Source organism: Deltaproteobacteria bacterium RIFCSPHIGHO2_02_FULL_44_16, from assembly GCA_001798185.1.
Lineage (GTDB): Bacteria > UBA10199 > UBA10199 > 2-02-FULL-44-16 > 2-02-FULL-44-16 > 2-02-FULL-44-16.
Map to the genome: position 1 here is coordinate 1 of MGRM01000003.1, position 57,257 is coordinate 57,257.

The 57,257-nt window shown below is 44.0% G+C and carries 49 protein-coding genes, 2 tRNA genes and 1 pseudogene; 26 read left to right on the forward strand and 26 right to left on the reverse strand.

What is annotated here, in order from left to right; translation table 11 throughout:
- Positions 1-907 (reverse strand): annotated as a pseudogene (locus A3C46_01460) (hypothetical protein).
- 2 nt (positions 908-909) lie between these two features.
- Complete coding sequence (locus A3C46_01465) at positions 910-1,158, reverse strand: hypothetical protein (protein ID OGQ23590.1); 249 nt, start codon at positions 1,156-1,158, stop codon at positions 910-912.
- 27 nt (positions 1,159-1,185) lie between these two features.
- Between A3C46_01465 and A3C46_01470 the strand changes: the two genes are divergently transcribed.
- Positions 1,186-1,623, forward strand: a complete 438-nt coding sequence (locus tag A3C46_01470) for a hypothetical protein (GenBank protein ID OGQ23591.1) — start codon at positions 1,186-1,188, stop codon at positions 1,621-1,623.
- Here A3C46_01470 and A3C46_01475 read toward each other — a convergent pair.
- The 6 genes from A3C46_01475 to A3C46_01500 form a co-directional block, all read right to left on the reverse strand.
- Positions 1,620-2,435 (reverse strand): hypothetical protein, encoded by an 816-nt coding sequence (locus A3C46_01475; GenBank protein ID OGQ23592.1) that lies wholly within the window; start codon positions 2,433-2,435, stop codon positions 1,620-1,622. The genes A3C46_01470 and A3C46_01475 overlap by 4 nt on opposite strands.
- Positions 2,392-3,138, reverse strand: a complete 747-nt coding sequence (locus tag A3C46_01480; protein ID OGQ23593.1) for a DNA repair protein RecO — start codon at positions 3,136-3,138, stop codon at positions 2,392-2,394. Before A3C46_01480 ends, A3C46_01475 begins: the two co-directional genes overlap by 44 nt.
- Positions 3,139-3,319: 181 nt before the next feature.
- Positions 3,320-4,246, reverse strand: coding sequence for a sugar kinase (locus tag A3C46_01485; GenBank protein ID OGQ23594.1), 927 nt, complete (start codon positions 4,244-4,246; stop codon positions 3,320-3,322).
- A gap of 89 nt (positions 4,247-4,335) precedes the next feature.
- Positions 4,336-5,199 (reverse strand): methylthioadenosine phosphorylase, encoded by an 864-nt coding sequence (locus A3C46_01490; protein OGQ23595.1) that lies wholly within the window; start codon positions 5,197-5,199, stop codon positions 4,336-4,338.
- Between the two features lie 160 nt (positions 5,200-5,359).
- Positions 5,360-6,391 (reverse strand): 23S rRNA (adenine(2503)-C(2))-methyltransferase, encoded by a 1,032-nt coding sequence (locus tag A3C46_01495; protein OGQ23596.1) that lies wholly within the window; start codon positions 6,389-6,391, stop codon positions 5,360-5,362.
- A 283-nt stretch (positions 6,392-6,674) separates the two neighbouring features.
- Entirely contained in the window at positions 6,675-7,685 is a 1,011-nt protein-coding gene (locus tag A3C46_01500; protein OGQ23597.1) for a hypothetical protein, read from the reverse strand.
- 318 nt (positions 7,686-8,003) lie between these two features.
- Between A3C46_01500 and A3C46_01505 the strand changes: the two genes are divergently transcribed.
- Both A3C46_01505 and A3C46_01510 read left to right on the forward strand, forming a co-directional pair.
- Positions 8,004-8,921 (forward strand): quinolinate synthase, encoded by a 918-nt coding sequence (locus A3C46_01505; GenBank protein OGQ23636.1) that lies wholly within the window; start codon positions 8,004-8,006, stop codon positions 8,919-8,921.
- A gap of 186 nt (positions 8,922-9,107) precedes the next feature.
- Entirely contained in the window at positions 9,108-10,085 is a 978-nt protein-coding gene (locus A3C46_01510; GenBank protein OGQ23598.1) for a tRNA dihydrouridine(20/20a) synthase DusA, read from the forward strand.
- Here A3C46_01510 and A3C46_01515 read toward each other — a convergent pair.
- Positions 10,026-11,399, reverse strand: a complete 1,374-nt coding sequence (locus tag A3C46_01515; protein OGQ23599.1) for a hypothetical protein — start codon at positions 11,397-11,399, stop codon at positions 10,026-10,028. The genes A3C46_01510 and A3C46_01515 overlap by 60 nt on opposite strands.
- A 327-nt stretch (positions 11,400-11,726) precedes the next feature.
- Here A3C46_01515 and A3C46_01520 point away from each other — a divergent pair, with 327 nt between their 5' ends.
- Positions 11,727-12,353 (forward strand): hypothetical protein, encoded by a 627-nt coding sequence (locus A3C46_01520; protein OGQ23600.1) that lies wholly within the window; start codon positions 11,727-11,729, stop codon positions 12,351-12,353.
- 65 nt (positions 12,354-12,418) lie between these two features.
- Positions 12,419-15,733 carry a hypothetical protein gene (locus A3C46_01525; GenBank protein OGQ23601.1) on the forward strand — a complete coding sequence of 1,105 codons (3,315 nt, stop codon included), beginning with the start codon at positions 12,419-12,421 and terminating at the stop codon, positions 15,731-15,733.
- Positions 15,734-16,009: 276 nt separating this feature from the next.
- On the opposite strand, the gene A3C46_01530 is transcribed toward A3C46_01525, so the two are convergent.
- A complete protein-coding gene (locus A3C46_01530; GenBank protein OGQ23602.1) occupies positions 16,010-18,586 on the reverse strand; it encodes an ATP-dependent chaperone ClpB in 2,577 nt (858 codons plus the stop codon).
- A gap of 376 nt (positions 18,587-18,962) precedes the next feature.
- Between A3C46_01530 and A3C46_01535 the strand changes: the two genes are divergently transcribed.
- The 3 genes from A3C46_01535 (at position 18,963) to A3C46_01545 (ending at position 23,102) form a co-directional block, all read left to right on the forward strand.
- Positions 18,963-19,502 carry a hypothetical protein gene (locus tag A3C46_01535; protein ID OGQ23603.1) on the forward strand — a complete coding sequence of 180 codons (540 nt, stop codon included), beginning with the start codon at positions 18,963-18,965 and terminating at the stop codon, positions 19,500-19,502.
- Positions 19,503-19,617: 115 nt separating this feature from the next.
- A complete protein-coding gene (locus A3C46_01540; protein OGQ23604.1) occupies positions 19,618-21,609 on the forward strand; it encodes a hypothetical protein in 1,992 nt (663 codons plus the stop codon).
- A gap of 17 nt (positions 21,610-21,626) precedes the next feature.
- Positions 21,627-23,102: a hypothetical protein gene (locus A3C46_01545; GenBank protein ID OGQ23605.1), complete on the forward strand. Its 1,476-nt coding sequence runs from the start codon at positions 21,627-21,629 to the stop codon at positions 23,100-23,102.
- A gap of 308 nt (positions 23,103-23,410) precedes the next feature.
- Here A3C46_01545 and A3C46_01550 read toward each other — a convergent pair whose 3' ends face one another.
- The 4 genes from A3C46_01550 to A3C46_01565 all read right to left on the reverse strand — a co-directional run bounded on the left by A3C46_01550 (position 23,411) and on the right by A3C46_01565 (position 29,637).
- Positions 23,411-26,626 (reverse strand): carbamoyl phosphate synthase large subunit, encoded by a 3,216-nt coding sequence (locus tag A3C46_01550; protein OGQ23606.1) that lies wholly within the window; start codon positions 26,624-26,626, stop codon positions 23,411-23,413.
- A gap of 167 nt (positions 26,627-26,793) precedes the next feature.
- On the reverse strand, positions 26,794-27,876 hold the full coding sequence (locus A3C46_01555) for a carbamoyl phosphate synthase small subunit (GenBank protein OGQ23607.1): 1,083 nt from the start codon (positions 27,874-27,876) through the stop codon (positions 26,794-26,796).
- 24 nt (positions 27,877-27,900) lie between these two features.
- Complete coding sequence (locus A3C46_01560) at positions 27,901-29,379, reverse strand: hypothetical protein (protein OGQ23608.1); 1,479 nt, start codon at positions 29,377-29,379, stop codon at positions 27,901-27,903.
- 9 nt (positions 29,380-29,388) lie between these two features.
- Positions 29,389-29,637 (reverse strand): hypothetical protein, encoded by a 249-nt coding sequence (locus tag A3C46_01565; protein ID OGQ23637.1) that lies wholly within the window; start codon positions 29,635-29,637, stop codon positions 29,389-29,391.
- A 248-nt stretch (positions 29,638-29,885) separates the two neighbouring features.
- Between A3C46_01565 and A3C46_01570 the strand changes: the two genes are divergently transcribed.
- The 6 genes from A3C46_01570 (at position 29,886) to A3C46_01595 (ending at position 33,893) form a co-directional block, all read left to right on the forward strand.
- Positions 29,886-30,641, forward strand: coding sequence for a hypothetical protein (locus A3C46_01570; GenBank protein ID OGQ23609.1), 756 nt, complete (start codon positions 29,886-29,888; stop codon positions 30,639-30,641).
- Between the two features lie 18 nt (positions 30,642-30,659).
- Positions 30,660-31,409: a hypothetical protein gene (locus A3C46_01575; GenBank protein ID OGQ23610.1), complete on the forward strand. Its 750-nt coding sequence runs from the start codon at positions 30,660-30,662 to the stop codon at positions 31,407-31,409.
- 89 nt (positions 31,410-31,498) lie between these two features.
- Positions 31,499-32,020: a protease gene (locus A3C46_01580; protein OGQ23611.1), complete on the forward strand. Its 522-nt coding sequence runs from the start codon at positions 31,499-31,501 to the stop codon at positions 32,018-32,020.
- The gene (locus A3C46_01585) at positions 32,017-33,042 is read left to right on the forward strand and encodes a threonine aldolase (GenBank protein ID OGQ23612.1); all 1,026 of its coding nucleotides are present in this window, start codon (positions 32,017-32,019) and stop codon (positions 33,040-33,042) included. The genes A3C46_01580 and A3C46_01585 overlap by 4 nt, the downstream gene beginning before the upstream one ends.
- Positions 33,043-33,468: a hypothetical protein gene (locus A3C46_01590; GenBank protein ID OGQ23613.1), complete on the forward strand. Its 426-nt coding sequence runs from the start codon at positions 33,043-33,045 to the stop codon at positions 33,466-33,468.
- Between the two features lie 137 nt (positions 33,469-33,605).
- On the forward strand, positions 33,606-33,893 hold the full coding sequence (locus A3C46_01595) for a hypothetical protein (protein ID OGQ23614.1): 288 nt from the start codon (positions 33,606-33,608) through the stop codon (positions 33,891-33,893).
- A 48-nt stretch (positions 33,894-33,941) separates the two neighbouring features.
- On the opposite strand, the gene A3C46_01600 is transcribed toward A3C46_01595, so the two are convergent.
- The 6 genes from A3C46_01600 to A3C46_01625 form a co-directional block, all read right to left on the reverse strand.
- The gene (locus tag A3C46_01600) at positions 33,942-34,508 is read right to left on the reverse strand and encodes an elongation factor P (GenBank protein ID OGQ23615.1); all 567 of its coding nucleotides are present in this window, start codon (positions 34,506-34,508) and stop codon (positions 33,942-33,944) included.
- A gap of 144 nt (positions 34,509-34,652) precedes the next feature.
- A complete protein-coding gene (locus A3C46_01605) occupies positions 34,653-37,226 on the reverse strand; it encodes an alanine--tRNA ligase (GenBank protein OGQ23616.1) in 2,574 nt (857 codons plus the stop codon).
- Between the two features lie 146 nt (positions 37,227-37,372).
- The gene (locus A3C46_01610) at positions 37,373-38,440 is read right to left on the reverse strand and encodes a recombinase RecA (protein OGQ23617.1); all 1,068 of its coding nucleotides are present in this window, start codon (positions 38,438-38,440) and stop codon (positions 37,373-37,375) included.
- Positions 38,437-39,039, reverse strand: a complete 603-nt coding sequence (locus A3C46_01615; GenBank protein ID OGQ23618.1) for a 2'-5' RNA ligase — start codon at positions 39,037-39,039, stop codon at positions 38,437-38,439. The genes A3C46_01610 and A3C46_01615 overlap by 4 nt, the downstream gene beginning before the upstream one ends.
- Entirely contained in the window at positions 39,036-40,259 is a 1,224-nt protein-coding gene (locus A3C46_01620) for a hypothetical protein (GenBank protein OGQ23638.1), read from the reverse strand. The genes A3C46_01615 and A3C46_01620 overlap by 4 nt, the downstream gene beginning before the upstream one ends.
- Positions 40,260-40,442: 183 nt before the next feature.
- A complete protein-coding gene (locus tag A3C46_01625; protein ID OGQ23619.1) occupies positions 40,443-40,907 on the reverse strand; it encodes a hypothetical protein in 465 nt (154 codons plus the stop codon).
- A 150-nt stretch (positions 40,908-41,057) separates the two neighbouring features.
- On the opposite strand from A3C46_01625, the gene A3C46_01630 reads away from it, so the two are divergent.
- On the forward strand, positions 41,058-41,477 hold the full coding sequence (locus A3C46_01630) for a hypothetical protein (GenBank protein ID OGQ23620.1): 420 nt from the start codon (positions 41,058-41,060) through the stop codon (positions 41,475-41,477).
- Complete coding sequence (locus A3C46_01635) at positions 41,477-42,823, forward strand: DNA repair protein RadA (GenBank protein ID OGQ23621.1); 1,347 nt, start codon at positions 41,477-41,479, stop codon at positions 42,821-42,823. The genes A3C46_01630 and A3C46_01635 overlap by 1 nt, the downstream gene beginning before the upstream one ends.
- Before the next feature lie 2 nt (positions 42,824-42,825).
- Here A3C46_01635 and A3C46_01640 read toward each other — a convergent pair whose 3' ends face one another.
- Together A3C46_01640 and A3C46_01645 are read right to left on the reverse strand one after the other, a co-directional pair.
- On the reverse strand, positions 42,826-43,089 hold the full coding sequence (locus A3C46_01640) for a hypothetical protein (GenBank protein ID OGQ23622.1): 264 nt from the start codon (positions 43,087-43,089) through the stop codon (positions 42,826-42,828).
- 247 nt (positions 43,090-43,336) lie between these two features.
- Positions 43,337-43,597, reverse strand: coding sequence for a hypothetical protein (locus tag A3C46_01645; protein ID OGQ23623.1), 261 nt, complete (start codon positions 43,595-43,597; stop codon positions 43,337-43,339).
- A gap of 238 nt (positions 43,598-43,835) precedes the next feature.
- Here A3C46_01645 and A3C46_01650 point away from each other — a divergent pair, with 238 nt between their 5' ends.
- The 6 genes from A3C46_01650 to A3C46_01675 all read left to right on the forward strand — a co-directional run bounded on the left by A3C46_01650 (position 43,836) and on the right by A3C46_01675 (position 48,947).
- Positions 43,836-45,344: a 2-methylcitrate dehydratase gene (locus A3C46_01650; protein ID OGQ23624.1), complete on the forward strand. Its 1,509-nt coding sequence runs from the start codon at positions 43,836-43,838 to the stop codon at positions 45,342-45,344.
- Between the two features lie 152 nt (positions 45,345-45,496).
- Positions 45,497-45,880: a hypothetical protein gene (locus A3C46_01655; GenBank protein ID OGQ23625.1), complete on the forward strand. Its 384-nt coding sequence runs from the start codon at positions 45,497-45,499 to the stop codon at positions 45,878-45,880.
- Positions 45,881-45,939: 59 nt separating this feature from the next.
- The gene (locus A3C46_01660) at positions 45,940-46,152 is read left to right on the forward strand and encodes a 50S ribosomal protein L31 (protein ID OGQ23626.1); all 213 of its coding nucleotides are present in this window, start codon (positions 45,940-45,942) and stop codon (positions 46,150-46,152) included.
- Between the two features lie 42 nt (positions 46,153-46,194).
- Complete coding sequence (locus A3C46_01665) at positions 46,195-47,271, forward strand: peptide chain release factor 1 (protein OGQ23627.1); 1,077 nt, start codon at positions 46,195-46,197, stop codon at positions 47,269-47,271.
- Positions 47,268-48,143 (forward strand): protein-(glutamine-N5) methyltransferase, release factor-specific, encoded by an 876-nt coding sequence (locus A3C46_01670; GenBank protein OGQ23628.1) that lies wholly within the window; start codon positions 47,268-47,270, stop codon positions 48,141-48,143. Before A3C46_01665 ends, A3C46_01670 begins: the two co-directional genes overlap by 4 nt.
- Positions 48,144-48,191: 48 nt before the next feature.
- Positions 48,192-48,947 (forward strand): hypothetical protein, encoded by a 756-nt coding sequence (locus A3C46_01675; GenBank protein OGQ23629.1) that lies wholly within the window; start codon positions 48,192-48,194, stop codon positions 48,945-48,947.
- 125 nt (positions 48,948-49,072) lie between these two features.
- On the opposite strand, the gene A3C46_01680 is transcribed toward A3C46_01675, so the two are convergent.
- Positions 49,073-50,245: a hypothetical protein gene (locus tag A3C46_01680; protein OGQ23630.1), complete on the reverse strand. Its 1,173-nt coding sequence runs from the start codon at positions 50,243-50,245 to the stop codon at positions 49,073-49,075.
- A 349-nt stretch (positions 50,246-50,594) separates the two neighbouring features.
- On the opposite strand from A3C46_01680, the gene A3C46_01685 reads away from it, so the two are divergent.
- Positions 50,595-51,575: a glutamate formimidoyltransferase gene (locus A3C46_01685; protein OGQ23631.1), complete on the forward strand. Its 981-nt coding sequence runs from the start codon at positions 50,595-50,597 to the stop codon at positions 51,573-51,575.
- A gap of 40 nt (positions 51,576-51,615) precedes the next feature.
- On the opposite strand, the gene A3C46_01690 is transcribed toward A3C46_01685, so the two are convergent.
- Positions 51,616-52,983: a hypothetical protein gene (locus tag A3C46_01690; GenBank protein ID OGQ23632.1), complete on the reverse strand. Its 1,368-nt coding sequence runs from the start codon at positions 52,981-52,983 to the stop codon at positions 51,616-51,618.
- Positions 52,984-53,161: 178 nt separating this feature from the next.
- Here A3C46_01690 and A3C46_01695 point away from each other — a divergent pair, with 178 nt between their 5' ends.
- From A3C46_01695 to A3C46_01705, 3 genes are all read left to right on the forward strand, one after another.
- Positions 53,162-54,034 carry a hypothetical protein gene (locus A3C46_01695; protein OGQ23633.1) on the forward strand — a complete coding sequence of 291 codons (873 nt, stop codon included), beginning with the start codon at positions 53,162-53,164 and terminating at the stop codon, positions 54,032-54,034.
- Between the two features lie 41 nt (positions 54,035-54,075).
- Positions 54,076-55,218 carry a hypothetical protein gene (locus A3C46_01700; protein ID OGQ23634.1) on the forward strand — a complete coding sequence of 381 codons (1,143 nt, stop codon included), beginning with the start codon at positions 54,076-54,078 and terminating at the stop codon, positions 55,216-55,218.
- 106 nt (positions 55,219-55,324) lie between these two features.
- Positions 55,325-56,476, forward strand: coding sequence for a hypothetical protein (locus A3C46_01705; protein ID OGQ23635.1), 1,152 nt, complete (start codon positions 55,325-55,327; stop codon positions 56,474-56,476).
- Positions 56,477-56,528: 52 nt separating this feature from the next.
- On the opposite strand, the gene A3C46_01710 is transcribed toward A3C46_01705, so the two are convergent.
- Positions 56,529-56,605: transfer RNA gene (locus A3C46_01710), tRNA-Ala, on the reverse strand.
- Between the two features lie 182 nt (positions 56,606-56,787).
- Positions 56,788-56,863: transfer RNA gene (locus A3C46_01715), tRNA-Ala, on the reverse strand.
- Between the last annotated feature and the right edge of the window lie 394 nt (positions 56,864-57,257).

Below are 57,257 nucleotides of genomic sequence, written 5' to 3' on the forward strand. Positions count from 1 at the left end.
CAAGATAATCAATGCCACTCAAGGAAGTTTTTAGAGGTGCCCCCAATATACTTCCCACTAACCAAATTTTTCGATAAGCAACTTTATCGCTAAAAAAAATATCCAGATTAAAACCGGCTTTCTTGGAAATTTCTCGAAAAATTGTCAATTGCCCTTCATGGAGGCGAACAGGAGAAGAATATATATTTTGAACAAACGGTGGAATAAATGTTGCGATCAAGCGACTTGTAGAATATTCAAAAATCTCCTCATCATCAGTAGCACCTTCCGTCAATCGATCAATACCAACTGCAAGTAAGGATGCAATAAATTCCCATGCCATTTCAATAATAATATCAGCGGACGCATTGATTGCTAGCTCGATATCCTCAGAACCAATAAATGGAGGAGGATTCCCAAAGTACGGAAGAAATGAACGAACAAATCCGATGACTCCAGATGCAATCATGGCCGTATGAGGATTGATTTTTACATGTCCGTCCAAACTATATCCGATAGATTCAATGACACTTCTTCTGAGCGCTGCAGAACTTATTGGTCCAAAATGTATTGTGGGATCTGGAATCAACCCACAACCAACTATAGTCCCGGCTGCAGCTGCAAGAAAAAGACGTGACGGAATTGAAGCGCCTTGAGAAACATAGGGTTTGTCTGGCACTTCCCATAATTTAAATACATCTACTCCAATGCCAACGATACCGGCTGATCCATTGATTGTTCCAAGAGCATTGGCCACTTGAGGAAGGTCCAGTTTCTCAAATCCAATTTTCAACCCTTCAATAATTGTATAAGCAGCGCTTGCTGCAGGGATATTCCAATAGGAACTTGTCTCATGGTACTGCGGAACAAGATCAAAAGCCGCACGGCCTGCATTCCGAATTGATTGTAATGGGTCGTTAATCGCCATATTTATCCTCTAAATTTATTTTCGGCCTTTTTTGAAAAAAGTTGCTGAAGAATTTGCATGAAGAACTTGCGTCCTGGAAACGTCATCTTGTAATTTAGCATATCATTCCTGCAAAAGCAGGAATTCAGTTCTTTCAATACTGGATTCCCGCCTTCGCGGGAATAACCTCTTTTATGTCGACCTTGAAAAACGACACTTTTCGGTAACAGTACAAAGCGCTTGAGTTTCTCAATCGCTTCCTTTAGCTTCACACAAGTTGCGCCAAGAAAGATAATTCTGTGAAGAAAAAATCCACAAGCAAGAGTTCCAACGAAGAACAACGCTACACCAACATTATTCTCGAGCAGATGCGAGATCAGATTCAGATAGTTGCTGAAGGGCAGATTTCTCTGCGTGATGAACTCATGCATAAAATCGATACCAATTATCGCGAACTAAAAGCTGACAATGCCATAATACAGAAGGCGATTAAAGCTGTTCATGATGAATTAAAAAGCGACATTGGTGACATGCGATCTGACCTGAATGAAGTCAAAGAAGATGTAAAAATACTCAAGGAAGATGTGACAGTACTTAAGAGCGATGTTAAAGTCCTCAAAGAAGATATGAATACCGTCAAAACTGATATGAAAAATCTCTCAACAAAAATGGATCCCATTGTTGTGAAAATTGAAGAACATGATCAGGACATTGCGTTTCTCAAGTCTGCTTCTTAAAGATAAACCGTAAACGTCCAACTCATGCGAAGGACACCATCTTCGAGAAATTTCTCTGGAGGCATCGAAAAAGGGGAAGAAGCGCGAATGGTGCGCAGCGCTTCTTGATCATACGCAGGCATTCCCGAAGAGCGAAGCACAAAAAGTTCAGCCAACTCCCCTTTCTGGTCAACACTCACTCCCAGCACCACTTCCACCGAACCACGTGCAACTTGATTATTTAAAAAATCCTGACGAAGCGCTGGTTCAGGATTCCAAGTGGTTTTAAAAACACGTTTCAGTCGCACGAAATAATCGACGTCAGGATAACGAAGGACATTCAGATAGGTTTTTGCCCCAACGCGAAAATCCGGATAAAATTCCGCCTGCGGGGCTGACGCCCTTTCGTTTCGAGCAAACAATTTTGGGTTTACCTGAAAGAGCTGCGGTTTTTCATTCTTGGGCTGCGCCCTTTCATTTTTTTGTGAGGTCTCATCTCTCTCTTCCCCAGAATCAGTTTCTTTCTTTTGTCCTGTCGAAACTTGTTCCTGTTCAACTGAAGAATCGTACTGTCCAAGAAGCTGCGCATTTTCTGGACGACTTTCAATATCAGGTGGAGAAATATCAGCCAGACGATAGAGTTCTCCATCTTCTTTTAAGGGTAAGAGTTCCACCACTTTTTCTTCTGGAGCTGAATGCGTGTACATGAGAAAAGGTAAAAGGAGAAAAACGAAGAGATGAAAAAGAAGAGAGCCGAGAATATAAGGAACAATTCTCTCCTTTTTTTCTTCATCTCGATGAAACAGTTCTTTCAGAAGACTCAAGAAATGCATATGTTTTTAACCGTTTCCCCAAAAGATGCTCAACATAGCGCGTAAAGTAAAGGTGCACTTCTTTCGCTCCTTTGGTCACTTCACCGCTCCCTTTCACAAGTTCTCGCAGCACCTGTTGACCCTCCGCAGATAACGGAATTTTCTCTTGCGACATTGAAGAGCAGGGCAAACAGAGAAGTCCTGCTGTCTCGGTGGTAAAATGCCAGGTCAGTTCATGATCAAGAGAACGATGACACGTAAAACAACGATCGATCATCGGACTATAACCAGAAAGCGAAAGCCATTGATAGAGAAAGAGCAGCGAACGATCCTCGGTCGGTTCAGAAGCAATAAGCGATTCAATAAATTCTTGGAGGACGTCAAATTTTTGCGCTTCTGGTTGATGCTCTTGCAAAAACGCGAGAGATAATTCAAGCGCTTCGGAAAGAGCACAAATGCGGGGAAGCGATTTCGTAATGCTAAGCGTTGAAATGAGAATATCTGCTGATTCAAGATTTACCAGTGAAGCATTCGGCCGCTTGCGATAATGGAGATTCAATACAGAGCCAGGTTCAAGCGCAGCTCCAAAGCGAAGGAGCGATCGTTTGGACGATCGTGCAATCCCAGAAAGACGACCCGCATCGCGCGAAAAAAAAGTCACGATCTGATCCGCTTCACCATACGGAATGCGCCTGAGGATAATCGCCTGATCGGTTTGGAACATGGAGATACTATACTTATAGTACGAACTCATTTCAAAACATTTTAATTGTAACGGGTCCTGCCGCCTGCGGTGCTCCGGCCCTCCGCTAAAGACGGAGACCTCCCGGAACACGCTCCGGCGTCACCCGCATAATCATCAGTTTTGAAAATGAGTTCTACAAAAAGAGACAAAAATATCTCTTTTATTCAAAAATCGCAGTATCAGGGAAATCAGAGAGGGATTTGAAATCGCGATAGCGACGCTCAATATCCATCGCCGTCAACGTACGCATACGATCGAGACTGAAATCTTCCACTTGAAATGAAGCCATCACACTGCCGCAAATAGCAGCCCGACGAAGATGAGCTTCATCCAAAGCACTCTGCGACTTAGCAAGATATCCGATAAATCCACCTGCGAAACTATCTCCCGCTCCCGTCGGATCAACAATGTGCGCAAGAGGCATTCCAGGAGCAGAAAAGACAAAATCTTGTCCAAAGAGAAGCGCCCCGTGTTCGCCACGCTTTACCACAATCACTTTCGGTCCCCACCCCATCATCTGCGAAGCGGCTTTGGTGACATTTTTCTCGCCCGTTAACATTTTGGCTTCATTATCATTCACAAAAAGAATGTCGACCCGCTCAATCACTTTTTGAAGTTGATCGCGTGTACTGGTAATCCAAAAATTCATCGTGTCCATAGCGACGAGTTTTGGCGCCTTCACTTGTTCGAGAACACTCAATTGAAGTTCAGGATGGATATTGGCCAAAAAGACAAACGGAATGCTTCGATGTTGTTCAGTCAGTTGAGGACGAAAATATTCAAAGACACCAAGTCGTGTCTCAAGCGTTTCTGCATGATTGATGTCGTTTAAGTAATGACCGGTCCAATGGAAGGTCTTCCCTTCTGGAATCATTTGAAGACCAGAAATATCGATCCCTCGTTTTTGGAAAAAAGAGATATGACGTTCATCAAAATCGCCACCTACTACAGCAACGAGCGAAACCGGTGAAAAGAAGCTGGCCGAAGTAGAAAAGTGTGAAGCCGCTCCACCGAGCACGCGATCGCGTTTTCCAGATGGGGTTTCGAGATCATCATAAGCAACTGAACCGACAACAAGTATCGACATATATATTTCCTTTCTCTATAGTCATCCCCGTGAAAACGGGGATCTCAAGTGAACACATGAGATTCCCGCCTCCGCGGGAATGACATCTATTAACGGAGATACTTCCCAACAATCGGCGCCAAATCTTTTTTCGCTTTTGCTGGAATCACTTTCGGATCCGTCATGATGGCGTTCTTTAACGCAGACCGACAGGTGCATCCCTCACCTTCATCAAGTATTTTCAAGACATCCGCAATTGTTTTTTGTGCCTTTGAAACATTTTCTTGTAAACGTTTCACCACCATCTCAACGCTGACATCGCCATCTTCCACATGCCAACAATCATAATCCGTAGAGAGTGCAATCGTTGCGTAACAAATTTCCGCCTCACGAGCAAGCTTGGCTTCCTGATAATTCGTCATCCCAATGACACTCACTCCCCACGACCGATAAATATGCGACTCAGCGCGCGAAGAAAACATCGGGCCTTCAATACAGACATATGCCCCTCCATCATGCACGGCTGCGCCGATTCTTTTTCCCGATATGACGAGCCTCTGTTGAAGACGTTTACACACAGGATCAGCAAAGCTGACATGCGCTGCAATACCATCTTCGAAAAAAGTTTGATGACGCATTTTAGTTCGGTCGACAAACTGATCGACCATCACGAGATGCCCCGGATGAATCTCTTCTTTCATACTCCCCACAGCTGAAGCGGAAAGAATCTGCTGAACGCCAAGCACTTTGAGCGCAAAAATATTCGCACGATAATTAATCTGATGAGGGGGAATGCGATGACCGCGACCATGTCGCGGCAAAAATGCAACAGCACGACCATTCAACGTTCCAAGCATGATCGCATCAGACGGTTTTCCAAAAGGAGTTATCACTTCTCGCTCTTCGGTAATTTCAACTCCGTTCATCTGATACAGCCCACTGCCGCCGATGATACCGACTGGTGCTTTGTTCATGTTGCCTCCACTATGACCAAACTGATTCACATTTTCTCTCGGGGTACAGACGCTGCGGTTATGCTCCTCGCGTCTTCTGTTTCCATCGGCGCGATTTTTTAGATCGCATCGACGCGCCTCAGTCAAAGGCCCCCTCCGAGAAAATCTTCACCAGTTTGGTCTATCGTCTCAACTTTGCTGTGGCGAGCTGCCCACATGCTGCCAAAATGTCGCGACCGCCGCTGATGCGCACAGGAGCGGTAATGCCATGTTCTCGCAAATAATCGCTCCACCACTGATATGTTTCCATCGATGGCCGCTTATAATCACAACCCTCAAAAGGATTCATCGGAATCAGATTTACTTTGGCGAGAATTCCATCGAGCAATTTCACTAACCGCTCTGCATCTTCACGCTGATCATTCACTCCTGCAATGAGCACATACTCAAATGTAATCCGATGACGCGACGTTTCAGCATATTCGCGGCAAAATTGCATGATGTCCTCGATCGGATATTTTTTATTTATCGGCATGAGCTTATCGCGCAACTCATTTGTCGTTGCCGAAAGCGAAATCGCAATTTTCACATCATGACGTTTACAAAATTCTCTCAGTTGAGGAAGGAGTGCAGAGGTAGAAAGTGTAATTTTTGTTTTGCTGATCTTAAAACCCTGTGGATGAGTCATAAAATCGACTACATCCGCGACGACTTTCCAATTGGCAAGTGGCTCCCCCATCCCCATAAAGACAATATTGGTTACCGGCGCTGACGCCTTTTTCATCACCAAACGAAGTTGGCTTGTGATTTCACCGAGCGTTAAATTTCGAATGAGTCCCATCTTTCCAGTGCGACAAAAATCGCAGGCCATCCCGCAACCGACTTGGGATGAAAGACATGCGGTTAACGAGCCACGCACTTCAGAAGGGATCAGCACGCATTCAATCTTGGCGCCATCTTTCAACTCGCAGAGAAATTTTTGGGTTCCGTCACTGGCGGTTTGAACATCGACACATGTCAGCGCATCGAGGGTGAATCGTTCTTCTAAACGAAGACGGGTCTCTTTGGAGAGATTGCTCATATCATCAAAAGAATCGACGCGACGCTGATAGATCCATAAAAGGAGCTGAGAAGCTGTATACGGAGGAAGGTCCATTTGAACCACAAGCTCCGAAAGCTGCGGGATGGAGAGATCGGTGAGAAATGATTTCATAAAAGTGAGTTTCAACTATCTAATGAATTGATCCATGTCAAGTATTTGAATTTTAAGTTATTTTAAGCGTCAACATAAAAAATAATCTGTAATCTTAGGCCTTGTTTGCAAAGAGTGTCATCGCGAGCCCAAAGGGCGTGGCGATCTGACCGAAGGTCATCCTGAGGCAAAGACGAAGGATCTCCCGGAGATCCCTCGCTTCCGCTCGGGACGACACTTTGTGTCGGATTGCTTCGTCGCCCCCAAGATTCGTGGGGGCTTCTCGCAATGACATACAGGGGCTTTACAAACAGGTCTTAGGTCTCACGAGAAGAATCTGCGCAGCAGTGAACGCCGTCACCTGAAAGGAATCGATACAAGCTGGAGCCAATAAAGAATATCCAGCATCGAGCGTGAGGGTCTCCTCATTATTTTCGAGAAGCACTTGTCCCTGCAGAGCAACAACAGCGACACATGTTTTCTCTGTGCTCACCTCAAAGGACATCCCCTCTTGTGGAAGCCAGAGTGATTCAATTGAAAACGGATCTGCATCGAGAAGCATTTCGAAATAAGGCTGAGGTGGAAAATGAGCCTGTCGACGAAGACGAGAAACGAAATCTTTCCCGTAAGATTCATTCCAGTTCGTTTCCTCGAGCGCACGTTCAAGATGAAGCTCTCGTTTTGGCTCTCGATTCCAATCAAAATAACGAAACGTCGTTGCAGAACTTTGTTGAATTTCAGCAAGCAGAATTCCTCCCCCGATTGCATGGGGCGTATGCGGTTTTATACGATACGTTTCTCCAGGATGAACTTCGACAAAATGAACGGCTTGCCCCCCTTTCCCATTTTTTAATGCGGCGGCAACTTCTTGACGACTGAGCCCTTCCTTGAAGCCGAGATAAATACCGGCTCCAGGCTTCGCGTCCATAATATACCAAGCTTCCTCTTTTCCCCGTTCGCCCGGACGAGCGGTGATGTCAGAAGGATGAACTTGAAAGGAGAGAGGATGATTCGGAGCAGCATTTAAAAATTTTACGAGAAGAGGAAATTTCCCTTTCGTCGCGGCAGCAAGTTTTTTTCCTAAAATTTTTTCGGGAAATTCGGCAATAAGCTTTGAAAGCAAAACTTTTTGATCATTCCACATCATAAAACTCGGAAGGCTTGGATGCGTTGAAATCTCCCATGATTCCCCAATCTTTTGTCGGGGAATTTTCTTTAAATGAGAGATTTCCTCACCCCCCCAAGGCGTACGATCAGGCGAAGTAAAATTTTGAGACTCCAGTCGAAAAAAACGATGTGGAAAAACCGAAGACATAATCTTTTAAATAATCCTCGAAATTGTTCATCTCTATACTACAACTACTTTACTCGAAAGAATATTGCCATCACTCTTCAACAAAAAAAATTTTGAAACATCCCCCCCCCCTCCGACGAAAACGGAATTGAAAATCGGTGTTTCCCCTCTATTGCGCTCAGGTTTCCCCTTTTGAATCTAAGCCTTGGGTTTCATACAAGGGCCAGAACCTCCTATAGCCCACTTGATTTCTCAAGAAAAAATGATCTAAAGGCCTTAAGCATTATGAAAAGAGCATCAGCCGATCATCAGAAGGAACCTCTCCTCTCGACTGAAAAAATTCGAGCAGAAATTTTGCGACTTAAAAGGGACCGAAATGCTCTCTTTCTCGCCCACTATTACCAAGACTCGGAGATCCAGGATTTGGCTGATATTTTGGGAGATAGTCTTGCTCTGGCGCAGGCTGCGCAGAAAACTGATGCTGAAGTGATTCTTTTTTGCGGTGTTCATTTTATGGCAGAAACCGCAAAAATTTTGAATCCCGAAAAAATTGTCATTCTTCCTGATCTCAATGCAGGATGTTCACTTGCGGCCTCTTGCCCTGCTCCACTTCTGAAACAATGGAGAGAAGAGCATCCTGATTATAAAGTGATCTCCTATATTAATTGTTCCGCTGAAGTGAAGGCTCTCTCTGATGTGATCTGCACTTCAAGTAACGCGAAGAGAATTGTTGAATCATTTGGAAAGGAGCGCAAGCTCCTTTTTGCTCCAGATAAAAATTTAGGTGCTTGGTTGATAGATCAACTCGATCATCCGATGGAACTCTGGCCAGGGGCATGTCATGTCCATGAAGCGTTTCATGCAGAAAAAATTCTGGAAACAAAACTCACACATCCTGATGCTCTTTTTATCTGTCATCCCGAATGTGAGGCGCCTGTTCGTTTTCACGCCGATTTTATTGGTTCGACCAGTGCGCTTTTACGGTTTGTGATTGAATCCCCCAAAGAAAAATTTATCGTCGGAACAGAAGCTGGAATTATTCATCAGATGCAAAAGAGAGCCCCAGGAAAACAATTTATTCCTGCTCCTTTCACGTCTGATCGAAGCTGCAACTGCAATGAATGTCCGTATATGCGACTCAACACCCTTGAAAAAACTTATACAGCTCTTCGTGATCTTCAACCACGCATCGAAATGGATCCGGTACTTTTAGAAAAAGCACGCATTCCATTAGAAAGGATGTTGAGATTAAGTTAGAGCTTTCTCAAAATAAATATGTTGAAAAAGTCTCTCGGAGGCGACCTCTCACTACGTCAAAAATACTCACACGCCGGATTTTTGCCTGCGCTTCAGCCTGCTGTGCATTGAGGCTTCGTTTCCAGCGTCTGAAGACGCCGCTCGAGGCTCACCTCCTGCGGCCTTTTTCAACGTGCAAATAATTTTATGAAAAAATCTCATCTTATCAGCATCGCCCCGATGATGGACTGGACCGATCGGCATTATCGCTACTTCATGCGACAGATCACGAAGCGCACATTGCTCTATACGCCGATGATCACCACGCAGGCGATTCTTCATGGCGATCGCAAAAGACTGCTCGATTATTCTCCGATCGAACATCCGCTCGCACTGCAACTGGGCGGCGACAATCCTCGCGATCTTGCGGCATCTGCTCGCATTGCAGAAGAATGGGGATATGACGAAGTGAATTTAAATGTCGGATGTCCGAGTGATCGTGTGCAGGAGGGAAATTTTGGTGCGTGCCTTATGGCGAAACCAGAGCATGTGGTTGAATGTATCGGGGCGATGAAAGCAGCGGTGCAGATTCCGGTAACGATCAAACATCGCATCGGCATTGATGACATGGATAGCTACGAACACATGGCTCAATTTGTACGTATTGTTTCAGAAGCAAACTGTGACGTATTTATCATTCATGCTCGCAAAGCCTGGCTTCAGGGGCTAAGTCCCAAAGAAAATAGAACCGTTCCTCCTCTTCGTTACGATGAAATTTATCAAGTCAAAAAAGAGTTTCCTCATTTGAGCGTTGTCCTCAACGGAGGGGTTCGATCACTCGAAGAGATGCAAAAACATCTTCGAAGTGTAGATGGAGTGATGATCGGTCGAGCTGCGTATGAGGATCCCTATCTTTTCGCAGATGTCGACGAGCGTTTTTTTGGCGAAAAAAAGAAATGCCCCTCTCGAAAAGAGATCCTCCAGAGAATGCTTCCTTATATTGAAGAGAATGTGACGCAACATGGGCTTAGCATGAAGACTATGACACGGCACATGCTGGGCCTCTTTCACGGAGTACCTGGAGCGAGGACGTATCGACGCCTTTTATCAGATGGAACTCCTTCGCTAGACCAACTCAAATTCCTTCAACTTGCTGTAGAGCGTGGTACGCCCCACATCGAGTAATCGAGCTGCTTTGGATTTATCGCCACCAGTCGTTGTCAGCACATGTTCAATGTAAAGCCGTTCAGCTCTGAATGTATAGTCTTTCAATGTTGTCATGGTCTGGTCCATGGTTGGCAACTTCGCCTGAGCGCGATGATCATACTGTTCACCCACTCCATTAAATGCCCAGACCGGAAGATGTTCGAATTCTACTGTTTCGGTCGGCGTGAGAATAATGAGACTCTGCACCACATTTTCGAGCTCACGCACATTCCCTGGCCAACGATATTCAAGCAAACGATCGAGCGCTTTGGGAGCAATATATTTTAATTTCCCTTTTGCATGTTTTTTCAAAAAATGTTCCACAAGCAGAGGAATATCTTCTTTGCGATCACGAAGAGGGGGAATGATAAATTGAATCACCCGAAGGCGATGATAGAGATCCATACGAAATTCCCCTCGTGCCACTTTTTCTTCAAGACTATCATTGGTGGCAGAGATGACCCGGAAATTCACTTTAATCGTCGCGTCTCCTCCGAGACGAGCAAATTCTCTTTCTTGAAGCACACGAAGAAGTTTTGCTTGAAGATCAAGTTTTAAGGATCCAATTTCGTCGAGAAAAATATCTCCTCCGTCGGCAAGTTCAAAACGTCCGATGCGGCGCGAAAGCGCACCCGTATAGGATCCTCTTTCGGCCCCAAAAAGTTCTGCTTCAATGAGATTGTCGGGAATAGCAGCGCAATTCACCGCAATAAAAGGACGTCGAAGATCCTTTTCATTTCGATGAATAATACGAGCGACCAATTCTTTTCCGGTCCCTGACTCTCCGGTAATTAAAACATTCGCTTGGTGACCGCAGAGTTGTTCTGCTTGATGAAGCATCTGACGAAAGGGTTTATGCCTTGTTACAAGCGTTGAAGAAAGATTTTTTGGGTTTTGCGATTCAATAAGAGCTTCATAACGCTCTTGAGTTTTGTAGTTTTTCTTTACGACTTCTAAAACTGCTTGAAGTTTTTTCAAATCAAAAGGTTTGCTTAAAAAGTCGAGTGCCCCTTCTCGAATAGCATCAACGACAATATTCAAATCCCGTTCCCCGGAAAGCATAATGACATTCACTTCAGGATGCAGAGATTTAATTTTTTTCAAGATATCGATTCCATTTTCTCTCCCCAAACTGACATCAAGAAGAATGAAATCGAGATTTTCTGTTCCCAGAATTTTTAAAGCATCGGCAAGTGTATTGGCTGTAAAAATTTCAAAAAGATGACCAGCCTGAGAACGAATGGAAAGTAAAACATTGGAATCATCATCAACACACAAAAGTCGTTGCATCATTTTTCCTCCTCTTTAACTCTATGGATAAAGCAAAGATCATACCAAGGTTGAGATTCTAAAAGTTTGTTGTTTTTTGCAGGATTAGAGATGAAGAGCAAATGCTTTTCGGAATATAGAACACTTTTTGTTCTTTTTTCAGGAAAAGTGTCTTAATTTCAGTACACATAAAAGATCATTAAATTCAGTATTTTGCTCTGAAGAAGAAATGTAAAAAATGAAGTTTTTCAAATATGAGTATTTTATCAGGGTTTGGCATTGCTCTCTGAATGATCTTTCGCTACTAAACTTTATTACGTCTTCCACATAAGCGTCCGAGTGGAGACATGGATGGGAGCCATGCCGACACATCGCAGCAAAAAGGTGTCCCCAAAAAAGCCCTCTACGGCTTCCATAAAATCATCTCACGAAAGTGTTCCCTCTTTTCTCATTTCAACTCAAAGTAATACCGCTGCTATTGTCACCACAGAACAAGGCTTTGTTTTTTCCTATTGGGATATCGACCATACCACCCTTCAAAAAGCGATTGAACAACTCGGACCATCATCCAAACTTCTTCTCCGTTTTTACGATATCTCACAAACGACTGATCTTACAAAAGCTCCTAAATGGGATCTTGAAATTTATGATCGAAATGGAAATTGGTATTTGAAACTGGACAATCTCAATCAGCGTCTCTGCTTTGATGTTGGCATTAAAAATCGAGACGACCAATTTCGTTCCCTCATCCGCTCAAATGTCATGTCACTGAAAAAAAACCATTTAATGTCAGATCCAAAATTTACCCAAAGCACTGACCCGACGTTTGCCAGAGAAATTTCTCCGAAACGCCTTTTTGGTCCTTATTTCTATGAACTTTTTGAACAGGGACGCCTTCATGAAATCGTAAATTCGAGTTTAGAAGCTATTTTTCATGATATGAAATCGATTCTAAAACAGGCGGGCCTTGCGTTTTAGTCTATCCCCTTGTTTTCAAAAAATAATTTGTCACATCACTCTAAATCCAGTAAAATACAAAAACTATGGGGCAGCTTCATTCTTTTCCTTCCATGCCAGGCGCTGGCACTCTTGTTGGAGGAAAATATCTTTTACTTCAGAAACTTTCCGAAGGTGGGAGTGGCGTTGTCTGGAATGCAAAAGATCCTGACGGAAAACTGGTTGCTCTCAAATTTCTGAAATGGTCGCCACTGAAATCAAAACAAGATACCGCAAACCATTTCAAACGTGAATTCGGTATTTTGAAAAGTCTTTCGCACCCACATATTGGTAATATTTATGACTTCGGAATAGATAATGACTCAGCACTTTATTTTTTCACCACAGAACTTTTTACCAATGGAGATTTGAGAAAATTAAAAGATGCTCCTATCGCGAGCATTGAGCGTGCTCTTCTTCAAACTCTGCGTGCACTTGAATATCTTCGTAATCAAGGTCTTCTCCATCTCGATCTGAAGCCACAAAATATTTTGGTAAGAAAACTTGGGAAAAATCCCGATGTTGCTCTTATCGACTTTGGTCTTGCCACGTTTCGTCCTTCTGATCGTCCCGGAGGGACCCCCAATTACATGCCACCGGAAGTCATTGTGAGACGACTTCCCGACGTCTCCCCACAAAAGTTTTGGCCTGCACCCGATCATCGAAGCGATCTTTATTCTCTCGGAATCACCTTTTATTATCTTCTGACAGGGGTTCTCCCTTTTCAGCAAAAAACAGAGATCGGAGCGATTGATTCCAAAGCGACGATGCGAGCACATTTTAACGTGACTCCTCCTCCCCCTTCTCAAATTCGTCCCGAAATTCCAGCGTATCTTGATCGCATTATTTTGAAACTGATGGCGCATCATCCGGATGATCGATATCCAACCGCCTCCGTTGCCGCACAAGCAATTCAATTTCGAAGTCCCCGCCGTCATTCACCTGAAACACGCGAAACACTTCTTGCGTATCTCCCTAAAGAAGGAAAGTTGATCGGAAGACACGCTGAGCAAACACTTGCAGACAATCTTCTCTCCTCAGTTGCTGAAGGGAAACCGCATGCTCCTCCTCTCCTCATTATTCTCGGAAAACATGGGACGGGGAAAAGTCGTTTTCTCTCTTCACTCAAACCCCATGCCCAACAACTGGAGATGGAAGTAACACTGCTCAATGCTGCGGATGAACATCACGTGTCCCACATTGATCACCTTCTCGAATCGACAGAAAAAACATGCACTCACACGCTTCTCTTGGATCACCTTGAAGCGCTTTTTACATCTGAAACTGCGACGAATCCTTTGCGAGAAGGGCTTCATCATTTGATCCGCCATCTTCAGCTGCAACAACGCATTGCGGATAAAGAAGGAAAACGTTATTTTTTAGCATTAACGCTCAACCCAGAAATAATTTCGTGGGATGAGATACGCCGAACATTTGAACTCCATGAATCTCAATATACACTGTTAGACTTGAAAAATTTCACTCATGAAGAAATGACTGAATACCTCAAAACACTGCTAGGAGAAATTCCTGATCCCCGCATCATTGAATCTCTTCGAGATGTTACTGAAGGGAATCCTCTATTTGTCACTGAACATCTTGAGCAAATGATTTCCCAAGGGAAACTCTTTACCCTTGCCGGACGACCCGATGCTGAAACGCTCAACATGCTTGATCTCAACTTCAAACATGCGGGACCTTCACCGTCGCTCAAAGAATCTCTTTTACAAAAAATCCGGGAACTTCCTGAAGAAGCACAGAAGATTGCAGAACTGCTTGCGTGTTTTCATCGCCCCGCAGCACTTGACGAACTGGAAGCTTGCGCGCCTTTCATGAATGCAGGACGTCTCTTTTTAAAACTTGTTGAAAAAGGATTTGTAACACGAAATCGCGAGGCAAAATATTTTTTTTCCAATAGCATGACTGGACGCATTCTTGAAGATGCTCTCCCACGTCCTCAAAAAGCCGAATTGCATGACGTTATTGCTTCCTTTCTCAAAAAACAAAAAGCATCTTCCCATGAATTGGATATTCATTTAGCTCACGCTTCACGGTGGGAAGAACGTCTCAACGCGCTCCACCGTCTCGTGGATCGGGCGCTCGAACACAACGATTCCTTCATGGCAATTGAACATCTGCAAACCATTCTACGCGAACTTCCTCAACCAGCATGGAAAGCTGAAGCGCGAACGCTTATTCTTTTAGGGCAAACGTATCTCCGCTCAAATCAGCGACAAAAAGCATTGGAAACATTTCAACGTCTTCATGAAATCAAAGCTCCACCACCATTGAAACAAGAATTCCGCATTCGTTCCTACGAACACATCGGTCTTCTCTATTTGAATGCGCTTGATCTTTCAAAAGCACAAAAAATGTTTGAAGAGGCTTTAGAACTTCTGGAAAACGACGAAAAACATTTGATCTGGAAAGTGCGCCTTCAAAATTGTCTTGCCGCTGTAAGTCTTCGAAAAGGAAACGCAACCGAAGCAAAAGAAAGATATGAACAAACACTTCACTTTGCGGATCGTGAATTCACAAAACGAGAACGTGGAGCCATTCACAATAGTGAACTGGGGCAAGCCCTGCTCGCCTCTGGAAATGCAAAAGAGGCCATTCCTCTTCTGAAGAAAGAACTTGAGAATGCACAATCGGTTCATCATGTGGAACGAATGGCAAACCGTCATTATTTGCTGGGAGCCGCGTATCGAGATCGTTCCGTAAAGAAAATAAAAAAAGCGACTGACCATTATTTTAAAGGATTAGAGCTCGCAAAATCTCATCATCTTCTCGATCTGCAAGTACGTATTCACAATGAACTTGGAAATGTTTCCGCTGAACGAACAGATTATACAAATGCGGGAGTGCATTACCGTACAGCTCTCCAACTGGCACAACAAATCGAAAGTGAAACGGTCAGTGTTGAACTTATGGTCAATTTGGGATTTACGCTCAGCCATTTGGGACAAGTTGCTGAGGCGGTTGAATATTTAGAAGCAGCACTCGATTTTGCTCATGGACCGAAAGGAGCTGCTTCTGGTTTCATCCGACAAAAGCGGATTGAAATATTGATTACGCTTGGTGATTCTCTTTATCGTTTAGCAGAGTTTGAACGAGCTGAAAATTATCTTCAACAAGCTCTCTCTCTTCTTCCAGAAAAAGAGATCGATATTGGATTACAGTACAGTTTGTACGGAACGCTTTCTGAAGTCTATCTTGCTCAAGCGAAACGACATGAGGCTCATGAACTTCTTCCTTCTCTTCGCAGTCTTGTCAAAAAACTTCCTCAAGCTCGCGATCATTACCGCTATTTGGCGAAACAACTTCTCCCTTTAGAAGAACCATCAGATCAAAGTCTTGCCTAGTAGAGTCTCAAACTTAAATAGACCTCTTGCGTAACCCTGGGTGACACTCGTTGTCATTGCGAGCCCGAAGGGCGTGGCAATCTCCTCTGTTTACTCGGGAGATCGCCACGCTTCGCTCGCGATGACATCCAAGTGTATCTCTTTGAAAACAAAAACTTTATAGGCTGGATTCTATTGAGGTTATGCAAGAAGTCTAATGAGCATGCTCATTGCGTTCATGGTGAGCCTGTCGAACCATGAACAGTTCATCCTTCGACAAGCTCAGGATGAGCATCACTAAAAAATCAATTCATCTCCACGAGCATCGATCTTGACCGTCATTCCCTCTTTTATTTTCCCTTCGAGGATTTTATTCGAAAGTGGATCTTGTACATATTTCTGCAATGCCCGCTTCAAGGGTCGCGCACCATACACCGGATCCCAACCGTGCTTCGCAAGAAGGGCTGTCGCCCTTTCTGTGAGGTGAAGTGAAATTTTTCTTTCTGCGAGCAAAGTTTCAAGTCGTTGTAGTTGAATCTCGACAATATGCATGAGATGTTTTTCGTCCAGTGAATGAAAAACAATCACATCGTCGATACGATTCAAAAACTCAGGTCGAAAATGTTGCTTCAGTTCTGCTAACTCTCTCTCACGAACCTCTTCTTCGTTTTCACTCTTTGACGTCATATGTCGACTTCCAACATTTGAAGTCAGGATCAAAATCGTATTCGTGAAGTTCACAGTTCTCCCTTGTCCATCCGTAAGTCTTCCATCATCGAGAACTTGAAGCAGAATATTAAAAACATCGGGATGCGCTTTTTCAATTTCATCGATAAGAATAACCGCATACGGACGACGACGGATGGCTTCGGTGAGATATCCCCCCTCTTCATAACCGACATATCCCGGCGGAGCACCGATAAGACGCGCAACCGAGTGCTTCTCCATAAACTCACTCATATCGAGTCGCACCATGGCGTGCTCATCATCAAACAAAAATTCCGCCACGGCTTTCGCCGTTTCCGTTTTTCCAACGCCTGTAGGACCAAGAAAAATGAATGAACCAATGGGCCTATTCGAATCTTGCAGCCCTGCACGTGATCTACGTACCGCATTTGCGACTTTGGCGAGTGCCTCCTCTTGTCCCACGACTCGTGCACGAAGCCTCTCTTCCATATGTAAAAGCTTCTGCATCTCTCCTTCGAGCATGCGGGAAATCGGAATTCCGGTCCATTTCGCCACGATCGCAGCAATGTCATCAGCGGTGACATCTTCCGTGAGCATCTTTTTATCTTTTTGAAAAATTTCCAATTTTTTCTGAAGTGATTCAAACTTCTTTTGAAGTTCAAGAATAATTCCATATTTGAGTTCAGCAGCGGTCTGAAGATCTCCCTCTCGCTCAGCTCGTTCTTGATCGAGTTTTGCTTTCTCAATTTCTTCTTTGACTTTACGAATCGAAGTAATGATCTCTTTCTCTTGTTTCCAGTGGGCTTTTAACCCCTTCGATTTTTCTTTTATGTCAGCTATTTCTCGCTCCAATTTTTGAAGTCGTTCTTTACTGGCAGCATCATTTTCTTTTGCAAGAGCAGTTCGTTCGATTTCACGCTGCATAATCGCACGTTCGATTTCATCGATTTCAACCGGCATCGACTCAATTTCAATGCGAAGCTTCGAAGCTGCTTCATCGATCAGATCAATGGCTTTATCAGGAAGAAAACGATCGGCAATATATCGGTGAGAAAGTGTCGCCGCGGCGATAATCGCTGCATCTTGAATTCGAACACCGTGATGAACTTCATATTTTTCCTTCAAACCTCGCAAAATAGAAATAGTGTCTTCAACCGAAGGCTCACCGACATAGACTTGCTGGAAACGCCGCTCGAGCGCTGCATCTTTTTCGATATGCTTTCGATATTCGTTGAGCGTTGTCGCGCCCACACAACGCAGTTCTCCTCGTGCAAGAGCAGGTTTCAGCATATTCGACGCATCAATCGCTCCTTCGGCTCCTCCAGCCCCCACGAGTGTATGCAACTCATCGATGAAAAGAATAACTTGTCCTTCTGAAGCCGTGACTTCCTTCAGCACCGCTTTGAGTCGATCCTCAAACTCTCCGCGATATTTAGCTCCTGCAACAAGTGACGCAAGATCAAGGGTGATTAATTGTTTCTCTTTCAGCGTTTCAGGGATGTCCCCCTTGACAATGCGCTGAGCAAGTCCTTCGACAATAGCGGTCTTTCCAACGCCCGGCTCACCGATCAAAACTGGATTATTTTTTGTTCGCCGAGAGAGGACATGAATCACACGACGAATTTCATCGTCGCGGCCGATAACCGGATCGAGCTTTCCTTTGCGAGCAAGTTCGGTCAGATCACGTCCATATTTTTTGAGGGCCTGATATTTTGCTTCAGGATCTTGATCCATCACTCGATGTGGACCTCGAACTTCTGCGAGAACTTTCAGAATAGTTGTAGGAGTAGCTCCATATCTCTGAAGGAGCGCAGCTGCTTTGCATTCTTTGATCGCTACTATTCCCAAAAGGAGATGTTCGGTAGAAACAAATTCATCTTTCAGTTTTTCCGCTTCTTGAAAGGCTTGTTCAAAAACTTGATTCAACGAACGTGATAAAGAGACTTGTCCTGTGGTGGCTCCTGTCACCTGAGGAAGATTTTGGAGGACATCTGACAATTCCTCTTCAAGACGAGCCATGTTGATCCCAATTTTTTTCAATATTGCAGGAACAAGTCCCTCTTCCTGCTGAAGAAGGGAGAGAAAAAGGTGTTCGGGAGTTAACTCCTGTTGATTTTGTTTTCCCGCAATTTCCTGAGCTTTTTGAAAAGCTTCCTGGGCCTTGAGTGTCAATCGGTCAAATCGCATGCTTTCTCCTTGAGTTGCCCTTTATATGTGGTAGAGACGCTGAAAGATCAAGAAGGCACAAAATGGCTCATCCGTCAGCGTGTGAAAGCTTAGGTCGATAAGACGAAGTTGAGGGAATAATTTTTGATGAAAAACGATTTTTTTAAAAAAAAATGAAGAAATTATTTCTTTCTAAACCATTTGAAAACTAAAGGAAATCTAACAAACTTCTCTGAAGGACTTAAATTAAAGCAACAATTCCTATTTTCAATCGATAATACGTATTGAACGGGGGAAAGTTTTTGTTTTCAAAGAGATACACTTTGATGTCATCGCGAGCGAAGCGTGGCGATCTCCCGAGTAAACAGAGGAGATTGCCACGCCCTTCGGGCTCGCAATGACAACGAGTGTCACCCAGGGTTACGCAGGAGGTCTAATGGCTAATCAAAATAATGGAGCAATTTCACCCGCCAAATGTGTCCAACAACGAGGAACACCTTATCCCAACCTTGCCGGTGAAAATATAGAAGACGAAAAGATAAAAATGACTCAAGCTATTTACGAAACTGCAAAAGTTGTCAGGGATTGTTATTTGGACTCAGCAGATCAGGATCAAGCCTTCGCTAATTATGGAGAGAAAGCCATTCGTCATTTTCAAAACACTAAACTATGGGCCCAACTAACAGCCGCTGAACAATTTTCAATTATTGATGAGATAGACTCTCGATTTGATGCAACGGATATTAACTGTCCTCCACAAGATACAATGTGTAATGTTAGTGTCGCCATACGAGATGGACTTGCTGATGCCGCGTTTCTAGTTGGAACCGCTGTCGTACTAATAGTAGCAGTTCTTGCAATTCATGATGATGTTTTTTCACTTACAATGGCTTTCAATAAAAACGCAATTGATCCCGAAACACCGAGGCTCGATTGAAATTTTTGTCTTTGGATAGATTAAGAATACGTAGCAATTTAAGCATTTTAATCTCCCTTTACACCTTTTTTCGCACTTGATAGCAATCTCTCCTATTCACAACCAAGGAGAGAACATGAAAAAAATTTATCTTTTAATTACTCTTTTTCTTGTCGGATATGTTCAACATTCTTTCGCGGCAATAACATCAACATTCAATCAAGTAAGTCGCACTGACTTCAATCGCATTTCAGCGGAGCTTTCGCTTCCACTTTTTTGGAGTGAGGATCGCGATCACAACAATGCCATCTCTCCTGATGAAGTTGCTGTTCTTTGGGGAATCACCTCAACAACGCAAAATATGTGGATTGTAGGGACAAACAAATTCTCACCCGAGTTCCTCAATGCCTATCAGCGAATTGTCGATGTGCATCAACATGGACATGCATTTACGGCTCTTCCACGAAAAGAGGTCAAACGTCGAAATACAGTCTTAAAAGAGCTAGCGCAAAGCAGACCGACACTTGTAGCAACGAATTTGACGAATACGACATCGGAAGATCAAGCCATCGTAAAACACATTCTCGAAGCAGCCAAAACCATCGAAAAACTTTATGCCATGCAACAAGGTGTGGATGGACTCGCACATCAAATTCCGGAAGATGATACGATGAGCCATACGCTCTTTTATCGAAATCAAACTCCGTGGTGTGTAGCATCGCAAACAGAATCTGATAAAAACTGTAATGCTCTTCCCACAAAACCCAAAAAGATTTCTGGGCTCTATCCAAAAGAGATTCAAAAGAAAAAAACATTCTGTGAAACACTCGAGAAAAATCCTGACAACGCTAAACTTCTACATCAATTCGCTGTCGTCAAGAATGGTGGAGGTTCTCTCACCTCTATCCCCTATCATCAAGCCTATGCTCGTGAAATGCAGGACGTAAGTATATCTCTGCAAAAGGCAGCTCAGGCCATTACCAGTAAAACAGAGCAACCGTTCAAGCATTATCTTCTCGCAGCTTCCCAAGCGTTTCTTGACGATAGCTGGGAGCAAGCAGACGAAGCGTGGGCAAAAATGAATGCTGAAAATTCGAAGTGGTATCTCCGCATTGCTCCCGATGAGGTCTACTTTGAGCCGTGCAGTCGTAAAGCCGGATTTCATGTCAGTTTTGCGCGCATCAACCAAGCATCGCTGCAGTGGCAACGGAAACTCGATCCTCTGAAACAAGAGATGGAACAGGAATTCGCAGAACGTGCCGGCGAGCCTTACACAGTACGAAAGGTCTCTTTTCATCTTCCTGACTTCATTGATATCGTTGTGAATGCCGGAGATGCCAGAAGCCCTCAAGGAGCAACAGTTGGCCAGAGTCTGCCCAACTGGGGTCCTGTCGCAAATGAAGGGCGAGGACGTACTGTTGTCATGTCCAATCTTTACACTGATGCGGACAGCATAAAAAGTAAACGCGATCGGGCAGAATCGCTTTTCTGCGCAGCATCTATGGAAAGTTTTCGTGATGATGAAACGTTATCGCTCATGAAAACAATTCTGCATGAAGCTTCTCACAATCTTGGTCCTTCCCATGAATATCGCGCGTATGGAAAAACAGACGACGAAGCCTTTGGAGGACCACTTGCGAGCATGCTTGAAGAACTGAAAGCCGAAACGGGTGGACTCTATTTCGTCGATTGGCTCCGAAAGAGAAATATCATCTCGGAAAAAGAGGCACATCAATCCTATAATGATAGTGTCCAATGGATGTTTAGACAGCTTTCGCGCGAAATGTATACCTCGAGCGGAAAACCGCGTCCTTATACGCAGCTCGCCGCAATCCAATTTGGACATTTGCTTAAAAACAACGCTCTCACCTGGAACTCTGAAACGCTGGCAGCAAACGGGAAAGATAAAGGCTGTCTTGAATTACATCTGGACCAATTCCCAGAGGCTGTTCATACGCTCATGGAAACGGTTGCGGGAATCAAAGGTCGTGGAGATAAAGATGGCGCCAAAGCTTTGCAAACAGCATTTGTCGACAACCAAGGTTCGACCAAAAAGATTTATGCTGTCATCAAGGAACGAAATCAGCGAACACCGAAAACAAGCTTTGTGTATGCGGTGAAGTATTAGGGAAATATTTTATCATAATGATTACCTCTTTTTTTAAAACAGGACGAAATGATTCTTGCCCTTGCGGCAGTGGAAAAAAATTCAAGAAGTGTTGCCTCTCAAAACAGGAAAACATTTATCGACAGGCACTTCCGCCACTCCGAAAGCTTTCAAAGAATCTCGATATTCCACTTCTCAAACGTGGTCAGCATCTCTATGGTCCAGATTTTCTTCAAAGCGCATGGCTTGATTTTTGGATGGAGGATGATCCCCCTGAGTTTGATTTTTCAGAAATTGCCCAGTGGTTTATGCCTTGGGTCTTTTATCACTGGATTCCTTCACCTGAAACTCTTGAAGAAGTCGGTCCTTCTCAAGAGCTGAACGGGCCGATTGCCGCTGATTATTTGGAAAAAGAAGGAAAGCGTCTTGATGCAGCCTCCCGCGAATTGATCATCACAACGCTTGCGCAGCCTTTTAGCCTTTGGGAGGTTCAGCGAGTTGAACCTGGGGTCGGAGTGGAAGTAAAAGATTTGCTCCTTCCCGACCGTACATTTTTTGTGCGCGAAGTTCGCGGGTCCGAAGGTCAATGTCGTTGGAACACCATGTTTGCAAAAGTAGTGACCTATCAGGATGAATCGATCTTTGAAGGATCACTGATTCCCGTTTTTCCGCCTATAGAGACTGAGAAGATCGTGAAACTCATGAAAAGGATTCTCAAAGAAATCACAGGAAAAAAGTCACAATGGAATACAGAAGATCTTTGTGACGCGTCGTGGATCATGATGCGAGCATATCTCGTGTATGCAGAAGAGAAATGGAATACTTTTGAAATGCCAAAAATGCGAAACACAGACGGAGAAGATTTTGTTCTCTGCAAACTTTTTTATCGATTTGATCCCCGCCAGAAAGAAAAGCTTCAAACAGCAATTTTAAATCTTCAGGGAATTTTTGATCCTGAGGACGAGGTTGACGAGGAAGGAAAGGAATGTATCACTTTTACCTGGATTCGGAAGGGTAACAAGGTCCACAAACATTGGGAAAATACAATTCTTGGAACAGTATCGCTTTATCTCAAGACCTTGCTGCTTGAAACAAACTCTCGTGAACGAGTAAAGCGACTACGAATGCTTCTTGAAAAAGAGTGCGGCGAATTGATTGAGTTTCAATATGATTCTTATCTTGAAGCAGACTCAGAGGTTATGAAAGCAAAGTTGCAAAGGATGTCGCTCACATCAGAAAATTCAAAAATACAAGGCGGCAACGATATCCCTCCAAAAATCAAACAACAGATCATTCGTAAGCATCTCGAAAAACACTATGAACAGTGGCCTGATACACCTTTGCCTGCGCTTCAGGGAAAAACACCGCGGGAGGCTGTGAACAGTCGATCAGGGAAAAAAGAAGTCGAATCGATTGTCAAGATGATGGAAAACAGAAGCGGAGATGAAGAGAATGACTTGTTTTATGATTTTAACAAGCTCAGAAGAACACTCGGTTTGCAAGAGGTTGAGTAAAGTTTGAAACGAAAATAAAAACCCCACCGATCACGCTCATCTTGCCGAAGCTTTTGCGTAGGCTGATTACGAGTGAGAAGTGGGGCACTGCGCTCTTCGCTACGCCATAGTCCAGCAGAGCAGGACGAAGGCGAGCAGGCTGATCGATCTGGACTCCCTTCAGAAATAAAATTGTCATTGCGAGGAACGCCGTGACGAAGCAATCTCCCGAGCATCATGAAGAAAATGTATGTCGTTGAAGCATCTTACGTGATCACTGGAGATTCTTCGCTTCGCTCAGAATGACAAACATTCAAACATACAGACCTCTACTGATATTCCTGCCACGATTTGATGGTGAGATCAGAAAGTTCTTTGCGGGAGATGGCCTCGACAAAGCGCTTGGCGAGCTGAAGATTGGTAATAAGAGGAATACCGAAATCTGCAGCAGCGCGACGGACGTGATAGCCATTGGAAAGTTCTTCACGGTGAAAACTTTTGGGAATATTGACGACAAGATCGACTTTTCCCTGCGCAACCACATCGATCGCCTGAGGTTGTTTTTTTTCAGATGGCCAATAAACTGCTTCCACCGTGAGTCCATGCTCCCGATAAAATGCCGCTGTTCCCGATGTCGCAAAGAGGTGAATCCCTCGCTCTTGTAACTCCTTCACCGCAGGTATGAAATCTGTTTTCTGCTCAAGAGAACCGGTTGAAAGTAAAATTCCTTTGATCGGAAGTCGATACCCCACCGAGAGAAGTGATTTCAGAAACGCTTCTTCAAAATCATCTCCGAGACACCCGACTTCTCCGGTTGATGCCATCTCGACTGAGAGTATCGGATCAGCGCCAGAGAGACGCGTAAAGGAAAAGTGTGGCGCTTTCACACCAACATATTCCAGATTAAACGGCTTGAGACGAAATGAAGGGAGTGGCTTCTCCATCATAATATGAACTGCAAGATCGATGAGATTGGTACCACAGACTTTGGAGACAAACGGAAAACTTCTCGAAGCGCGAAGATTACATTCGATCACACTCACTTCATTTTCTTTTGCAAGAAACTGAATATTAAAGGGACCATTGATCTCTAATGCTTCCGCGATGCGAGAGGCAATGCTTTTAATTTTTCGAGCCGTTTCGAGATACATGCGCTGTGGCGGAACCACCATGGTCGCATCGCCAGAGTGAACACCAGCATTTTCCACATGCTCAGAGATCACATACGCAATGAGTTTTCCTTTTGCTGCCACCGCATCGATTTCAAGTTCTTTCGCTCCAAGGATAAATTGACTGACCACCACCGGATGTTCGGGTGAAACATCAGCTGCTTTTTCGAGAAACGTCACAAGCTCTGTATCGCTTGTGGCCACAGCCATCGCAGCACCCGAAAGAACATACGAAGGACGAACTAAAATCGGATATCCTAATTCCTGTGCAAACTTCTTGGCTCCTTCAAGAGAAGTGACTTCGTTCCAAGCAGGTTGGACAATATCAAGTTCATCCAACAGCGCGGAAAATTTGTGTCGATTTTCAGCGCGATCAATCGAAGCTGCGCTTGTTCCAAGAATATTCACTCCCGCTTTCGACAATTTAAGGGCAAGATTATTCGCCACCTGTCCTCCGGTGGCAACAATAATACCCAAAGGCTTTTCCCGTTCATAAAGATCGAGAACAGTTTCAAACGTGAGTTCATCAAAATAGAGGCGATCGCAAACATCGTAATCAGTAGAAACTGTTTCAGGATTACAGTTCACCATGATCGTTTCAAATCCGAGCTTACGAAGTGACTGCACCGCATTGACACTGCACCAATCAAATTCAACAGAACTTCCGATACGGTAGGCGCCAGAGCCGAGCACCATCACACTTTGACGGGATGGAAAAGAAACATCATCTTCGACACCATTATAGGTCGTATAGAGATAATTGGTTTTTGCAGGATATTCTGCGGCAAGAGTATCGATCTGCTTTACCGACGAATGAATTTTTTCTTTTTGACGAAAGAGACGAATGTCTCCTTCTGATTGCTTTGTTATGCGTGCAATCTGTCGATCTGAAAATCCGTATTGCTTTGCCTCGCGTAATAATTCCTTTGTCATTCCCGCGAAGGCGGGAATCTCATGAGATCCCTGCTTTCGCAGGGATGACAATCTTTTTTCAATTACAGCAATATTCGCAAGTTTACTTAAAAACCAAGGATCGATATGAGAGAGTTCATACAAGCGATCAATGCTCATCCCTTCTTGAAGCCCCTGATAGAGCGCAAAAATTCGTTCATCTGTCGGTGTTTTGATGCTCTCCGTAAGCGAGGCTGAACTGTTCTTAAATCCGACAAGACCATCCACTCCAATTTCACACATTCGAAGTCCCTTCTGAAGAGCTTCTTCGAATTTGCGGCCGATCGCCATCACTTCGCCGACCGATTTCATTCCAGAACCAATTTGCTTTGAAACAAAACGAAATTTTTTCAAATCCCATCGTGGAATTTTGACCACGACATAATCCAGCGCAGGTTCAAAACATGCCGTCGTCGTTCCGGTTACAGAATTTTTCACTTCAAGAAGTGATTTTCCAAGCGCGAGCTTCGCTGCCACAAAAGCGAGCGGATACCCTGTTGCCTTTGAAGCAAGTGCTGAACTGCGTGAGAGCCGTGCATTGACTTCAATCACGCGATAACGGTCTGATTTTGGATCAAGAGCATATTGAATATTACATTCGCCCACAATTCCCAAATGACGAACTGTCTTGATCGCCACTTCGCGAAGGTGATGATATTCACGATTGGTTAATGTCTGCGACGGCGCAACGACAATGCTTTCACCGGTATGAATTCCCAGCGGATCAAAGTTTTCCATATTGCACACCGCAATACAGTTATCAAAACGATCACGCACAATTTCGTACTCAACTTCTTTCCAACCCTGCAAATATTCTTCGATGAGAACTTGATCGGCATGCACAAGTCCTGCTGTCACTCGATCGCGCAACTCTTTTTCATCTGCACAGCGACCAGATCCAAGCCCGCCAAGTGCATACGCAATGCGGACCATAATCGGATACCCAATTTCATCAGCAGCATGAAGCGCTTCTTTCAAATTTCCGACAGCTTGACTCCGCGGAACCGCAACATCAATTTGCGCTAAACGCTTCACAAAACGCTCTCGATCTTCAGTATCTTCAATGGTTGCAACAGGAGTTCCTAAAACCTCAACATGAAAGGTATCGAGAACGCCAGACTGTTTTAATTTCACGCCGCAATTGAGAGCTGTCTGCCCACCAAAGGAGAGAAGAATTCCATCAGGACGTTCTTTCTTGATCACTTCCGTCACAAAATGCGGAGTCACGGGAAGAAAATAAACTTTATCCGCAAATCCTTCAGAGGTCTGAATTGTCGCAATGTTGGGATTCACGAGAACGGTTGCAATGCCTTCTTCTTTAAGCGCTTTGATCGCCTGACTTCCCGAATAATCGAACTCCCCTGCCTCACCGATTTTCAGAGCACCTGAACCCAGAACTAAAATCTTTTGATATTTTTTATTCATCGCATTTTCTCATCCAAAACTATTTCACATTTTCTCTCGGGGTACAGACGCTGCGGTTATGCTCCTCGCGTCTTCTGTTTCCTTCGGCGCGATCTTTTACATCGCATCGACGCGCCTCAGTCAAATGCCCCCTGCGAGAAAATCTTCAATAGTTTTGGATCAATACTTCATCTCAACATCGTCACAAATTCATCAAATAAAAATCCAGTGTCGACAGGGCCGGGCATGGCTTCAGGATGAAACTGAACGCTGATAAAGGGTTTTGTTTTGTGTCGAAGACCTTCATTGGTCCCATCATTTGCATTTTCAAACCAAGATTCCCAATCAGATGGAAGCGTCGTTGTATCGACCGCATATCCATGATTCTGCGAGGTAATATAACATCGTTGTGTGCCGACCATACGACAGGGTTGATTTTGTGAACGATGTCCGAACTTCATTTTGTACGTCGAAGCTCCAGCGGCACGCGCTAAAATTTGATTTCCGAGACAAATGCCAAAGATCGGCATCTCTTCTTGGAGAACCTTTTGAGCACTTAAAATAGTTTCGTGAAGCAGTGCAGGATCTCCGGGTCCGTTGGAATAGAGAACACCTTTCACATCGAGTTGCATGACATCAAAGTTCCACGGAACCGTGATGACCGTTAATCCACGTGCCAAAAGACTTTTCAGAATCGTATTTTTAGAACCACAGTCAACCAGAGCGACTCGCTTTGGTCCACCTTCGTAGGTCACTGGTTCTTTGATACTCACGTCAGCAACAAAATTAATATTATCGTTCTGTAGGGGCGTGTAGTACACGCTCGCATCAAATATGATCCGCCCACGCAGACTCCCCTTCGTCCGTAACTTTTTTGTGAGCATGCGTGTATCAATACCGGAAATGGCCGGAACTTTTTGTTCTGTAAGCCAATCAGAAAGATTCGAAACAGCTTCCCAATGGTGATGAAATTCTGAATATTCAGAAACAATGAGCCCTGAAATGTGAGCACGGTCGGATTCGAAATTACTTTTGAGAATGTCCGTCAGAGATGCGGGAACTCCATAATTCCCAATGAGAGGATACGTCAGCGTAAGAATCTGACCTTTATACGAGGGATCGGTAAAAGATTCGGGATACCCCACCATGCCAGTATTGAAAACAACTTCCCCTTCAACATCGACAAGGGCGCCAAAAGAAACGCCGGAAAAAACGCTTCCATCCTCAAGTACGAGCGAGATGGATTGACGTTGTTCCGGCGTTTTCTTCACTCTTCTCCTAGAGCTTTGTGGCTCCTATTTCTTCGAAAGACGAAATGCAATATAAATACTTTGCCGATCGCGCTTTAAGAAGAGTCTTACAAGATTTCCTTCTTTGAGTTCTTTCAACGCCTTTTGGTACGTATCGAGATTCACAATTTTGGCATCATTCATTTCGAGAAGAAGATCTCCCACACGAATACCATGACTCTCCGCAACAGAGCCAGGTTCGACCGCTTGAATCACCACACCCTGAAAGTTCGGAGGAAGTCCAAGTTCTTGCGCATCACTGGGGGAAAGAGATCGAACAACCACACCTAAAAGATCAGCCTTGCCATGAGGAGCTGCTCCTGTTTGGGAAAGATCGGGTTCACGTTTGCCTACGGTGAGCGAAAATTTCTTGAGCGTTCCATTTCGAAGCGCTTCGACTTCAACTGCTTTCCCCGGATCTGTACTCCCTGCAGCCAGAATTAAATCATATTGTTCTTCAATTTTTTGGCCATCAAATTTCAGCACCACATCTCCTCGCTGAATACCAGCTTTTGCTGCAGGGGAACCGTCAAACACTTCGGCAATAAGAGCGCCTTCAGCTCTTTCCATCCCAAAAGATTTTGCGAGATCCTCAGTCACTTCTTGTACCGCAACTCCCAACCACCCTTTACTGACTTCACCTTTGTTGACGAGTTGCTCTGAAAGTTTTTTTGCAATATTTGCGGAAATGGCAAAACCCAAGCCCTGACCAGCAGCATTAATAAGGGTGTTCACTCCAATGACCTCACCTTTCATATTGAAAAGCGGTCCACCGCTATTTCCAGGATTAATGGCAGCATCTGTTTGAATAAATTTTGCGAATGGCCCTCCACGAATCACGCGACCTGTGGCACTCACCACACCGACCGTTACGGTCTGTTCATAACCAAATGGATTTCCCACCGCCATGACCCAATCGCCAGGTCGAACCGCATCTGAATTCCCAAGAGCAACAACAGGCAAATCAGCTTTAGCTGTAATTTTGATCACCGCAATATCACTCTGTTCATCAGCTCCCAATACTTTCGCCGGGAATGAACGGCCGTCAGAAAGTTTCACATCGATTTCATCTGCTCCTGAAACCACATGGCTATTGGTCAAAATGGTCCCATCTTTATGAATGATAAAACCGGAACCCAAACTATCGCGTTGTTGTTCTTGAGGCATCCCCTCAAAAAATCGTTCAAAAAAATCTTCAAATGGCTCTTGCGGTTGCCCAAACGGAGCAAATCGCCGCTGTTGCCGACCCCGAATCACCTGTTTTGTCGCAATATTCACGACTGCGGGTTTCACTTTTTCCGCCAAATCGGCAAAAGAAGCTGGCTGCGCTTCAAGCCATGCAGCAGGCTGAATTTGCGCCGGTGGAACGACATTCCCTTGAGCTTTTTCAGGCCCCGAAAAAGAAATCATAAAAAGAATCGTGGTAACTGCCGTGAGACTCGACGTTATAAAGAGTCCCCATAGAGAATATATTTTTTTCTTCATCTCTTCTCCTTATTCTTTTGCGTCTACAAACATCATTCGCAGATCATAAAGAACACTGGTCAATAAGCGCTCTTCCTGTTGGCTCAGATTGCCTTTTGTTTTTTCCTGCAAAATACCGAGGATATCGATAGTCTGTCCCGCTAAGGGGAGATTTTTTTCGATCTCCTCTGTTGCGGGGCTTGGAATAGCGCCCAAATGAACTTGAGCTGAGGTCGCAAGTGAAAGCACGAAAGTGGCAAAATCAAGTGAACGAGGCATTTCCGGAGCTTGTTCTTCTCGGGAAGTCCTCGCGGGAGAATCAGAAGACCGAGCTTCGCCAGATTCTGTAAACCGTCTTTTATCCGTCACTTTAAACGCCCCTTTTTTCTCTTCTTTTTCCATAAAGAAACCTCCGCTTTCGTCATTGATGGTGTCTTGATGAAATACTACGAGAAAAATGGTTGTCAATCCCTTGAAAGGAAAGTCATTGCTTGCACTTTTAAAAGAGCTTTTCTATTGAAGCATTGATGATCAAACGATTTTTCCTCGGTTCACTTTTTTTTCTCTTCAGCCTTATGATGGTTTCTTGCGCTAAAGATTCAACCACCATGGAAAAATCGCCTGATGAAGAACTCAAGCGTTGCATCCACATCGTCGACAAAAAAAAGGATGAAGAAGGTATTGAATGCCTTGAACTTCTCAAAGCGCGCTTCCCTCGATCAACTGCGGGTATGGAAGCAGAGCTCAAAATTGGAGACATCTATTTTCAAAAAAAGGATTATCTCTTAGCTGCTGAAACGTATGTCGGTTTTTTAAAACTCTATTCTTTTAGCCCACGCGTCGATTACGCCTACTACCGCGCGGGAACGAGTTACTATCTGGCAAGTCCCAAATCGATCGATCGCGATCAAGAATATATCGATGATGCTATTGAGCACCTCAAAATCGTGATCAATCGTTATCCGCAAAGCGCCTATCGCGGGCTTGCCACTCGCTTTTTAAAAGAGGCTGAACGTCGAGTTGTCCGACGCAATTATTATGTGGGTCGATTTTATTATCGTACGGGAGAATATATCGCAGCTATTCCACGCTTCGAAGAAGCTGCGACAAAAACACTTGATGAAAATATAGCAACGAAATCTCTTTATCTCGCCATTGTCTCCCATTTGAAGTTGAAAAATATTGAGGCAGCAAAAGAGATTTATGGAAAATTGTCTGCTGAACATCCAAAAAGTAAGTGGACCGCAAAAGCGCAAAAACGTTTATTAAGATCCGTAAAGTAAAATTCCTAGGGAGGAAGCATGGATACCGTGAAAGAACTCATTCATCTCGGCAAACAACTCTTTGATCAAAAACAATATGATCGTGCAGAGCACTATTTACTCCAGGCGCTCAAAACAGCGCCAAAATATGCTGATGTCCATAACCTCCTCGGCGTTATTTACCATATCCATGGTCGTTTTCAGGAAGCGATCACATCGTTTCAAGAAGCGTTGAAAATTAATCCGCAATACACCGAAGCGCTTTTGAATCTTGCGGTGCTGTATAATGACCTCGGCCAATATCGTGACGCAAAAAATCTCTATAGCGCTCTGAAAAAACGCCAGCCAGGAAAGGATGCTCGCATTGAACCTGTGCTTCGAGGAAAACTTTCAAATCTTCATGCAGAAATTGGAGACATTTATCGTTCCATTGGGCTTCAGCTTCTTGCGATTCAAGAATATCGAAAAGCGCTCGATCTGAATCCTGCGTATCATGACATTCGCACCAAACTTGGTCAGGCCCTTCGCGAAAACAATAAATATGATGAGTCCAAAAAAGAATTTCAAACGGTTCTAAAAGCAAAGCAACAATACAACCCTGCCCGCATCCAACTGGGAGTCACCCTTTTCGCTCTCGGAAAGATGAACGAAGCAAAGAAAACCTGGACCCAAGCTCTTTCGCATAATCCGCAAGATGAATACGCAAAAATGTATCTGAGATTGGCAAATGCAGGTAACAAAAAACAAAGTGACAAGAAATCAATGAAAGTTAAGAAAAAAAAGAAATGACGAATGTCATTCTGAGCGTAGCGAAGAATCTCATGTGATTACTGGAGATCCTTCGTTTCACTCAGGATGACAAAAAATGAGGAGAACGTATGACACTCCACAAAAAGATCGCACTTCTTCTGGAAAATTATTTTGAAGATGTCGAAGTCCTTTATCCCTATTATCGTCTCCAAGAAGAGGGACACGAAGTTCTTCTTATCGGACCAAAGTCCAAAACAGAATATAAAGGAAAGTACGGTTACCCTCTCATCTCCCATAAAGGGATTGATGAGGTTGCAAACAAAGATTTTGATGGCGTCATGATCCCTGGCGGATATGCACCTGATCACATTCGCCGCACTCCCGCAATGATCGATTTTGTTCGAAGTATGAATGATGCGGGGAAAATGATTGCCGGAATTTGTCATGCAGGATGGGTGATGATCTCTGCTGAATGCGTGAAAGGGAAAAAAGTGACCAGTTTTTCAGCGATCAAGGATGACATGGTCAACGCAGGTGGTCTGTGGATCGATCAAGAAGTCGTTCGCGACACCAACATTATTACTTCTCGTAAACCTGCTGACCTTCCCGCTTTTTGTCGAACGATCATCAGTGCCTTGAAAGAACAATGATCAATCTCTACAGCGATACACAGACAAAACCGACACGGGCAATGCTCGAAACCATGATGGATGCTGGTCTCGGTGATGAGCAGCTTCATGAAGATCCGACAGTACTGCAATTGGAGAAAATGGTCGCGGAAATATTAGGAAAGAGCGCAGCTCTCTTTCTTCCGTCAGGAACTATGTGCAATCAAATTGCCATTCGCGTTCATTGTCATCCGGGGGAAGAAATTATTTTAGAGAGAACATATCATCCTCTTATTGCTGAATGTGGTGGAGCTGCGGCCATTGCAGGAGCCATGGTTTATCCTCTCGATGGAGTCCGAGGAATCTACACTGTTGATCAACTTAAAAATGCGATACGTCCGAACTTTGCACGCTCACCACGATCAAAACTCGTGTGGATTGAACAGACAACAAATATGGGGGGTGGAGCCATTTGGCCAATTGAAAAAATGCGCAGCATTTGTGCGATAGCGAAGGAACATAAACTCGCAACGCATCTCGATGGCGCACGACTTTTCAATGCTTCTGTCGCAACCGGAATGTCAGCAAAAGAATATGCAACTCCCTTCGATTCTGTTTGGATCGACTTCACCAAAGGACTCGGAACTGCTATCGGAGCATGTCTCGCAGGATCAAAGGAGTTCATCGAAAAAGCGTGGTATTACAAACTCCAAATGGGAGGAGCGCTTCGTCAGGCAGGAGTCGTTGCCGCCCCCTGTATTTACGCCTTAAACCACAACATCAAAAGACTTTCAGAAGATCATGAAAATGCGAAACTTTTGGCCTTCGGCCTTTCTCAGATTTCAACTCTTCACATCAATGTCGACGAGGTTGAAACCAACCTCGTATTTTTTGATGTTTCGAAGATGAACCTTACGGCTTCACAGTTTGTTGAAAAACTTGCGAAACACAATGTGCGTATGTGCGTCGCCGGCCCTACTCGTGTTCGCGCTGTCACACATTTGGATGTAAATAAAAAACAGATTGAACAAACGATTGTAATAATTCAAAAACTTTTCATCTAAATGAGCCAATATAATTTTGAAATCATTGAAAACTCATCGCCTGCTTTCATCAAAGCGATTGAAGAAGGACTTGGTCAATCAACCCCTTCCAATATTACACCCCGACATTATCGACCGCTTCTCCTTGTTTTACGGAATCGTGAGAAAAAAATTATCGCTGGTTTTGAAGGAAGTACGTATTGGGGTTGGCTAAATATACGTCTGCTTTGGGTTTCAAAAGACTTACGGGGAAAAGGAATCGGAGAACAATTAATAAAGAAAGCAGAAGAAATCGCAAAAGAACGCAAATGTTTTTCAGCGGTTGTTGATACTTTCAGTTTTCAAGCAAGAGGTTTCTACGAAAAACTTGGATATAAGATTTTCGGAAAACTCGACGATTTTCCTCCAGGAGAAACCCGATATTATTTGTCGAAACAACTCACATAAATATTCATTTCGAGTCGGCGACTATCGCGTCATCTACTTTATTCGTCAGAGGTAACTTATACACATCTACAATCCTGAATTTTTTCATAAAATAGTCATTGCGAGGAATGCAGTGACGAAGCAATCTCCCCCTTACTATGGATAAAACCTATTATATCTACATCATGACAAATGAGCATAATACAGTTCTTTACACGGGTATCACGAACAATATTGTACGCCGAGTCGAAGAACATAAAACAAATGATGGCGGAACATTTACTTCACGGTATCAAATCACAAAACTGGTATATTACGAATCGACTGAAGATCCCGATATTGCTATCGCACGTGAAAAACAAATCAAAGGTGGTTCGAGAAAAAAGAAGATTCAATTGATCGAAAAGATAAATCCGAACTGGAAAGATCTCAGCAAAGAGTTTTGAGTGGAGATTGCTTCGCTTACGCTCGCAATGACTCCCACACAAATAAAATTACTTCGACACGCGTTCTTGATATTCACCGGTTTCGGTGTTGATACGCAAAACATCGCCGGTCTCGACAAATGCAGGGACCATCACCGCAAGACCAGTTTCTACGATCGCGCGCTTATAAGATGAACTTGCAGTCTGCCTTTTGAGGGCTGGCTCGGCTTCGGTGACTTTGAGTTCAACGGTTTGTGGGAGGTCAACGCCAACCGGTTGACCATCATAGAAGGTTACTTTCACTTTGGTGTTGGGAAGAATATATTGAATCGCGTCTCCAAACGTATCGCGATTTATTTCAACTTGCTCAAATGATGCGGTATTCATGCAATGAAACCTTTCCCCATCATCATAGAGATATTCCATTTCATGTTCTTCAAGAAATGCTTTTTCAACATCTTCGGTAGAACGAAAGCGATGTTCGAATTGCGTTCCATTTTTTAAGTTTCTCAGTTTTGCCTGAACCATGGCACGAAGATTTCCAGGAGTGTGATGATGCGCACTCATCACACGACAAAGATTTCCTTCATGAAGAATGATCACGCCGGGACGCAATTTTGATGCTTGAACCATAATTCTCTCCTTTATACTTAATGCATTTCAAAACTGATCAGATTCGGGTGACGCCGGAGCGTGTTCCGGGAGGTCTCCGTCTTTAGCGGAGGGCCGGAATACCGCAGGCGGCAGGACCCGTAACCAACTAAAACGTTTTGAAATACATTAAGAGAAGGCGTTCCTTACATATTCAAGGGATCGCGTCAATGCTTCCGGAAGTTTTGCCGTATCAGGTCCGCCACCTTGGGCCATCTCCGGACGACCACCACCTTTGCCACCAACAAGAGGAGCGATTTCACGAATAATGTCACCGGCCTTTACCCGATCAGTAAGATCTTTCGACACGACAACAAGTAACGATACTTTCTCTTCGACAATCGTGCCCAAAACGACAACACCTGAAACAAGTTTATCTCGTTGCTGCTCGGCAAGAAGTCGAAGCGATTCAATATCTGGAAGATTCACTTCCTGAACTAAAATTTTAATTCCGCCCAGCTCAACCGCATTCATTGCGAGATCAGCATATTGTTGAAGAGCCCCTTGTTGTTTCTGCTTTGCTTGATCCTTTTGCGCCTCTTTCTGTTTCAATCGAGCCGCTTCTTCCTGATGGAGCTGCGCTCTTTTCTCTTGCCACGTCTTCACGGCCTCTCCAGTTACAAGTTCCATGCGTCTGACGCCGGCTGCCACACTTGATTCTGTCATGATTTGCGCTTCTCCAATCTCACCTGTTGAAACAACATGAGTTCCACCACAAAGCTCTCGTGAAAAATTATCGACTTCCACGAGTCTCACGACACTCCCGTATTTCTCCCCGAAAAAAGCAATTGCTCCTCGTTTGATCGCTTCATCATAGGAGAGAACATGGGTGGTCACTGGAATATTTTTTTTGATTGCTTCATTGATCATGGTTTCAATCTTTTTCATCTCTTCATCTGTCAGTTTTTGAAAATGAGAAAAATCGAAACGGAGATGATGATCATCCACAAGTGAACCTGCCTGTTTCACATGCTCACCTAAAACCGTTCGAAGCGCTTTATGGAGAAGATGTGTGGCAGTATGATTTTTTCGAATCGCTGCTCTGCGTTTCTGATCAATCTTCAGATGAAGAGAAGTTCCGTAGTGCAACTTCCCCTTGAGAATTTTTGCTTTATGAACATGAAAATTCGGAAATGGTTTGATCGTATCAAGAATCTGACATTCGATATTTTTACTTGTGACGAGCCCTGTATCCCCCACTTGTCCACCACCCTCTCCATAAAAAGGAGTCGCAGCAGTGACAAAGGAAACCTCTGCTCCTTCTGAAGCTTCATCAACCTCTTTTCCATCGACAACAAGCGCTACAACAGAAGATGTCACTTCATCTTTTTCATAACCGACAAAATCGGTGTTCCCAACACGAGCAGAGATCGTCTTCCAGACATCCGCAATGCGCTCTTCACCAGAACCTTTCCAACTTTTGCGAGCTCGCGTACGCTGTTCTTCCATACAGACATCAAATGTTTTGTGATCAATCTGAACACCTTCTTCAGCAGCAATAAGCTCTGTTAAATCTTTTGGAAAACCGTACGTGTCGTAAAGTTTAAAAATTACTTCACCGGGGATCACCTTCTTCCCCGATTTTTTGAGTGTTTCAATCGTTTCAGTAATCAACCCCAGGCCTCGTTCAAGTGTTTCGTAAAACCGTTCTTCTTCTGCTCCGATGACCATTCCGATAAACGGATAGTGCTTTCGAAGTTCGGGGTATGCTTTCCCCATTTCCTGGACAACAACTGTATGCATCCGCGAAAGAAAGGGTTCGTTCATCCCAAGGCGTTTTCCGTAACGAATTGCCCGCCGCATGATACGGCGTAGAACATAACCACGCCCTTCATTCGAGGGCGTAACACCGTCAGCAATAAGGAAGGTCATAGCACGGAGGTGATCGGCGATGACTCGGAGGGCGATCCGAATATCATCCGATTCGTTCTCACGGTGTCCGCTAAGCTCTTCTCCTCTGGCGATCAGTGGCTGAAAAAGATCGGTCTCCCAATTTGATTTTTTCCCCTGCACAACACATGCAAGTCGTTCAAGCCCCATTCCAGTATCAATTGATGGTGCGGCCAAACGCGTCAGTTCGCCTTCTTGCGAACGATTAAACTGCATGAAGACGAGATTCCAAATTTCCATGAAGCGATCAGAGGCAATGTCTTCTTTGGTAACTAGTCCCTTTCCAAAATCCCAATGGATCTCAGAACAGGGGCCACAGGGACCGGTCTCTCCCATGGCCCAAAAATTATCTTTTTCATCGAATCGAAAAATATGATCGCTCGGAACAAACTTTTTCCAAAGTTTTTCAGCTTCATCATCGTCTCGAAAAACCGTGACATAAAGTTTTTTGGAATCAAGAGCTAAAGTTTTCGTCAAATACTCCCAGGAAAGGGCGATAGCCCCTTCCTTAAAGTAATCGCCAAAGCTGAAATTGCCGAGCATTTCAAAAAAAGTGTGATGGCGGGGTGTAAATCCGACATTTTCCAGATCATTATGTTTTCCGGAAACACGCATGCATTTTTGGGAAGAACAGGCACGATGATAAGGACGTTTTTCTTCGCCAAGAAAAACTTCTTTGAACTGAACCATGCCGGCATTGGTAAAGAAAAGGGTCGGATCGTTTGCTGGCACCAATGAAGAACTCGGTACTCGCGTATGACCATTCTTTTCAAAAAATTTTAAGAAACTTTCGCGAAGATCAGATGATTTCATAAGATTCAGGAATCATTTCAAAACTATCGATGGTTACGGGTCCTGCCGCCTGCGGTGTCCCGGCCCTCCGCTAAACGCGGAGACCTCCCGGAACACGCTCCGGCGTCACCCGAATCATGGAGTTTTGAAATAGACTCCTTCCACAATTATTTTTTTGGTTTTATTGGAGTTTCATTCTCTTCATTGGATGTGGTTACTCTTTCACCAACTCCATTTTTTTCAGAGAGGGCTTTTGCAATTTTTTCTAAGGTCTTTGGATTCTCTTTCAAAAAGAGTTTTGCATTCTCACGTCCTTGGCCAATTCTTTCGCCATTATACGTATACCACGCCCCACTCTTTTCAATAAGACCGCTGTCCGTTGCAAGATCGAGGACATCACCGGTGCGAGAGATCCCTTCTCCATAAATGATATCGAATTCAGCCTGGCGAAAAGGAGGAGCCACTTTATTTTTGACAATCTTTACACGCGTGCGACTTCCGATCACGGTCTCACCTTCTTTAATCGGAGCGATACGGCGAATATCGAGACGAACCGATGCATAAAATTTGAGAGCATTTCCACCTGTTGTTGTTTCCGGATTTCCAAACATGACACCGATCTTCATGCGAATTTGATTGATAAAAAGAACCATGGTTCCTGACTTCGAAATCGTTGCCGTGAGTTTGCGAAGCGCTTGACTCATCAGTCTCGCTTGTGATCCCATTTGTGCATCCCCCATCTCCCCTTCAAGTTCTGCACGAGGGACAAGCGCTGCGACAGAGTCGACAACCACAAGTCCCACAGCACCAGAGCGAACGAGCGTGTCAGCAATTTCAAGCGCCTGCTCACCACTATCGGGCTGACTAATCAAAAGGTCTTCTGTTTTGACACCGAGCTTGCGCGCATAATCGACATCAAGCGCATGTTCCGCATCGATAAAGGCAACAATGAGTCCATGACCCTGTGCTTCAGCCGCAACTTGCAACGCAAGCGTTGTTTTCCCAGATGACTCTGGTCCGTACACTTCAATGACGCGCCCCCGAGGGAGTCCTCCAACACCAAGCGCCATATCGAGTGAAAGCGAACCGGTCGAAATAGTTTCGATCCCTTTAAAAAGCGGTTCATCTTTTCCAAGTCGCATGATCGAACCTTTTCCAAATTGTTTTTCGATCGTCGACACTGCAAGTTGAAGCGCTTTGTCACGATTTTGGATTTGGGTACTATCGGTATTCATGAGGACTCCTTTGTGGGACTCAATGACGCTTGAAAGGGGAATTCCTTCAGAGACGTATATTGAGGACCGTTCTTTGTTAACACACTTTTATAGAGAGTCAAGCGATCGACCGTCAATGTTCCAAACTCATGTCCAACTTGTTTCTCCAAAAAACTGGTTAAGGTTTTCGCGTTTTTCAGGGGGGCTCCATTCACTCTTCCGAGCGTTAAATGGAGACGAAAAGTTCGTTCATCTTTTGGAACACCCAAGGGAAGAAGTATTTCCTCGAAATGGTAATGAAGATTCGCCGCGCGTTCCGTATCACCCGAGAGTCCTGCCCAAATGACTTTTGGATATCGCCAATTGGGGAAAACACTCAAGCCCACAACTTGCAAATGAATGTGCTCCATTCCACGAAGATTTCGCTCAATCACAGAACTTATTTGATCCAGAAGAAATCCTTCTTCAACATCGCCAAAAAATTTGATGGTTCCATGAATAAGTTTGGGGTCAACCCATTTGATACCGGGAGCTTTTTCTGCCATCAGTTGAATGAGGGTATTCAACTTGAGTTGAATGTCCGCGGGAATCGAAAACGCAAGAAAGAATCGAATTTTCATAGAAGCGCTCTTCGTAGCTTATCAAGGGCAGTCCATGCAACTATCTCTTTGAACTCGAGTCGATCGCGTCCATAGGAAAGAGATTGAACCTCCACTCCAGAAGGTGACGCAAGGGCGATATAACACATCCCCACAGGTTTTTCCTTGGTTCCACCGGTCGGCCCCGCAATGCCGGTTGTCCCAAGCCCAAACGTTGTTCCGAGCTTTTGTTGGATCCCTTTCGCCATTTCCGATGCCACTTCAGCAGAGACAGCGCCATACGCTTGCAGCGTTTCTGCTTTTACTCCAAGGAGATTCATCTTTATCTGATCGCTATAAGCAATAACTCCTCCTTGAAATACTGTGGAGGCACCGGGAATATTGGTCAACATATTGGCAATCCATCCACCGGTACACGATTCCGCAATTGAAAGTGTCGCATGCGCATTTTGCAACAATGCCAAAACAACAGCGGAAAGAGGCGCAGCTTCTTCTCCATAAATAATATTTCCTAATTTCTTTCGAATGTTTTCAGCAACTCGATTCACCTTGTCATGAAGTTTTTTTTCATCTCTTCCACGCGCCACGATTTTAAGAAGTGTTTCCGGAAAAATATAACGATAACTCAAGCGCGTTTCTTCAAGATCAACTTCTTGAAGTTGATGATCAATATCTGCTTCAGGCAATCCAAAGCAGCGGAGCGTTCGCTGAACAATTTTCATTTCAGTTTTCGATGCAAGCCAAGGGAGAACAGAAACATCGAAGATGTGCTTCATCTCTAACGGAACACCTGGAAGAAAAAAGAAATCAATTTTTTTATAGTGAACGTGAATACCAGGAGCAGTTCCTATTTTATTCGGAAGGGCTATCGCTCCTTCGGGGAAATATGCTTGTTTTTTATTGGAAGGCGACATCGGAATATGAAGTTTTGTAAAAAAGTTTTCGATTTCTTTGAAAACAGATTCAGAAAAAACTAATTTTTTCCCAAAGGCCTTGCATGCTGCTTCAATCGTCATGTCATCTGCTGTCGGTCCAAGACCACCAGTGACAATCACGCAATCAGCTCGATCAGCCGCCTCCTTGAGCATCGCTTCAATCGCATCGTGATCATCAGCACATGCGGCATGCCAAACAATAACGTGACCTAACGCGTGACATTTTTCCGAAATCCAAGAGTTATTCTGATCTGTAATAACTCCCTGCATGATTTCATCACCAGTTGTGAGAACGGCTATTTTCATTTGTAACTCTCTGTATGTTAGAAGCAGCAGACCAAAAGGTGCCTGACGACTTTCTGGAACGTTTGTGGTTTCAGAAAGCGTCTGGCACTTCTTTTGGTTTGCAACTCTCATCGCCAAAAGAAGTGTCAGGCAGCTTCTGGCTCAACAACAATCGCCAGAAATCTGCCAGACACCTTTTGGCTCTTAATACGGTTCATAATCCAAAAATAAAATGACTATTCTTAAAATGATATGTGCATAAATCCCTGCAACGACATCGTCGAGCACAATTCCCCAACCAGCTTTACAATTCCGTTCAAGCCATCGACACGGAAAAATTTTGACCACATCAAAAAAACGAAACAAAAGAAATCCGACAAAAATCGTAAGAAAATTGAAGGGAAGAAAAGCCATCGTGATGACAAACCCGAGAATCTCATCAATCACCACTTCTTTTGGATCTTTTGTTGCCAACATCTTTTCGGCTTCGCTTGAACTCCAAACGGAAATAAAAAGAAGCCCTATTACAGTCACACTATAATGAAGGGATGAAAGAGAAGCGATTGCCATATAAAGAAGAACTCCGAGGAGCGTGCCAAATGTTCCAGGAGCTAAAGGGAGTTTTCCAATTCCGAAACCTGTTGCCAAAAGGAGAATGATTTTTTGCATAAACGCTGTCTAGCATCGCTGCCTTGAAAAAACAATATCACGCTCATGCTGAGCCTGTCGAAGCATAGTTCACCCTTCGACAAGCTCAGGGTGAACGCTTCTTATAATTAGATCCTGGATTTCCATGATGCGGCTTGTTATGCGATTGCCATGAATGACAAACAAAGTTGTCAGTGCGAAAAGTGCCGTGAGTGTTGCACGCGTGATCCGGGTTGGTTTCTTCCAGAAGAAATCAAACCTGCAGCCGATTTTTTGAAACTTTCGGAAGAGGATTTCCGAAAACAATATTGTACAGAACATCAGGTTGAGGGAACCATTGTTCTGGCACCAAAAAGAAAACCTCTTGTTTCGCGCCTGTCTGCTCGGGCTTCGTGCGCGCAGTCCAGTTGGTCTGTGCTGACAAAGCCCATCGCAGCGGCGCATTCACCACACAGTGGATGTATCTTTTTCCGCGAAAATAAATGTAGTATTCATCCGGTCAAACCTTACGAATGTCGCAAAGTTTTTGGATGCGAAGGTCCAAGAAGACATACACGAATTCGGGAATTGATCGTCCGGAGGTGGAGCTAATGGCCAAACCGAAAACAATCTACGCTTGTCAAACCTGTGGTGCACAGTCGCCGAAGTGGTTGGGACGATGTCCCGAGTGCGATGCCTGGAATAGCTATGTGGAAGAAACAAACATCGAAGCTAAACGTTCACTCCTTCCAGAGACAATCTCGATGGCTCTCCCTCTTGCTGAAATTCAAAGTGATGAAGGGCATCATATTCCAACTGGCATCGAAGAGTTCGACCGAGTTTTAGGGGGCGGCTATGTCCCTGGGAGCATGATTCTCATTGGGGGAGATCCGGGCATTGGAAAGTCGACCATCATGATGCAAGCGTTTTCTCGCATTGCGTCGAAAGGAAAAAAACTTCTCTATATTTCAGGCGAAGAGAGCGCTTCACAAATTAAACTTCGCGCAGATCGGATGAATGTATCTGAAAAAAGTTTTTATGTGGTTGCTGAAAATTGTCTCGAACGTGTGGTCGAACAGATTAAAAAATTAAAGCCCGATGTCATTGCGATCGATTCGATTCAAACAATTTATACGAACGATATACAATCTGCTCCTGGTACTGTGAGCCAAGTTCGCGAGTGTGCTGCGAAACTCCTCATGCTCTGCAAAGGGAGTAATATTGCCTGTTTCCTCGTAGGACATGTTACCAAAGAAGGTGCGATCGCAGGGCCAAAAGTCTTGGAACACATGGTCGATGCTGTCCTCTACTTCGAAGGAGAGCGAGGTCATGCGTATCGCATCTTGCGTACCATGAAAAATCGTTTCGGAAGCACGAATGAAATCGGCGTGTTCGAAATGACGGGACAGGGTCTCATGGAAGTTAAAAATCCTTCTGATATTTTTCTGGCTGAACGCCCTCATGCATCTGCCGGTTCTGTCGTTGTCTCTTCGCTTGAAGGTTCACGTCCGGTTCTTCTCGAAATCCAGGCGCTTGTCTCTTCATCCCCACTCGCAAATCCACGACGGACATCGCTTGGGATCGACTCACAGCGGGTGAATCTTCTGGTCGCAGTCTTAGAAAAAATTGTCGGCTTACAACTTTATGATCACGATATTTTTGTGAACGTTGCCGGCGGCATTCGTATTACCGAACCGGCAAGTGATCTCGGAGTCATGGCAGCCATTGCCTCGAGTTTCAAAAACAAACCGATCAATCACACGACGATTCTGATTGGCGAAGTAGGACTTACGGGTGAAGTACGAGCGGTGATGGGAATTGAAGCGAGACTCAAAGAAGCTCAGAAGATGGGATTTACGAAAGCCGTCATCCCCTCTTCGAATCTGAAATCAAAATTCTCTTCAAAACTCGAAGTGATGGGTGTGACAAACGTTGAAGCATGCCTTGAATTACTTTAACTTTATTCGTCGTGATCGCCACTCGAAGGTTTTTCAGCAAAATATCGCGCATTCAGAATAGGCTCGCATTTTCTCTTCCAGATCACGACTGTTTCACCACCGTAAGTATAACGCGTTTGAGTTTCCGTACATATCTGCGTCACCTGTCCTACTCGAACTTTGCCCTCATCATTTACAGGAATATCTTCTCTCACTCCCCATCGATACTGAACTGGTTCTTCAGGTTCCCGCGAATTCGTTGGTTCTCTGTTGATTGGTTCTCCCATAAACACCTCCTGTTTATACCCCTCTTATGTATCGAACGAACAAAAAACAAGTTGCGTTAATAATAATGTCTGTTAATAATAATGTCATTCTGAGGCGCTAGCCGAAGAATCTCGTGCTTTTCACGGGATCCTTCGTTGCACCCAGGATGACAAAGAAGCTTCCAATTCGTGCATTTTCGCAAGCACTCCAGACCGCCCCCTTCAATAATCTTCGGAATTGCCTGCACCTTTAACATAGCTTTGGTTTTCAGTGGTAATCGTATCCTTTGAGCACTTCACTATTCGTCGGAAAAAAAGAATCGACGAGTATATTTTTCATCACTTTTAAAAGAGAGGGCGACAGCTCCATTTTGTATCGGCGATTATAAAATGGAATGCGAAGGCTCATAAGATACTGAAGAGTACGACGCGAAACAATGTAATCATCATTGTCTAAAGGAAAAAGATGGGAAACTTTTTTGATATTTTTATCAACCTGATGAAAGCGGAGTTGATGAATCTTGGACATGACATGATAGTCTCACAAAGCGCCTCATCGATCACTCGTCACGACACTCTTGCTTCTTCATGGTAAGAATGTAAGAATCGATCTCCAAAATTTTCTATTGTTTTCGGGTCCTGCCGCCTGCGGCATTCCGGAGTCTTCGCGACTATGCGAAGACGTCCGAAATAGCGCTCCGGCGTCACCCCCAATTAATTATCTCTTTTGGAGATCGATTCTTATCAGAATATTCCGAGGAGGAATCATGCAGCAGCATCATGTTCGTGTGTACGCTTCAAAAGAGAAACTTCCCAAAGAAGAACAGCTTGCTTGGAAAATGGCTGAACTCGCAGCTCATAATACTAGTTACGAATCCGATACATTAGAGATGGTCGGCAATCGCATCATTGACAATGCAGCAGTTGCGATCGCCGCGATCAACCGCGCCCCGATCAAAGCCGCACGCGCGCAAGCTCTTGCGCATCCGCGAAAAGATGGAGCTACCCTTTTCGGGATGCCACACGATCAAACCTTTGAGTGCGAGTGGGCTGCATGGGCTAATGGCGTTGCGGTGCGTGAACTCGACATGCACGATACTTTTCTCGCTGCTGACTATTCTCATCCAGGAGATACAATTCCTGCAATCATCGCAGTCGCACAGCAAACCAATAAAAGTGGAAAAGATATTCTTCCTGCAATTCTGACGGCGTATGAAATCCAAATGAATCTCGTCAAAAATATTTGTCTTCACGAATTTAAAAAAGATCATATTGCCCATCTTGCTCCAGCCATCGCTGCTGGACTTGGAACACTTCTGAAACTCGATACAGAAACAATCTTTCATGCCATCGGTCAGAGTGTTCATCTCTCCTTTTCTACTCGACAGGCGCGCAAAGGAGAAATTTCAAGTTGGAAAGCTTTTGCTCCTGCATTTGCAGCAAAACTCGCTATTGAAGCAACAGATCGAGCGATGCGCGGCGAAAAATCTCCAACCCCGATTTATGAAGGCGAGGATAGTGTGATTGCCTGGATGCTTGGAGGGAAAAAAACCTGCTACGCCGTTTTCTTACCCGAGACAGGGGAATCTTGCCGAACTATTTTGGAATCATATACGAAAGAACATTCGGCTGAATACCAATCGCAAGCCTTAATCGACATGGCGTTTCGTTTACATGAACGAAAACTGAATTTTTCAGAAATCAACGAAGTTGTGATTCGCACAAGTCATCATACGCACTATGTGATTGGCACTGGCTCTGGTGATCCTCAAAAATTTGATCCCGATGCCACACGTGAAACACTCGATCATAGCGCCATGTATATTCTCGCCGTCGCTTGGGAAGACGGCACATGGCATCACATCAAAAGTTATACAAGCGAGAGAGCTCACAGACAGTCGACAGCGCAGCTGTGGAAAAAAATTCGGACGGAAGAGAGTGAAGAGTGGACGAAAGCCTATCATGATGCAGACCCATCCAAGAAAAAATTTGGAGCTGAAATCATCGTGACAATGAACGACGGAACCAAAATCACCGAGCGCTTGGAGAATGCAAACGCTCATGTCAATGGAGCTCGTCCTTTCAGACGTCCTGAATATATCCACAAATTTACAACCATCACCGAAGGCTTGCTCGAGAAAAAAGAGACCGATCGTTTTCTGACACTTCTCAATTCACTTGAAAAACTTTCGGCCGATGATCTCAAAAAACTCCTTCCTGTTCTTCCACACGGAAAACTCGAAACTGCAACCAGAGATCAGCGGGGAATTTTTTAGTTTTTTGGGGCCTTACCGCCCCAGCCTTTGAAGCCTTATCCTCAAAAAAGCATTTCTCCTGAAAAAGGTATGTAAAAAGATTAATAAAACCAATTATTTACCAAGAAAACCCCCGCAAGGGGTTGGCAAAGATATTGCATTCACAAGAGTACATGGATCCTTTAAAAGGAAAAAAAGTGGGTGGTGATTATGGTTCTCGGCGAAAAGTCCTCTCTGAATCCTCGCATCAAGTGGCACGTTCAGCAGGCCAGCGACATCCGCAAGCATTAGCGTCTGAGACTCATAAAAAGGGGGCATTTGGAACAAATGCCACGTATAAACAAGGAAAGCTTTCCGGTGCTGGATCTCCCTATAAACGCTCGCTTCATCATCATTTGGAAGCAGGAACCGCTCCGACGCAATCCTCATCTGCAAAACCCCCGTCCACAAAAGCCATTCTCTCTTTTTTAGATCGAATCATTGCTGACGATCAACTCTCTTCCCAAGCGAATATCTTCAAAACCGTTAAAGAGGCCTCCAAAAAGCAGATTGGATAGTGCTTGCAAAGCTTTTACCCTCATGTTAGCTGACCCACCGCTTTGTTTATGGAGTTTCTATGAAAGAAAACATTCATCCTAAAAGCAGTGACGTGACGATCACCTGTGCTTGCGGCACAAAAATTGAGACCCGCTCAACCATGGGGAAAGATTTCAGCGTTGAAATTTGTTCTCACTGCCATCCCTTCTTTACGGGCAAACAAAAGCTTGTCGACACCGCAGGACGAATCGAACGATTCCAGAAAAGATACCAAAAAACGAAACCTTCATAGCTGCCTCCATTTTTTCTATCCCTCATTCCTTGGGAGGCGCACATGTTTGAACAATTAAAAGCAGTTGAAAAACGTTTCGATGAATTGACCCAAAGACTTTCCGAACCTACTGTTTTGTCTGATCAACCTTTATATCGAAAACTTGCTCAAGAACATGCTCACTTAAAGAGGCTCGTCGAGGTGTATCGACAATATCAAAAAAACAAGCGCGATCTGGAACAAAACCGTCGTTTACTTGCAGAAGAAAAAGATGAAGTCTTATGTGAAATGGCGCGAGAAGAGCTTCTGCAACTCGAAGAGGAAAAGTCAAAACAAGCAGCGGAATTACAGATGCTTTTACTTCCACCGGACCCCAATGATGAAAAAAATATTCTTCTGGAAATCCGCGCGGGGACAGGTGGTGAAGAAGCAGCGCTTTTTGCTTCCGATCTTTTTCGCATGTACCAACGCTATGCCGAAGTGAATAAATGGAATGTGGAAATTCTCGAACAAAGTTCCACCGGACGGAACGGGCTCAAAGAACTCATCGCCCTCATTTCTGGGAAAAGTGTTTACAGTAAATTAAAATACGAAAGTGGTGTTCATCGTGTGCAACGCGTTCCTGAAACTGAAGCCTCCGGGAGAATTCACACCTCGGCCGTAACCGTCGCGGTTCTTCCTGAAGCTGAAGAGATAGATGTGACGATCGAAGACAAAGATCTTCGGATCGACGTTTTTCGTGCCTCGGGGCCAGGAGGTCAGGGAGTGAACCGCACCGATTCAGCTGTTCGTCTAACGCATCTCCCCTCAGGCATTGTTGTTGCCTGCCAAGATGAACGAAGTCAGCATAAGAATAAAGCTCGCGCGATGAAAATTTTGCGATCAAAACTTTTAGACATGGAACAACAAAAACAGGAAGCCGAAAGATCTGCGACACGAAAATCACAAGTAGGGACAGGCGATCGAAGTGAAAAAATTCGCACATACAATTTCCCTCAGAATCGTGTTACGGATCATCGTATTGGCTACACGATTCACAATTTAAGTGTTGTCATGGATGGAGATATCGAAGAGCTCATTACAAAATTGCGTACTTATTTTCAAACCGAACAACTGAAAGAATCCGCTTCTGCTTTATGAATATTAACGAATCCCTTACACTCACGGTAAAAAAATTCGAAGCCGCTGGTATTCTCTCTGCACAGCTCGATGCTGAGGTCCTTTTAGCACATCTGCTTCGCTGCACCCGCGCTGATCTCATGTTGCAACGAAACACTGATCTCACAAAAGATCAGATCCGCACGTTTGAATCTTTTCTGAAACGCCGTCAGGCACGAGAACCCATAGCGTACATTACGGGCACAAAAGAATTCTGGTCTCTTCCTCTTCATGTCACTCCCGACGTTCTCATTCCGCGACCAGAGACAGAACACCTGGTGGAAGCTGCGCTAGAAATAATGCCGCAGCTTGTCCGCCGAAGCCTTGGCGAAGGAGGATCGCCCCTACATATTTTGGAAATCGGCACGGGAAGTGGCTGTATCACGATGGCGTTGGCACATGAACTTCTCAATGCACAATTTACGGTCATTGATATCAGCGAACGAGCACTTGCTCTGGCAAAAGAGAATTTACAATTTGCGCAGGATCGCGTTACGTTTTTGAACACAAATCTTTTTGAAGAACTTTCTTCCACATCGAAATTTGATCTCATTCTTTCCAATCCACCATATCTTTCAGCATCTGATATGGAAGCGTGCGAACCCGAACTTCTCTTTGAACCACGCGAAGCACTGTATGGTGGAAAAGATGGTTTAGAGATCATTCGTCAGATTCTCTTATCAGCCCCCTCTCACCTTACTTCTCACGGATGGGTCCTTCTCGAAATAGGCGCCACCCAAGCTGATGCCGTAAAAACCATCGCTTCCACGCCGATCGACAATTACGACTACATCACCACCAAAAGAGACTTGGCACAAAAAGAACGAGTCATCGGCTTTCGAAAAAAACATTAAATTTTAAGACTTTTGAGCCTCATCAAAATATGTTACCCTTTCGTAGCTATGCTCTTGATTCCTTTGATTTATCTCAAAGATGGAAAAGCCATGCGCCTTGAACAATCCGCTTTGTCTCTTTTTCAAGAAGATATTGTTGCCATGGCTAAAAATTTACAAAGCGCCGGTATCGACACCCTCTTTATCATCGATCTCAATTTTTCTCACACCGGAACAAGTCCTCATCTTCCCCTTATTCAACAGATTATCGAGCAAGGCTCGAAAGTAATTCTTGGTGGCAATGCACGAAGCATCCAAAGCATTACCCCTTATATCGAATCAGGAGTGGAACAGGTGGTCTTTGGTTCCACGGCCTATCAACATCCAAAATTGGTGCAAGAAGCTTGCGAAATTTTTCCCGAAAAAATCGCAGCGCATATTGACGTCAAAGCAGGACGGGTAGTGGTTCCAGGATGGACCGTTGCCGCAAATAAAACTGCGCTTGATTATGTGGAACGCTTTCGCGATTACGGAATGAAAACGATTTTCTATTCTGACGTCAATGCCGATGAAAAATTATCACCAGACAATTTTGAAAGCACGCTGCAGTTTTGTAAAAAAGCAAAAATGCATGTCTTTATCACTTCTGAAATCTCCGAAGCTTCTGATGTGGAACACTTTGTGACGCTTGGAGCTCCTCATCTTAAAGCCTTAGTTCTTACCAAAGCATTTTATAAACAACTCATTGATGTCAAAGCTTCCCTCTCACTCATCTCCGATCTCCTCGTCGATGCAACGAATGACACCACGTTGATGGAAGAGTAAACCACTGTTGTCATTCCCGCATGTAGTAAGCGGGAATCCAGAAAGCATCGAAAACACTGGATCCCTGCTTTCGCAGGGATGACAACAAATGATCAAAAGACATTTATGAGATGAACTCTAGCGATCTAAGGAATAAATTTTAATGTCAGGGTCCCAATACCGATAAGCGCAAGAGCAAGAAGTGAAAGATAAAAAATCATGGTCACAAAACGTGGTTTTCCTGGTTTTCCCAAATTCCCCCACTGCCACCACGGAACAAAACGATGTGCCGATTCCTCAAAAATTTCCGGATCAACAAATGCTCCGAAAGGAGATCGTCCTTTTTTTTGTTTTACAAATTTATTTTTTCCAAGATGTTCACGTGAAATACCGAGTTCTGCTGCTGTGCGTGCTTCCAGGCTTTCTGATAAAAATTTTCCCTGTGCCTCTTTCTGGCTCTGAAAAAGTTCTTGTCCTTGAGAAGCCGTTAAACCAAGATAAAGAAGTTTTTCACTGGTGAAACCTTCTTTTCCAAAAAGATCACCGGGATTCAGTGAGCGCATCTGCTGCGCAAGTTCTGAGAACGCCTTGAAACGAGCGTATTTTTCAACTTTTCCCCCTTGAAGAAGTAAATCGGAAATGACAATCGCACCCTCACCTTTTGGGACGAGACCTCGAAAACGAAAATTATTGATAAGAGAAAGATCGATAGATTTTCCGATCGTGCGATGAGCAAGGCCTTGAAAAAATTCTCTAAATCCCGCGAGTGTTTTTTCTCCTAAAATCGTTTTGCCATCGGGTTGTTTTTGTCCCACCACAAATCCTTCTTCAAAAACACGACGGATGAGTTCATAGACGCGATGAAGTCGATCCTTTCCAGCTTCAAAAGGAGAGAGCCCAGAAATTCCTCCCCGAAGACTTCGAGTTTCTCCGGCTTTTTGTTCCTCTTTTTTTTCTACTTTTTTCTCCGTCTCCGTTTTCTTTTTTTCAGCCTCGTGCGCTTCCTGAGTTGTCTTCTTTCCCTCTTTGGCATCGGGTTTCACTTGGTCTGGCGGGACTTTCGGTTTTCCTTGAGGAGGAGGGTCGCGGCGATCTTGAATCACAAGCTCGGTTCCAGGAATTCGTAATTGTTGGTACAGAGAGAGAACTGACTGCGGTTGCTGTTGTCGGAGAACATCAGGAAGACGGCGAACAAGTTCATAGACAGGAGTGCCCTGAGTAAGTTCTATAAGATGAGCAAAGGCATTCTCCGTTTCAGGCGAGCCTGACTCATAATGTCGCACGTATTCACTGACCTTTTTTTCAATTTTGTCATTCATATTTTCTTTAAATATTAAGTAATTATAAAGATTTATTCAAGAAACTCAACAGCATTCTCATACTCACTCTCATGATATAGGCAGAGAAGAAATCAAAGGTTGAAGCAAAGTCCGAATCATTTTCTGCGATTGCGGTAGCGATCGCTCAAAATTTTAAATCGTTTGAGTTTTCCGATCACGTTTTCATTCAAGAACCGCTGATTTGTTGTTGCGATGCTTGACCTTCAGATATTTCTTCGAACGAGGCCCATAAACCCTTTTTCTCTTTTTAGGTTTTTCGTCGTTTCCCCTCTATTGCGCTCAGGTTTCCCCTGAAGTTTCACTCTTTCTTTCAGCAATAAAAAATGTCATGGGCATCACCATGAAATGGATTGAATGTGTCCCCAATATCAGCGAGGGGAAAAATCAGATTATTCTGGATACTCTTTCCGCAGAAATAAAAAAATTTTCAGGTGTAAAACTTCTTGATGTCGATTCTGGAAAATCAACCAACCGAACTGTTTTTACTTTTGTCGGAGATCCAAAAACTCTTGAAAAAGCCATATACCAATTTGTCATAAAAGCATTAAAGCTCATCGACATGCAAACCCATACTGGATTACATCCTCGCCTTGGCGCTGTCGATGTTCTTCCGTTTGTTCCACTTTTTGAAAGTACGATCACCGAATGCATTGAACTTGCCCACCGAGTTGGAAAACGTATTGGAGATGAACTCCAAATTCCTGTCTATATGTATGCAAAAGCAGCAACGAATGATCAACGCATTCGCCTTCATGATATTCGCAAAGGTGAATATGAAGGCCTCGAACAAAAGTTACAAGATCCTCTCTGGAAACCTGATTACGGTCTCGCAAAATTCGTTCCTCAAAGCGGAGCTCTGGTGATCGGCGCACGTGAGCTGATGATTGCGTATAATATTCATCTCGACACAAAAGATGTCAGCCTTGCAAAAAAAATTGCATCTCTCATTCGCGAATCAGGAACTGGGAAGAAACTCAAAGGCTGTCAAGCCATGGGCTGGTTCATACCGGAATATCACTGTGCACAAATAAGCACGAATCTGCATGATATCAATGCAACACCGCTTCATCTTGTTTATGAAACATGTTGTGAGCTTGCAAAGACTTTGAGAACAAACGTAACGGGAAGTGAAATTATCGGCATGGTTCCAAAAAAGTCTTTAATCGATTCTGGAAAATATTTTGCACCATCAAAATCTCTTTCAGAAAATGAACTTATTTCAGTTGCTATCGATAAACTTGGACTCAATCGATTTCATCAGTTTGAGCTTCAAGAAAAAATTATTGAAAAAAAGCTCGGATCTCAGTGAAAAGTCTCTCGGAGGCGACCTCTCACTACGTCAAAAATCCTCAAACGCCGGATTTTTGCCTGCGCTTCAGCCTGCTGTGCATTGAGGCTTCGTTTCCAGCGTCTGAAGACGCCGCTCGAGGCTCGCCTCCTACGGCCTTTTCACATACCTTCAACGTCGCGGTTTCAAGATCAAAGAAAAAATGTCCACTCTGATAAAGATATTCAACATCTTTATTTGTTTTCACTGGCGCAAATTGTGAGATGCGATCAGCCACACGAACATTGATGAGTTTCGTGTCAGGAAATTTAAGAACAACAGATCCAATTGCTCCTTCAAGTTGTTCCACTTCTTTCTCAATTCCATTCACGACAACTCTTTTTTTATTCACAATGAGCTTCGGTACGAGATATTGCTCTCTCTCATCTTCCGTCATTGATTGAAGAAATTGAAGGAGCACCGGAAGAGAAATATAAACAGTATTTGTATTAAAAGGTTGGGTTTTGTGATTTTTTTTCAAACCGAGAGATTGAAAAAAACCAACTTGGTTTGGCAAGATCTCACCGATTTCAACTAAGCGCAATTGCTCTTGAAAAAGGGCAAGAATCCCTCCCTTGATATCTTTATCAGTTCGATCAGTGGTCACTATCACAGCAGGAATTTTTTCCCGGGCAAGAAACGCTGCAATAAATGGATTTGCTGTTGCACTGATATTATCAGAATTGGCAAGAACCAAAATATCAATCCCTTCATCCGCTAATTTCTTGAATGCCCCTGAAAAATAAAGGTGATACAAAATCTGTCCATGCCCACCAGGAGCAAAACGATCTTCTTCTCGACCCTCTTCTAAAGGTTCATGTGAGCTGCTCTTCAATCGAGGGAAATCAGCTTGAAGATGATGAGGATAAAACTTGATCTCTGCTTCACGAAACTGCGACACATATTTTTTTGCAATGCGATCCCATCCTTTTTGAGTTCGTTCACTATTCCAAGGAATGATACCGAAAGAACGAAAGTCGGTTCGTCTTCGTAACGCATGTAAAAACTTCGCTTCTAAAATTGAAATTTCTTCTATCGTCGTTGGAAATGTCACTGCCGTTGCTTTGGATTCACCTTCTGTAGCATGGATATCAAGCGATGTTCCCAGACCCGCATTCATTTCAAGCACCACGACTCGAAGCTCGCGCGCTTGATCCAGAAGTTTTTGATTCCGACAAAGAGCTCGCATATCGACGAGATATCGATTTCTTTTTGCAACACTCATCGAAGAAAAAAAAAGAAAATCGGAATCTGACAAATCGACACATGTCTCTTTTCGATCTTTTTGATCAAAAAGAGCTAAAAAATAACGTCGTTGTACGTCTGAATAAACATTCAACATGTCGGTAAGTCGCTGTGTCATCATCATATCCTCTGCTTGACCTCTCATACTCTTCACGACATATAGTTATTTAATTTTCAAATAGGATATTGTCATCCCCGCGAAGGCGGGGATCCAGAAAGGCTCATAAATATCTGGATTCCTGCTTTCGCAGGAATGACATCTTACCCATGAAAAGTTAATTTACTATAACAATAGCGTCACATTTCATTACATAAGGAGCACGATGAAAACTCTACTTTTTACCACAACCATTCTTTTATGCACGTTCTGTACAATGACAGTGCATGCAAAGACAACATATTCTGTGGCCCCTGCCATTGGAACTGGAGTCGACGTTCATAAGCTTGAAATTTTTGAAAGACTCGTTCGAAACGAAGTCGCGAAACATTCCCAAGCAACACTCGTCGAAAAAAATGCTCACGTACAACTCTTTCCTGAACTGACACGCCTTGAACACACCTATATTCTCATTATTACAGCCGAGAAAGAGAAAACCTGGACTCAAACGAAGAAAGCGAAGCTTCAAAATTTTGATGAACTTGATACCGGAGTTGCTCGAGTTGTCAGTGCCATTATTGAAGGAAAAGAAATTGAACAGACTGCAGAACGTGGAACGGTACTCAAAGAAGAACAAGATGAGCCAACTCGCGTGAAATCGATCTCTGGCTGGGAAATCGCTCTGGGCGCAGCTTTGCCGTTCTCCGATGCTCTTCGTTCGCATAAAACTATGTATGCGTTGGGAATTGGCTACATGTGGGATATCAACGATTTTCTCGTGGAACTTCGAAGCGATTTGCAATTCGGCATGAATGATGCGCGCATGAATGCGTCGTCTTTCAGTGTGGGTGGACATTATGTTCCGATCAATGCGCGCACGACCGCTCTTTATACTGGCGTTGATCTTGGATTTGTCCATATCGATGATAACAACACGAAGGGGAAAAGTGGCTTCGGCATTGCAGGAAATGTCGGTGTTCTTTTCTTCCGTCACGCCGACATCAACGTCGACGTCCGTTTTCGAACCATGGTCATGGCTGATAAATTCAACGGTAGCGTCCCTGTGATCGGAGCTCTTCTCGTCGGACTGCATTTTTAAAAAGAACGCAACCAAATGGGTCTTGAAGCGATAAGTACTTCATGACATTGAAAAGAATAAAAGAGCAGTTATGTTGGTCTGAGCAAGTTGCTTTAGAGGATGCCGTTGCAAGCTTTATCACTGATGAACTCGAACCTGATGAGAGCTCCCTCTTTTCCCGCCAAGAAGTGAGCTTTTATCTGAAAACACATGAAGTTGATGGACTCAAAACACTCGATGAACTCACCAAAATGAAACTCCCAAACTCCTGCCAGCTACGCGCCCCTCTTTTTACAGAAGATGTTCGAAAAGAGGTTCTTCGACTTGTAGAAATGGCACGTACAGGGCACACTCTCAATTACAACTCCATCTTCGATCATTTTCCAGGCGAAAAAACACCTCTCGGGCAACCTGATTCGCGAGTCATCGAAAATTTAATGACCGCACTTTCTTTTAAAAGTGACACGGGTACCTACGATCCTCTGCGATCTGGATATCCAAGCAACCATGTAAAAATACTTCTTGAATGGAACGAAGAGGAACTCACTCCGCCTTCTGAATTGTTTCCCAGTAATGTTGAAGAAGCCACGCAAGAGATATGGCTCCTTGCAACACATCGTCTCTTACAAGAAGCGTGGATACGACTTTTTCGGCCACGTCTTAAGGAAATAAATGACCTGGAATCAATGTATCTCAAACAATTAAGCAAAAAATTCCCAGTTGTAAAAATGACCCCTGAGTTTTCCTTCTCTAAAATGTCACTAATGATTGAAGGAATAGCTGATGCGTCTGGAAATTTTCGTAAGGAACGACATGCAGCTCTTGAACAAATTAAAACGGATTTTCGCGCTTCCCTTGAAGAGGTCATGAAAGATGTGAGTCTCGTTAAAGAAATCTTTGCTGCTGCTACTGCAAGCTATGTTGTAACCCATACGCATTCTTTTGATGAGGAAGATAAGAAAGTACAAAAAGAGCTCGCACTTGGCCCTCTTCCTCCAGAAAAGGAGCCCTTAGATCAAATAACTCAGCATATTGAAACCATGCGCGAATATGCTGATGGATCTGAGACTGAACCTTTTGTAAATAAATTGAACCGAACCGTAAAAGCATATGCAGTGCAAGATCCAGATTTTTCTGATGTAGACGTCGCAATGTTGACTCCGGAAGAAGCAGCGATGGGATATCAAGGAATCTACTCTCAATGAAGGAAAATCTGGAGAAGAACTTCTCTCTTCACAAGAGGTCTCACAATATCTTTCACAGTCTCGTGAAGCAGCGCTTCAAACCCTCGAACAACTTGCAAAACTCAATTTGAAAGAAAAAAGTTGTCGTCCCAAAGCAAAATTATTTGCCCCTGATGTTGCGAAACTTCTGCTTGAACAGGCACAAATGTTACGAACAGGAAGTCCAGTTGATTTCGATTTCTTGAAAAATCGTCTCTCCTGGGAAGCTCTCGATCACGGAACACCGGATGAAGATTTTATCAATGCGCTCGTCAGAACAGTATTAGAATATGATGTCCGTAGTCCAAGTTTGGTCGAACGCCTTGATGGTAAACTAACAGCAACAAGCCTGAAAGGAAATCTTGTCTATCGCTCCTATAACTTCGTTCCTCCACGACGGCTCTTTTCTGAAAGCATAAGTAAACCTGCAACACTTGCCCTCCAGACACTCGCTGACCTCTTTATTAAAGAAGCCTGGAGAAGAGCTTTTGATATCAAAGAAGGCGATGGGTATTATGCTTCATATAAAAATTCAAATCTGGCAAACGAACTTGATAAAAAATATACACATTTAAATATCTTTCTCGGACAGAGCGTCAGCCAGGAAGTTTTTTTATATATGGATATTGATACCGCTCTGGTTGAACAGGGAAAAATAAAGAAGGAAGATATTCTGAAACAATCACGTGAAGTGGTGGCTGAAGTGGAAAAAGCCATTGCAAGCGAGCTTCGTGCAATGATGTCAAAAAAATCAATTGTTGAAGGCTTGATGACGGCAGCAGATGTTCAACATGGTCTTCACTTAGGTATTGCGCTTGAACGTGAAATTGATCGCATCGATCGACTGAGAAATCTGGTTGAAACTCCGGAAGAACGAGCAAGATTTATACAAATATTACAGCGTGCAGTGGGAATGTTAGGAGAAGAATTTAGCGATATTGACATCCAACTTCTTGAATCACGTCATGCTGCGATGGGATATGCTGGACTGTATGAAGGAAGCGCGAACCCAAAACAAAAATCAAAAATTTATGTTCCGATGACTATTTATGGAACAGATCAGCGTCGAGAGATCAATGATGTCTTAGAAATTCTGGCGCATGAACTTGCACACCATAAGGTCCGAAAAATGAAAGCCGCTGGAGGCGGTCTCAACGATGCCCACAGCCTCGATCATTCTATCGTCACACAACGCTTGAATGGTGAATTGAGAAGACGAGCCCCATCTCTTCTTGAATAGATCTTAGCGTGCCAAGCCGTAGCTCCCCACCGATTCAATGAGGAGCGAAGGCTGGTGGAGCCGAGGGGGCTCGAACCCCTGACCCCCACAATGCCATTGTGGTGATAGCCCCTTCGACTGTTCAGCTCCAGAACTTTCTAAGTTGTACTTATTACAAAGAAAACATTTTTATTACAACAGGTTGTCAATCAAAACCTACAACTGAGTACCATCTTTGGATGTCGGAGAAAAACGGACAATCTCGGATCATTGCGGAGTCGATTGGTCACAAATTGGTCACGCGCGTTTCCCGGAAATATCGATTTCATAAATTGTGGAGCCGAGGGGGGTCGAACCCCTGGCCTCTTGCATGCCATGCAAGCGCTCTACCAGCTGAGCTACGGCCCCGAAAATGAAAGCCGAACATGCAGAAACAGAGCTTGGTTGTCAATAAAAGAGACTTCTAAAGAACCAGAGGAATGTAACTATCTTGACGCAATATTAAATCTGTGTCAAATTAGTATCAATGAAGAAATATATACCAACTCAGCTGAGAACAAAGCCTTTTTCAGTGCAAGAAGCATTAGCTCATGGCTTGAACAAGGCATGTCTCATGCGCATGCTAAAGGCTGGTCTCTTAGAGCGCATAAGTCGAGGAATTTATCAAACCAGAAACAATGAGGAGAATGGAGAATCTCTCTATCGAGTGGCAACTCTCCGTTGTGGCATGCCTTCAGCTATAGCCCGCGCAAAACAAGATGTCGGGTTTGAGGTGTTGTGATATACGAGGTGGGTGAGACAC

Bases quoted from the DNA above. Each gene is read 5' to 3' on its own strand.
- A3C46_01510 (OGQ23598.1), top strand. From the start codon at position 9,108: ATGAAAAAATCTCATCTTATCAGCATCGCCCCGATGATGGACTGGACC.
- A3C46_01580 (OGQ23611.1), top strand. From the start codon at position 31,499: ATGACACTCCACAAAAAGATCGCACTTCTTCTGGAAAATTATTTTGAA.
- A3C46_01695 (OGQ23633.1), top strand. From the start codon at position 53,162: ATGAAAACTCTACTTTTTACCACAACCATTCTTTTATGCACGTTCTGT.
- A3C46_01665 (OGQ23627.1), top strand. From the start codon at position 46,195: ATGTTTGAACAATTAAAAGCAGTTGAAAAACGTTTCGATGAATTGACC.
- A3C46_01690 (OGQ23632.1), bottom strand. From the start codon at position 52,983: ATGAGAGGTCAAGCAGAGGATATGATGATGACACAGCGACTTACCGAC.
- A3C46_01670 (OGQ23628.1), top strand. From the start codon at position 47,268: ATGAATATTAACGAATCCCTTACACTCACGGTAAAAAAATTCGAAGCC.
- A3C46_01540 (OGQ23604.1), top strand. From the start codon at position 19,618: ATGAAAAAAATTTATCTTTTAATTACTCTTTTTCTTGTCGGATATGTT.
- A3C46_01685 (OGQ23631.1), top strand. From the start codon at position 50,595: ATGGGCATCACCATGAAATGGATTGAATGTGTCCCCAATATCAGCGAG.
- A3C46_01525 (OGQ23601.1), top strand. From the start codon at position 12,419: ATGGGGCAGCTTCATTCTTTTCCTTCCATGCCAGGCGCTGGCACTCTT.
- A3C46_01640 (OGQ23622.1), bottom strand. From the start codon at position 43,089: ATGGGAGAACCAATCAACAGAGAACCAACGAATTCGCGGGAACCTGAA.
- A3C46_01480 (OGQ23593.1), bottom strand. From the start codon at position 3,138: ATGTTCCAAACCGATCAGGCGATTATCCTCAGGCGCATTCCGTATGGT.
- A3C46_01605 (OGQ23616.1), bottom strand. From the start codon at position 37,226: ATGAAATCATCTGATCTTCGCGAAAGTTTCTTAAAATTTTTTGAAAAG.
- A3C46_01675 (OGQ23629.1), top strand. From the start codon at position 48,192: ATGCTCTTGATTCCTTTGATTTATCTCAAAGATGGAAAAGCCATGCGC.
- A3C46_01620 (OGQ23638.1), bottom strand. From the start codon at position 40,259: ATGAAAATAGCCGTTCTCACAACTGGTGATGAAATCATGCAGGGAGTT.
- A3C46_01575 (OGQ23610.1), top strand. From the start codon at position 30,660: ATGGATACCGTGAAAGAACTCATTCATCTCGGCAAACAACTCTTTGAT.
- A3C46_01650 (OGQ23624.1), top strand. From the start codon at position 43,836: ATGCAGCAGCATCATGTTCGTGTGTACGCTTCAAAAGAGAAACTTCCC.
- A3C46_01610 (OGQ23617.1), bottom strand. From the start codon at position 38,440: ATGAATACCGATAGTACCCAAATCCAAAATCGTGACAAAGCGCTTCAA.
- A3C46_01515 (OGQ23599.1), bottom strand. From the start codon at position 11,399: ATGATGCAACGACTTTTGTGTGTTGATGATGATTCCAATGTTTTACTT.
- A3C46_01625 (OGQ23619.1), bottom strand. From the start codon at position 40,907: ATGCAAAAAATCATTCTCCTTTTGGCAACAGGTTTCGGAATTGGAAAA.
- A3C46_01475 (OGQ23592.1), bottom strand. From the start codon at position 2,435: ATGCATTTCTTGAGTCTTCTGAAAGAACTGTTTCATCGAGATGAAGAA.
- A3C46_01530 (OGQ23602.1), bottom strand. From the start codon at position 18,586: ATGCGATTTGACCGATTGACACTCAAGGCCCAGGAAGCTTTTCAAAAA.
- A3C46_01635 (OGQ23621.1), top strand. From the start codon at position 41,477: ATGGCCAAACCGAAAACAATCTACGCTTGTCAAACCTGTGGTGCACAG.
- A3C46_01590 (OGQ23613.1), top strand. From the start codon at position 33,043: ATGAGCCAATATAATTTTGAAATCATTGAAAACTCATCGCCTGCTTTC.
- A3C46_01630 (OGQ23620.1), top strand. From the start codon at position 41,058: ATGAATGACAAACAAAGTTGTCAGTGCGAAAAGTGCCGTGAGTGTTGC.
- A3C46_01535 (OGQ23603.1), top strand. From the start codon at position 18,963: ATGACAACGAGTGTCACCCAGGGTTACGCAGGAGGTCTAATGGCTAAT.
- A3C46_01585 (OGQ23612.1), top strand. From the start codon at position 32,017: ATGATCAATCTCTACAGCGATACACAGACAAAACCGACACGGGCAATG.
- A3C46_01700 (OGQ23634.1), top strand. From the start codon at position 54,076: ATGACATTGAAAAGAATAAAAGAGCAGTTATGTTGGTCTGAGCAAGTT.
- A3C46_01565 (OGQ23637.1), bottom strand. From the start codon at position 29,637: ATGCCTCGTTCACTTGATTTTGCCACTTTCGTGCTTTCACTTGCGACC.
- A3C46_01645 (OGQ23623.1), bottom strand. From the start codon at position 43,597: ATGTCCAAGATTCATCAACTCCGCTTTCATCAGGTTGATAAAAATATC.
- A3C46_01490 (OGQ23595.1), bottom strand. From the start codon at position 5,199: ATGAACAAAGCACCAGTCGGTATCATCGGCGGCAGTGGGCTGTATCAG.
- A3C46_01545 (OGQ23605.1), top strand. From the start codon at position 21,627: ATGATTACCTCTTTTTTTAAAACAGGACGAAATGATTCTTGCCCTTGC.
- A3C46_01615 (OGQ23618.1), bottom strand. From the start codon at position 39,039: ATGAAAATTCGATTCTTTCTTGCGTTTTCGATTCCCGCGGACATTCAA.
- A3C46_01595 (OGQ23614.1), top strand. From the start codon at position 33,606: ATGGATAAAACCTATTATATCTACATCATGACAAATGAGCATAATACA.
- A3C46_01520 (OGQ23600.1), top strand. From the start codon at position 11,727: ATGGGAGCCATGCCGACACATCGCAGCAAAAAGGTGTCCCCAAAAAAG.
- A3C46_01485 (OGQ23594.1), bottom strand. From the start codon at position 4,246: ATGTCGATACTTGTTGTCGGTTCAGTTGCTTATGATGATCTCGAAACC.
- A3C46_01570 (OGQ23609.1), top strand. From the start codon at position 29,886: ATGATCAAACGATTTTTCCTCGGTTCACTTTTTTTTCTCTTCAGCCTT.
- A3C46_01560 (OGQ23608.1), bottom strand. From the start codon at position 29,379: ATGAAGAAAAAAATATATTCTCTATGGGGACTCTTTATAACGTCGAGT.
- A3C46_01500 (OGQ23597.1), bottom strand. From the start codon at position 7,685: ATGTCTTCGGTTTTTCCACATCGTTTTTTTCGACTGGAGTCTCAAAAT.
- A3C46_01550 (OGQ23606.1), bottom strand. From the start codon at position 26,626: ATGAATAAAAAATATCAAAAGATTTTAGTTCTGGGTTCAGGTGCTCTG.
- A3C46_01680 (OGQ23630.1), bottom strand. From the start codon at position 50,245: ATGAATGACAAAATTGAAAAAAAGGTCAGTGAATACGTGCGACATTAT.
- A3C46_01495 (OGQ23596.1), bottom strand. From the start codon at position 6,391: ATGAAATCATTTCTCACCGATCTCTCCATCCCGCAGCTTTCGGAGCTT.
- A3C46_01660 (OGQ23626.1), top strand. From the start codon at position 45,940: ATGAAAGAAAACATTCATCCTAAAAGCAGTGACGTGACGATCACCTGT.
- A3C46_01655 (OGQ23625.1), top strand. From the start codon at position 45,497: ATGGATCCTTTAAAAGGAAAAAAAGTGGGTGGTGATTATGGTTCTCGG.